Annotated in this window: 50 protein-coding genes (2 of these 50 only partly in view); 24 read left to right on the plus strand and 26 right to left on the minus strand. The window is 50.5% G+C overall.

Features of this window, described 5'->3' with window-relative positions:
• The 7 genes in view from murB to DV711_RS04145 are tightly spaced (at most 50 nt apart) and all read right to left on the minus strand, a layout consistent with a single transcriptional unit that may run on beyond the window.
• Positions 1 to 859, minus strand: partial view of a UDP-N-acetylmuramate dehydrogenase gene (gene murB / locus DV711_RS04115; RefSeq protein ID WP_243633723.1) — the 5' portion only. The gene continues 149 nt to the left of window position 1, outside the view; 859 of the gene's 1,008 nt are visible here — the first part of the coding sequence; its start codon is at positions 857 to 859; the stop codon falls past the left edge of the window.
• Between the two features lie 4 nt (positions 860 to 863).
• Complete coding sequence (locus DV711_RS04120) at positions 864 to 1,352, minus strand: low molecular weight protein-tyrosine-phosphatase (RefSeq protein WP_114694366.1); 489 nt, start codon at positions 1,350 to 1,352, stop codon at positions 864 to 866.
• 50 nt (positions 1,353 to 1,402) lie between these two features.
• Positions 1,403 to 2,164 carry a 3-deoxy-manno-octulosonate cytidylyltransferase gene (kdsB, locus tag DV711_RS04125; RefSeq protein WP_114694367.1) on the minus strand — a complete coding sequence of 254 codons (762 nt, stop codon included), beginning with the start codon at positions 2,162 to 2,164 and terminating at the stop codon, positions 1,403 to 1,405.
• Positions 2,164 to 2,349, minus strand: a complete 186-nt coding sequence (locus tag DV711_RS04130; protein ID WP_114694368.1) for a Trm112 family protein — start codon at positions 2,347 to 2,349, stop codon at positions 2,164 to 2,166. Before DV711_RS04130 ends, kdsB begins: the two co-directional genes overlap by 1 nt.
• Positions 2,342 to 3,397 carry a tetraacyldisaccharide 4'-kinase gene (gene lpxK, locus DV711_RS04135; protein WP_114694369.1) on the minus strand — a complete coding sequence of 352 codons (1,056 nt, stop codon included), beginning with the start codon at positions 3,395 to 3,397 and terminating at the stop codon, positions 2,342 to 2,344. Before lpxK ends, DV711_RS04130 begins: the two co-directional genes overlap by 8 nt.
• Before the next feature lies 1 nt (position 3,398).
• The gene (locus DV711_RS04140) at positions 3,399 to 3,830 is read right to left on the minus strand and encodes an ExbD/TolR family protein (protein ID WP_114694370.1); all 432 of its coding nucleotides are present in this window, start codon (positions 3,828 to 3,830) and stop codon (positions 3,399 to 3,401) included.
• Positions 3,827 to 4,459, minus strand: coding sequence for a MotA/TolQ/ExbB proton channel family protein (locus tag DV711_RS04145; protein ID WP_114694371.1), 633 nt, complete (start codon positions 4,457 to 4,459; stop codon positions 3,827 to 3,829). Before DV711_RS04145 ends, DV711_RS04140 begins: the two co-directional genes overlap by 4 nt.
• A 310-nt stretch (positions 4,460 to 4,769) precedes the next feature.
• Here DV711_RS04145 and DV711_RS04150 point away from each other — a divergent pair, with 310 nt between their 5' ends.
• The 3 genes from DV711_RS04150 to DV711_RS04165 all read left to right on the plus strand — a co-directional run bounded on the left by DV711_RS04150 (position 4,770) and on the right by DV711_RS04165 (position 7,702).
• Positions 4,770 to 5,444: a hypothetical protein gene (locus DV711_RS04150; RefSeq protein ID WP_114694372.1), complete on the plus strand. Its 675-nt coding sequence runs from the start codon at positions 4,770 to 4,772 to the stop codon at positions 5,442 to 5,444.
• A 300-nt stretch (positions 5,445 to 5,744) separates the two neighbouring features.
• Entirely contained in the window at positions 5,745 to 6,614 is an 870-nt protein-coding gene (locus DV711_RS04160) for an HprK-related kinase A (protein ID WP_114694374.1), read from the plus strand.
• Positions 6,611 to 7,702 carry a nucleotidyltransferase domain-containing protein gene (locus DV711_RS04165; RefSeq protein WP_114694375.1) on the plus strand — a complete coding sequence of 364 codons (1,092 nt, stop codon included), beginning with the start codon at positions 6,611 to 6,613 and terminating at the stop codon, positions 7,700 to 7,702. Before DV711_RS04160 ends, DV711_RS04165 begins: the two co-directional genes overlap by 4 nt.
• A 24-nt stretch (positions 7,703 to 7,726) precedes the next feature.
• Here DV711_RS04165 and prsR read toward each other — a convergent pair whose 3' ends face one another.
• The 9 genes from prsR to DV711_RS04210 all read right to left on the minus strand — a co-directional run bounded on the left by prsR (position 7,727) and on the right by DV711_RS04210 (position 21,340).
• A complete protein-coding gene (gene prsR / locus DV711_RS04170; protein WP_114694376.1) occupies positions 7,727 to 9,118 on the minus strand; it encodes a PEP-CTERM-box response regulator transcription factor in 1,392 nt (463 codons plus the stop codon).
• The gene (gene prsK, locus DV711_RS04175; protein WP_114694377.1) at positions 9,096 to 11,174 is read right to left on the minus strand and encodes an XrtA/PEP-CTERM system histidine kinase PrsK; all 2,079 of its coding nucleotides are present in this window, start codon (positions 11,172 to 11,174) and stop codon (positions 9,096 to 9,098) included. Before prsK ends, prsR begins: the two co-directional genes overlap by 23 nt.
• A gap of 72 nt (positions 11,175 to 11,246) precedes the next feature.
• Complete coding sequence (locus DV711_RS04180; protein ID WP_243633724.1) at positions 11,247 to 12,059, minus strand: S1 family peptidase; 813 nt, start codon at positions 12,057 to 12,059, stop codon at positions 11,247 to 11,249.
• A 95-nt stretch (positions 12,060 to 12,154) separates the two neighbouring features.
• Positions 12,155 to 12,949 (minus strand): GAF domain-containing protein, encoded by a 795-nt coding sequence (locus DV711_RS04185; protein WP_114694378.1) that lies wholly within the window; start codon positions 12,947 to 12,949, stop codon positions 12,155 to 12,157.
• Positions 12,950 to 13,199: 250 nt separating this feature from the next.
• Positions 13,200 to 13,946 (minus strand): PEP-CTERM/exosortase system-associated acyltransferase, encoded by a 747-nt coding sequence (locus DV711_RS04190; protein WP_114694379.1) that lies wholly within the window; start codon positions 13,944 to 13,946, stop codon positions 13,200 to 13,202.
• A 312-nt stretch (positions 13,947 to 14,258) separates the two neighbouring features.
• Positions 14,259 to 15,281: a PEP-CTERM sorting domain-containing protein gene (locus tag DV711_RS04195; RefSeq protein WP_114694380.1), complete on the minus strand. Its 1,023-nt coding sequence runs from the start codon at positions 15,279 to 15,281 to the stop codon at positions 14,259 to 14,261.
• Positions 15,282 to 16,139: 858 nt separating this feature from the next.
• A complete protein-coding gene (gene prsT / locus DV711_RS04200; RefSeq protein WP_114694381.1) occupies positions 16,140 to 18,944 on the minus strand; it encodes an XrtA/PEP-CTERM system TPR-repeat protein PrsT in 2,805 nt (934 codons plus the stop codon).
• Positions 18,945 to 19,055: 111 nt separating this feature from the next.
• Entirely contained in the window at positions 19,056 to 20,156 is a 1,101-nt protein-coding gene (locus DV711_RS04205; RefSeq protein ID WP_114694382.1) for a nitroreductase family protein, read from the minus strand.
• Positions 20,157 to 20,485: 329 nt separating this feature from the next.
• A complete protein-coding gene (locus DV711_RS04210) occupies positions 20,486 to 21,340 on the minus strand; it encodes a ThiF family adenylyltransferase (protein ID WP_114694383.1) in 855 nt (284 codons plus the stop codon).
• A 66-nt stretch (positions 21,341 to 21,406) separates the two neighbouring features.
• On the opposite strand from DV711_RS04210, the gene DV711_RS04215 reads away from it, so the two are divergent.
• From DV711_RS04215 to DV711_RS04290, 16 genes are all read left to right on the plus strand, one after another.
• Positions 21,407 to 22,288 carry an XrtA system polysaccharide deacetylase gene (locus tag DV711_RS04215; RefSeq protein WP_114694384.1) on the plus strand — a complete coding sequence of 294 codons (882 nt, stop codon included), beginning with the start codon at positions 21,407 to 21,409 and terminating at the stop codon, positions 22,286 to 22,288.
• A gap of 176 nt (positions 22,289 to 22,464) precedes the next feature.
• Complete coding sequence (locus DV711_RS04220) at positions 22,465 to 23,589, plus strand: TIGR03088 family PEP-CTERM/XrtA system glycosyltransferase (RefSeq protein WP_114694385.1); 1,125 nt, start codon at positions 22,465 to 22,467, stop codon at positions 23,587 to 23,589.
• Between the two features lie 7 nt (positions 23,590 to 23,596).
• A complete protein-coding gene (locus DV711_RS04225; RefSeq protein ID WP_114694386.1) occupies positions 23,597 to 25,486 on the plus strand; it encodes an XrtA/PEP-CTERM system amidotransferase in 1,890 nt (629 codons plus the stop codon).
• Between the two features lies 1 nt (position 25,487).
• Positions 25,488 to 27,422 carry an asparagine synthase (glutamine-hydrolyzing) gene (gene asnB, locus DV711_RS04230; protein WP_114694387.1) on the plus strand — a complete coding sequence of 645 codons (1,935 nt, stop codon included), beginning with the start codon at positions 25,488 to 25,490 and terminating at the stop codon, positions 27,420 to 27,422.
• Positions 27,422 to 28,651 carry a TIGR03087 family PEP-CTERM/XrtA system glycosyltransferase gene (locus tag DV711_RS04235; protein ID WP_114694388.1) on the plus strand — a complete coding sequence of 410 codons (1,230 nt, stop codon included), beginning with the start codon at positions 27,422 to 27,424 and terminating at the stop codon, positions 28,649 to 28,651. The genes asnB and DV711_RS04235 overlap by 1 nt, the downstream gene beginning before the upstream one ends.
• A complete protein-coding gene (locus tag DV711_RS04240) occupies positions 28,642 to 29,970 on the plus strand; it encodes a nucleotide sugar dehydrogenase (protein WP_114694389.1) in 1,329 nt (442 codons plus the stop codon). The genes DV711_RS04235 and DV711_RS04240 overlap by 10 nt, the downstream gene beginning before the upstream one ends.
• Before the next feature lie 6 nt (positions 29,971 to 29,976).
• Positions 29,977 to 30,981: a hypothetical protein gene (locus DV711_RS04245; protein ID WP_114694390.1), complete on the plus strand. Its 1,005-nt coding sequence runs from the start codon at positions 29,977 to 29,979 to the stop codon at positions 30,979 to 30,981.
• A gap of 2 nt (positions 30,982 to 30,983) precedes the next feature.
• Positions 30,984 to 32,186 carry a TIGR04063 family PEP-CTERM/XrtA system glycosyltransferase gene (locus tag DV711_RS04250; protein ID WP_114694391.1) on the plus strand — a complete coding sequence of 401 codons (1,203 nt, stop codon included), beginning with the start codon at positions 30,984 to 30,986 and terminating at the stop codon, positions 32,184 to 32,186.
• A 36-nt stretch (positions 32,187 to 32,222) separates the two neighbouring features.
• On the plus strand, positions 32,223 to 33,401 hold the full coding sequence (locus tag DV711_RS04255; protein WP_207802527.1) for a glycosyltransferase: 1,179 nt from the start codon (positions 32,223 to 32,225) through the stop codon (positions 33,399 to 33,401).
• Positions 33,402 to 34,715, plus strand: a complete 1,314-nt coding sequence (locus tag DV711_RS04260; RefSeq protein ID WP_114694393.1) for a putative O-glycosylation ligase, exosortase A system-associated — start codon at positions 33,402 to 33,404, stop codon at positions 34,713 to 34,715.
• A gap of 199 nt (positions 34,716 to 34,914) precedes the next feature.
• On the plus strand, positions 34,915 to 36,054 hold the full coding sequence (locus tag DV711_RS04265) for a phenylacetate--CoA ligase family protein (RefSeq protein WP_207802528.1): 1,140 nt from the start codon (positions 34,915 to 34,917) through the stop codon (positions 36,052 to 36,054).
• Positions 36,035 to 37,525 carry a polysaccharide lyase gene (locus DV711_RS04270; protein ID WP_114694395.1) on the plus strand — a complete coding sequence of 497 codons (1,491 nt, stop codon included), beginning with the start codon at positions 36,035 to 36,037 and terminating at the stop codon, positions 37,523 to 37,525. Before DV711_RS04265 ends, DV711_RS04270 begins: the two co-directional genes overlap by 20 nt.
• A gap of 33 nt (positions 37,526 to 37,558) precedes the next feature.
• On the plus strand, positions 37,559 to 38,734 hold the full coding sequence (locus DV711_RS04275) for a glycosyltransferase family protein (protein WP_133297395.1): 1,176 nt from the start codon (positions 37,559 to 37,561) through the stop codon (positions 38,732 to 38,734).
• Between the two features lie 72 nt (positions 38,735 to 38,806).
• The gene (locus tag DV711_RS04280) at positions 38,807 to 39,766 is read left to right on the plus strand and encodes a Gfo/Idh/MocA family protein (RefSeq protein ID WP_114694397.1); all 960 of its coding nucleotides are present in this window, start codon (positions 38,807 to 38,809) and stop codon (positions 39,764 to 39,766) included.
• 5 nt (positions 39,767 to 39,771) lie between these two features.
• The gene (locus DV711_RS04285; protein ID WP_114694398.1) at positions 39,772 to 40,347 is read left to right on the plus strand and encodes an acyltransferase; all 576 of its coding nucleotides are present in this window, start codon (positions 39,772 to 39,774) and stop codon (positions 40,345 to 40,347) included.
• Positions 40,348 to 40,376: 29 nt separating this feature from the next.
• A complete protein-coding gene (locus tag DV711_RS04290; protein ID WP_114694399.1) occupies positions 40,377 to 41,483 on the plus strand; it encodes a DegT/DnrJ/EryC1/StrS family aminotransferase in 1,107 nt (368 codons plus the stop codon).
• A gap of 27 nt (positions 41,484 to 41,510) precedes the next feature.
• On the opposite strand, the gene DV711_RS04295 is transcribed toward DV711_RS04290, so the two are convergent.
• Complete coding sequence (locus tag DV711_RS04295) at positions 41,511 to 43,007, minus strand: lipopolysaccharide biosynthesis protein (RefSeq protein WP_114694400.1); 1,497 nt, start codon at positions 43,005 to 43,007, stop codon at positions 41,511 to 41,513.
• Positions 43,008 to 43,041: 34 nt separating this feature from the next.
• On the minus strand, positions 43,042 to 43,686 hold the full coding sequence (locus tag DV711_RS04300; protein WP_114694401.1) for a tetratricopeptide repeat protein: 645 nt from the start codon (positions 43,684 to 43,686) through the stop codon (positions 43,042 to 43,044).
• 122 nt (positions 43,687 to 43,808) lie between these two features.
• On the opposite strand from DV711_RS04300, the gene DV711_RS04305 reads away from it, so the two are divergent.
• Positions 43,809 to 44,537, plus strand: a complete 729-nt coding sequence (locus tag DV711_RS04305) for a hypothetical protein (protein ID WP_114694402.1) — start codon at positions 43,809 to 43,811, stop codon at positions 44,535 to 44,537.
• 44 nt (positions 44,538 to 44,581) lie between these two features.
• Entirely contained in the window at positions 44,582 to 45,583 is a 1,002-nt protein-coding gene (locus tag DV711_RS04310) for a GNAT family N-acetyltransferase (protein WP_114694403.1), read from the plus strand.
• A gap of 2 nt (positions 45,584 to 45,585) precedes the next feature.
• On the opposite strand, the gene DV711_RS04315 is transcribed toward DV711_RS04310, so the two are convergent.
• The 3 genes from DV711_RS04315 to DV711_RS04325 are packed head-to-tail and all read right to left on the minus strand — an operon-like array spanning position 45,586 to position 49,215.
• Positions 45,586 to 46,617 (minus strand): polysaccharide pyruvyl transferase family protein, encoded by a 1,032-nt coding sequence (locus DV711_RS04315; RefSeq protein WP_114694404.1) that lies wholly within the window; start codon positions 46,615 to 46,617, stop codon positions 45,586 to 45,588.
• A gap of 23 nt (positions 46,618 to 46,640) precedes the next feature.
• Complete coding sequence (locus DV711_RS04320) at positions 46,641 to 47,891, minus strand: glycosyltransferase (RefSeq protein WP_114694405.1); 1,251 nt, start codon at positions 47,889 to 47,891, stop codon at positions 46,641 to 46,643.
• A gap of 13 nt (positions 47,892 to 47,904) precedes the next feature.
• Positions 47,905 to 49,215, minus strand: a complete 1,311-nt coding sequence (locus DV711_RS04325) for a 3-deoxy-D-manno-octulosonic acid transferase (RefSeq protein ID WP_114694406.1) — start codon at positions 49,213 to 49,215, stop codon at positions 47,905 to 47,907.
• A 228-nt stretch (positions 49,216 to 49,443) separates the two neighbouring features.
• Between DV711_RS04325 and DV711_RS04330 the strand changes: the two genes are divergently transcribed.
• From DV711_RS04330 to DV711_RS04340, 3 genes are all read left to right on the plus strand, one after another.
• Positions 49,444 to 50,406: a polysaccharide deacetylase family protein gene (locus tag DV711_RS04330; protein WP_114694407.1), complete on the plus strand. Its 963-nt coding sequence runs from the start codon at positions 49,444 to 49,446 to the stop codon at positions 50,404 to 50,406.
• Between the two features lie 75 nt (positions 50,407 to 50,481).
• Entirely contained in the window at positions 50,482 to 51,693 is a 1,212-nt protein-coding gene (locus DV711_RS04335) for a DegT/DnrJ/EryC1/StrS family aminotransferase (RefSeq protein WP_114694408.1), read from the plus strand.
• Positions 51,674 to 52,630 (plus strand): KpsF/GutQ family sugar-phosphate isomerase, encoded by a 957-nt coding sequence (locus tag DV711_RS04340; protein WP_114694409.1) that lies wholly within the window; start codon positions 51,674 to 51,676, stop codon positions 52,628 to 52,630. Before DV711_RS04335 ends, DV711_RS04340 begins: the two co-directional genes overlap by 20 nt.
• Before the next feature lie 43 nt (positions 52,631 to 52,673).
• Here the strand turns inward: DV711_RS04340 and DV711_RS04345 are convergent, their stop codons facing one another.
• The 5 genes from DV711_RS04345 to DV711_RS04365 form a co-directional block, all read right to left on the minus strand.
• The gene (locus tag DV711_RS04345) at positions 52,674 to 54,074 is read right to left on the minus strand and encodes a chondroitinase-B domain-containing protein (RefSeq protein WP_114694410.1); all 1,401 of its coding nucleotides are present in this window, start codon (positions 54,072 to 54,074) and stop codon (positions 52,674 to 52,676) included.
• A 65-nt stretch (positions 54,075 to 54,139) separates the two neighbouring features.
• Positions 54,140 to 55,003 carry a hydrolase 1, exosortase A system-associated gene (locus DV711_RS04350; RefSeq protein ID WP_165839997.1) on the minus strand — a complete coding sequence of 288 codons (864 nt, stop codon included), beginning with the start codon at positions 55,001 to 55,003 and terminating at the stop codon, positions 54,140 to 54,142.
• Positions 54,993 to 55,811: an alpha/beta hydrolase family protein gene (locus DV711_RS04355; RefSeq protein WP_114694412.1), complete on the minus strand. Its 819-nt coding sequence runs from the start codon at positions 55,809 to 55,811 to the stop codon at positions 54,993 to 54,995. The genes DV711_RS04350 and DV711_RS04355 overlap by 11 nt, the downstream gene beginning before the upstream one ends.
• Position 55,812: 1 nt before the next feature.
• The gene (locus DV711_RS04360) at positions 55,813 to 56,061 is read right to left on the minus strand and encodes an acyl carrier protein (protein WP_114694413.1); all 249 of its coding nucleotides are present in this window, start codon (positions 56,059 to 56,061) and stop codon (positions 55,813 to 55,815) included.
• A gap of 19 nt (positions 56,062 to 56,080) precedes the next feature.
• A protein-coding gene (locus tag DV711_RS04365) for an asparagine synthetase B family protein (RefSeq protein ID WP_165839998.1) crosses the window boundary here: on the minus strand, positions 56,081 to 57,671 show its 3' portion. 155 nt of this gene lie beyond the right edge of the window; the window shows 1,591 of its 1,746 coding nt (coding positions 156–1,746); the start codon falls outside the window, past its right edge — the gene reads right to left on this strand; its stop codon occupies positions 56,081 to 56,083.

Raw genomic sequence — 57,671 nt, forward strand, 5'->3', positions numbered from 1 at the left:
GGGCACGCCGACAACCCTTCCAACCCGCCTGATCGATCAACCAGGCGGCAGCCAGTTTGGCGCCATGGAGATCTGGAAAACTAACTACGGCCGGATAACGCTGTTTCAAACGCGCCAACTCAGCCAAGCTGATCACCGGGTTTTTAAAGAAACTGCCTGCATTGGCCAGCGCTTCCGGATCCGGCAGTTTCTGACGCCTTAGCGCCACCACCGCGTCGAACACATCTCGCGCCTCCGGATTCTTTCCTAACCGCTCCGACAAGCCCGCATAGCCTAGTTGCGGCTGGAAGCGGGTTTGCAGCTCAAAGCTGACCGACAGGATGACATAGCGATCCGGTTCGACACTCTTGAACAGGCTATCGCGATAACCGAAGCCACAGGCCGCAACATCAAGTTCACAAAGCGTCCTTTGCTGCCGATCCCAGACCTCAACACTTCGAATACAGTCTTTAACCTCGACCCCATAGGCGCCGATATTCTGTATGGGTGCTGCGCCAACGGTACCGGGAATCAATGCCAGGTTTTCCAACCCGTACCAGCCGTTATCGATACAGAATTCGACAAAGTCATGCCAGTTCTCTCCCGCCTGTGCGCGCACCAGCACGGAGTCACCGGTGAGAGATTGACACTCAATACCGCGACTGCAGATACGAACACAGAGGCCGTCGAAATCTTTGCTCAGGATCAGATTACTGCCGCCACCCAACAGCAACAGCGGCTGATCCGCGCTGGTGGAGTGTAGAAGTTCTAGCAATTGCTCACGACTGTCCGCCTGTGCAAAACGAGAGGCAAAAGCCGGCAACCTTAGGGTGGTCAGCGCTGAAAGATCTTTAGCGCTAGTGATAGCATTGTGCGACACAGGCTTAATCCTGCTGCAATCGCTGGTGGATCTCGCGCAACAATCCGCCGGACGCATCCTCGATCAGATCAAGCACCAGATCGAACCCTCGTGCACCGCCGTAATAGGGGTCAGGCACTTCACTGAATCGCTGCTGTTCAGAATGCTCAAGGAACAGCTGAAGCCTGGCTTTGGGGTTATCCGGCATTATTTCCTGAAGGTTGCGAAGATTTTCGTTGTCCATCGCCAGAATGTAGTCATAACGATGAAAATCTTCACTCTGTACCTTACGGGCGCGCAATCGCTTCAAATCATAGCCACGTTCGGAAGCCACCTTGATCGAGCGATGATCCGGTTTGGCGCCCACATGAAAGGCCGCCGTTCCGGCTGAATCCACCTCGACAATACCGGACAGCCCCTGCTGCGACACCAGGTGTTGAAACACGCCATGGGCGGTCGGTGAACGACAGATATTGCCCAGACAGACAAACAGAACTGAGTAACGCGACTGCATGATCGATCCGTATTAAAGCTAGTTCAGATAGGTTTCAGGCTTCAACGAGCCTACTCCGCGGCGGACAGAATCTGCCGCACCCGGGCCAGATCTGCCTCAGTATCCACCCCGGCAGGCAAAGCAACATCGGCCGGTGCCACATGAATTCGAGCCCCGTTCCACATTGCCCGCAGCTGTTCCAGACACTCTGTCTGCTCCAGCTCGCACGCAGGCCACTGCACAAAATCATTCAACAGCTTGACCCGGTAAGCATAGATACCGATATGACGCTGGTAGTTACCGGTCGGCATCTGCTCGGCCCCGGAGGCGAAAGCATCCCGCGGCCAGGGTATCGGAGCGCGACTGAAATAGAGCGCGAAACCGCGCCTGTCGGCCACGACTTTGACGGAGTTTGGGTTGGTCAGCGTCTGCAGATCATCGATAGGTTCACAGAGCGTGGCGATACTGGCCTCGGGCTCTGCTGCCAAATTATGGGCTACCTGATTGATCACCCGCGGCGGAATCAGCGGCTCATCACCCTGCACATTAACCACAATATCATCGGCGTAGAACGCCTTTTGCCTGACCACCTCCTGCAAGCGATCCGTCCCCGAGAGATGCTCGGCAGAGGTCATACTGACATCAGCTCCGAAACTTTCAGCCACATCGGCAATACGCTGATCGTCTGTGGCTATAATGACCGCTCGCGCCTCACTCTCGCGGGCCCGTTCGTACACATGCTGGATCATCGGCTTGCCGGCGATATTCAGCAGCGGCTTTCCCGGCAGCCGGGTTGAGGCATAACGGGCCGGAATAATGACAGAAAAAGCCATTAGCGCTGCTCGCGCTCTTCCGGTGACAACTCGCGAGCTTCGTTTTCCAGCATTACCGGAATGCCGTCCCGGATCGGGTAAGCCAGCCCACTGGCATAACAGAACAGCTCATTGGTGTCTTTGTTCCATTCAACCGGCGCCTTGGCAACCGGACAGATCAGGATGTCGAGCAGTTTTTTATCCATCTTTATTCCTAGCATCTTGTGGCCGCTCCTCGGCAGAAGCCGCCACCAGCTGATTAATCTTGGTCAGCAACGCATCCTGAAAGCCCACGGGCAGCGTTGCTGTTACCGGCAAATAATACCGATTGTCGGGACTAAATGCGCGACATTTAACCGCGTCCTTCTCGGTCATCACCAAGGGCAGTTCCGGCTCAAACTGCAGCTCCTCCTCCTGGTAGCGGTGATGATCGACAAACGAGTGCGCATTGACCTCGAAGCCCAGTTTTCCAAGTGTATCGTAGAACCGCTGCGGGTTACCGATACCGGCAACCGCATGGACCGATTGCGGTGCCAGCTCGACAGCCTCGCCATCGAGTCGACGCCAACCGCCGGGCCGTAGCGCCATCACCGCAGTCTCTTCGACTGCCAGCGCTGAAAGCTGAGACTGAAGCTGAGGATTTGAGTCCGGCTGACCGTTGATAACAATAAAGCCCACCTGTTCCAAACGACTTGGCGGTTCTCGCAGCGGCCCAACCGGTAGGCAATGGCCGTTGCCGAATCCGCGCTGACCATCGATCAGCACAATCTCGATATCCCGCTGCAGCGCATAATGTTGCAAGCCGTCATCGCTGACGATCAGGTCACAGTCATGGTGCTGCAACAGGTGACGAACCGCACGACCGCGATCGGGGTCCACCACCAGCGGGCAGCCTGAGTGACTGGCCAGCATCAACGGCTCGTCACCGACCTGCTCAGGACGACTTTGAGCTGTGACGGCGAACGGATATTCGGGTGCCTTACCGCCATAGCCACGGCTGACGACCCCTGGGCGGAGCCCACGCTGTTTAAGCTGCTCAAGCAGCCAAAGGGTAAAGGGGGTTTTGCCGGTTCCACCGATACTGATGTTACCAACGACGACCACCGGTACGGACGCACGATAGCTTGGTTTACGCTGCTGCTGATAAGCCTGTCGGCGGCGCTGCGCCAGCGCAGAAAAAACTCCCTCCAGCGGAGACAGCAGTTTCAACACCCCCGCTGAGCCATACCAATGCCGATCCAACCAGGAGGACAAGTCAGCGGCTCTCTGACTCACGCGAAGGGTTGCGCGTAGTGATGCTCAGTTCAACAAAACCAAGCTGCCCGGCGGCATCCATCGCAGTGACCACCGCCTGATGCGGAGCCTGGGCATCGGCACTGATCATCACCGGCAGCTCCTTCTTGTTTCTGGCCGCCTGGGTAATCGCCCGCTTCAATGTATCCAGCTGCGTATTGACCAGCGGCTGTTCGTTGACACTGAACTGACCATCGGCGGTGATCGCGATATCGATCACCAACAGCTCGGCATCAACCGGCTCGGCACTGGCCTGGGGCAGATCGATTTTAAGATGAGTTTCCTTGGTGAACGTGGTCGACACCATAAAGAAGATCAACAGCAGAAAAACCACGTCGATCAACGGCGTCAGGTTGACATTGACCTCTTCGGTCAACTGACGTTTAAACTTCATCCCTGAGCCCGTTCAAAATCGACTTCGCGATCGCCGTGGATCACCTCCACCAGCTTTACCGCCTCCTGCTCCATCTCAACCACCAGAAAATCGACCCGGCGCACAAAATAGCGATGCATAACCAGCGCAGGTATCGCCACCGTCAGACCGGCAGCCGTGGTTATCAGCGCCTCGGAGATCCCTCCAGCAAGGACATTGGCATTACCGGTTCCCTGGATCATGATCTCACTGAAGACCTTGATCATTCCGACGACGGTGCCGAGCAATCCAAGTAGCGGGGTTACCGCCGCAATGGTTCCGAGCGGATTCAGAAAGCGCTCCAGCTCATGCACCACTTTGGCGGCGGTCTCTTCGATGCTCTCTTTCATTACTTCGCGGCCATGCTTGGAGTTGTTCAGGCCGCTCACCAGAATCTGCCCCAGCGCTGAACCCGCTCGGATCTGAGCCAGACGATCTTTATTCAGCTGGTTTTTTTGCACCAGTTTCCAGACATCGGCAACCAGGTGCTTAGGCGCAACCCGCACCGATCGCAGACTCCAGAAACGCTCAGCAACGATAGCCAAGGCTCCGATCGAGCACAGCAGGATCGGCAACATTAACCAACCGCCAGATTTCACCAGCTCTAACACTTTCAACTCCTTATGGTGATCGCAATCGGCAGCTAATGTAACACAGTTGTCCAGAGTGCCAAGGCGCTACGACTGAAGTAACAAAGACACAACCCTGCCGAGCGATGCTAGAATCAAACCATGCGCTCTGCCAAAGTGGGATAAAAGGAACAATCCCTAATAGATTAATCGCAATAATCGATGTCTGTTTTTTTTACACAGACAAAACAGCAGAGTTTTATTGGCAACAAAAACAAACAGTTAGAAACAACCATCATTAGGCCCGCTATTTGCATGACAACAAATAGCACTTATTCTCTGGATCGTTACGATGGACAAAAGATCAACGGACAAATCTGATCAGGCAGTAGACCTCGAAAAGTCATCCAAACGGAAACTGGTCAAAGGAATTGCCGCCGCGCCGGTCATCATGGCACTGGGCCACCGCCCTGCTTTTGGACAAATCTGCACGCTGTCGGGTTTTGGATCGATACAGGCGGGCACCCATATCTCGCATCACCCCAACTACGAAACGACCCCTTGCAATACCTACAGTCACGGCGGCTGGAAGACCGTGCTCGCTGGAGATCCAGATTGGAACGTAATCGCCCCGATAACCCCCTTTACTCCCTTCAGCCAAGCATTAGCGGGTGGCAGACCCCCGAAGCTTAAGAAAAGCCTTACCTATTGGAGCGAAGGGATTAAGGACAGCACTTACCAGGAGCTAGCCAACTACTTCTTGGGTGGCGCGACCTACACGCCGGACAATTCAGACCCCATTTTGCTAGAAGTTCTAACCAACGGGAAAGTCCTGAGCCGGGAGATCTGCAACGCGTTTCTTAATGCCAGCTTTGCCGCAGCGTCTGGCATCCCTTATTTCACCCCGCTCCAAATTATTCAGCTATGGAACACTGGGCAAGCGGTGACCAGCAGTGGCGAGCTCATTCCACAAACCCCGTTAACCGATGCAGAGCTCGAAGCCTTGCTCAAAGAGACCTACCACTAAATGCTGCACTCAGAGGAGCCCAGCACCTGGGCTCCAATCCCGCTTAGCGATTATTGCGCCGTTGTGTTTGATCAACAGACCTGCATCTACTTGACCAAACCCAAAACCACCCTGCTTCTGGAAGGCCTTGATACCAAGATCTTTCACACGCTGACGAAACAAGGCCCCCTTTCTTTGGAGCAACTTGCGGAATCGCTAGAATCTGCACAGCTCGAAACTCTGTCCCAGGCACTGGAAAGACTGCTAAACTTCGGCTTATTGCGCCACCAAAATGGATAGCTAACTTCCGAAGGGACCCCCTTGCCAAGTCATATTGATTACTTTCAGGCCGGGCGCTTTCGAATCAGCCTGGAGTCAAATATCCCCCACCTTAGGGAACAGGCGCGCCTACTGTATCCAGACTTTCAACAGCCCCCTTACCCTTTCAGCGACTTTCATATCCAGATCAAGGGCCATCGCAGCCTGGGCTCACTGTTTCGCAAAGAGGCTCGCTTCACCTTTGCCGAGCGCTGTTTTTTCACCCCGCTAGCCTACGAGCACGCTTTCCCGTTAATGGAGTGGGGCTTGAACTGGTGCATCACCAACCACCTGAACCACTTTGTCATCATTCACGGCGCGGTCTTGGCCCGCGAAGATGCCGCCTTGGTCCTGCCAGGCAGCCCGGGCTCCGGGAAGAGCACCCTTTGCGCCGCACTCTGTTTCCGCCCTGGCTGGCGACTGCTTTCGGATGAGCTAACGCTATACGCCCCCGACACGAAGGATATTCATTCCAACCCCCGCCCGATCGCCTTGAAAAACGGCTCGATCGACGTGATTAAAAAACGGCATCCGCAGCTAGATTTCACCCACCCGATCGAAGACACCCATAAAGGCACCATCAGTTACCTCAAGGCACCCCAGCACTGCTTTGACCTGCTCGATCGACCCGCAAAACCCAGCCGGTTGATTTTTCCCAAATTCGACCCCAACACCCAGGACTGCCAACTACTGCCTTTGCCAAAAGGCTCCGCCATGATTCGGTTGGCCGAGCAGACGTTTAACTATGGCGTGCTTGGGCTAAAGGCCTTCGAAGCCCTTAATCAATTTGTCCGACGTTGCGAGTGTTATGAGCTCACTTATGACGGCGATCTTGATACAGCCAGCCAACAGATTGAGGCCCTGATGCCATGAACACTCTGTTTGTGCTCCAGCGAGTATTGATCGACCCCAACACTGCCGTAGAACTGGATGCTGAGCAGTGGGATCTGCTGATCCAACAAGGCTACTGCAGTGGTCTACTGGCCCGCATCGCTAACGTGCTGGACCACACGTCCGCTACCATTCCCGAACCTGCTTCGATCCATCTAAGCTCGGCAAAGCAAAAGGCCCGAGCCCACGCCGATGATGTCAGAATAGAGATCAAAGCCATCTGCAAAGCGCTAAAACCTGCAGGTATCACCCCAGTATTTTTGAAAGGTGCCGCCTATATCATCAACGCCGATAATGCCGCCAGCGGGCGCTATTTCAGCGATGTCGATATCTTCATCCCAAAATCTCTGCTGGCAACCGGTGAACAGTTCCTCAAGTGGCAAGGTTGGCAGCCGGAGGCGCTGGACGAATACGATGAGCACTACTACCGCGAGTGGATGCATGAAATTCCGGCACTGATTCACCAAACTCGTGGCACAGCGCTGGACGTGCACCACAACCTGCTGCCGCTGATCGGCAGAATTCGCCTCGACAGCCGCTTGCTGAAAGAGTCACTGACCGATGGCCAGCTAACCCTTAACCCTGAAGACCGACTGATACACTCCGCCACACACCTGTTCTGCTCGGGTGAGTTTGACAGTGCTTTCAGAGATCTGTCTGACCTGGACCTGATGATTCGCGAATTTGGCCGCCAGGGAGAGTCGTTTTGGCGCAAGCTGGTGGAGAGAACCGAGCAGATGGGCTTAGGGCGGCTGCTGTTCTATGCGCTACGGTATTGTCGCCACTACCTTGATTCACCGATACCGGAGTCGATCAGCAGCAGAATGGAAAATCACAGCCCTAACCGCCTAGCGCTCCGGGCGATGGACTGGCTATTCCTGCGCGCCCTGCCCCCGCATCACAGCTCCAGCAGTCCTCGTTTCAACAACATCGCCTGCACACTACTATTGATACGCTCGCACTGGCTGAAGATGCCTCTGAGCACCCTACTACCGCACCTGTTCCGTAAAGGCGTACTAAATCCAATTCGCAATCGGGATAAAACTCTGGAAGCGGTTGACGGGGTCTGAATCAGGCCCCGTCGGCAGGCCCGGCTAACCCTCTGTCGAGTCAGCGGTGTTTTCGGATGAAACCTGGATCTGATGCTTGCTCAATAGCGAGTAAAGCGTGGGACGGGTCACCCCGAGCATTTCGGATGCTCGTGAAATGTTGTTGTCGGCATGGACCAACGCCCGCAACACTACTCGCCGCTCTGCCTCTTCACGCGCCTGTTTCAGATTAAACGGCAGCTCTTCGGCAGTCTCCGGAGCCGTCAGCCCCAGATCCACCTCGGTAACCTGCTGGCCATCGGCCATAATCACCGCCCGTTTAACCCGGTTCTCCAACTCACGGATGTTTCCAGGCCAGCGGAAGGCCGCGATTGCCTGACAGGCCTTATCGGTAAAGCCTCGCAACTGACGCCCCTGAGCCGACGCAAAGCGATCCAGCAGCACCCGTGCGATAACGACCGCATCGCCGGGACGCTCCCTTAAGGGTGGGATATTGATGGTGATCTCGCTCAGACGGTAAAACAGGTCCTCGCGAAAGCTACCTTCCACAATCATCTGCTCAAGATTTTGATGGGTGGCGCTTAGAATCCGAACATCAACAGGAATCTCCTCTCTGCCACCGATCCGCTCGACCGTTTTCTCCTGAAGAAAACGCAGCAATTTGGCCTGAAGCTGCAGCGGCATATCACCGATCTCATCGAGGAACAGGGTTCCGCCATTGGCGGTTTCAATCTTTCCTGGGGTTTGCTTGGCTGCGCCGGTGAAAGCCCCCTTTTCGTAGCCAAACAGCTCACTCTCTAGCAGGTTTTCAGGGATGGAAGCACAGTTGATGGCGACAAAACGGCCTTCGTTACGATCGCTGAGACCATGAATCGCCCGAGCGACAACCTCCTTACCGGTACCACTTTCCCCAAGCACCATGGCACTGATGTCTGCCGGTGCCACCCGCTCTACCATCTTGCAGACTTCACGCATCTCATCTGAAGCGGCGATCAGACCATCCAGCGGCGTAGCCGAGGCTGCCAGGCGTCGATTTTCACTTTCCAGATGAGCGAGCTTAAAGGCACGATCAACAATCAGGCCAAGCACATCCGGATCCATCGGTTTTTGGTAGAAGTCGTAAGCTCCCATACCAACAGCTTTAACGGCATTGGATTGATCATCGTTGCCCGTGACAACAATCACTTTGGTCTGCGGCGCGAGCGCCAAAATCTGCTCTAAAATGCCTAAGCCGATCGTGGCGTTAGCCGGATCCGGTGGCAAACCGAGATCCAGGGTTACCACCTCAGGCTCATAACGGCGCAATGCACTGATCGCCGAGTTTTCATCCTCAGCAAAAACCAACTGATATTGGTCGAAACACCATTTCAGCTGTTTTTGCAATCCAAGATCATCCTCTACAACCAGTAGGACTTTACGCTCCTTGCTCTGACTCACTTAACTCTCGCTGATCCTGTTCTTGAAAGAGCGGCAGCAGAATACTCATACTGGTCCCCTGCTGTGGCTCACTATCAACTTCTAAACGGCCGTCATTCGCGTTGATAAACTGTTTGGCCTCGTACACACCGATACCCATGCCGGCACTACCTTTGGTAGTATCGAAAGGCTTAAACAAACGATCGCGGACAAACTCACGATCCATCCCGCAACCGTTGTCACGCACCTTTAACACAGCCATAGAGCCTTGTTTTTCTATGGATATTGAAACCTCTCCCGAATCCTGAGTCGCATCCTGAGCATTCTGAACCAGATGACAGAGCACGTCAGTAAAACGCTCCGATTCGACCCTAACCCTAACACCGCTTTGATACTCGGTGATAGTAGGAAAAGGCAGATTGGCAGCTTGCCGCTGAACCACGGTTTCCGCCACCCGATGCAGATCAACCACATCGTTATTAACCAGCACCTGGGTCTGTTTGCGCAACTGACTCAGCAAGCGGTTCATCCTGCCAACCGCGTTGCCCAGAGTATCCATGGCATCGTCGATAAATTCAGGGTTGTGACGGTGCTTCTGGGCATTTTTTTCGACCAATGCCAGCTGCGCCACGATATTTTTCAGATCATGGACAATAAAAGCCGACAGCTGATTAAAGGCCTCAAACTGGCGCGCCTCAGATAATGACTCACTGGTCCGCTTTAGCTCGATCATCGCAGCCAGCTGGCTAGCCAAAGCTTTCAGCAGATCAAAATCCTCCCAGTTGACCGGATGCTCGGCACGGGGTTGGGCCAGCCCAGCAATACCGACTAAGCGCCCCTGATGAAGCAACGGTACCAGCAACCAGAAGTCCTTCTCCAGCAATTCCTGGCGAATCTCGATGCGATTGTAAAGGTCCGGCTGATCGCAGTACTCGTTCAAGTTGACGACCCAGCCGGTCTTCTCGACAAATTCAAGCAACTGCTGGTCGGTCAAAGGACTCAACACTTCGTTACAGTCGATATTGGAGCTAAACTCTGCCCGAAAATGCTCACCCTCACTGATCCAGAGCACCCCACCATTACTATCGAGTGGTTCGGTAATCCCGAGTAGGAGTTCCTGATAGTAACGGACATCCATCGGCAGCGAAGCAAAACGGGCATTGGCCTGCATCCACTCATCCCGATAATCGTACTTGTAACTGAGAAAGTGTTTATTGAGCCAAACTGTCACCAGCGAACGAAATCGTCCTGAACTGACCAACAATACAAACAGTGTCAACGCAGCTACCAAAAATATAATCTGGACGGCGTTTCCCATTCCACCGCCAAACCATTTTAAGTAATAGCCGACCAAACTCATCACTAACAAATAAAGGCCAGATAGCAAAAAGGTTGCGGAAAAAAATACCGCCTGGCGTGAAACTCTTAATTCACGATTCCAATCTCTAGTTCTTGAAACAGAAATAGCGATCATAGGCGCTGCCATGGCAGCTACATAGCCACGCGCCTGCCAAAACTCAGGATCAATACGATTAAATAGAAGTGCTTCCGAATAAAGCAAGAAGTCATAGCCAAACATCATATATATGCTGACCAGGAGAAATTTAACTGGCCATCGCTGACCTGAAGGGATATTACGAAACCACTGCTCAGCAACTACTAACAATGCGATAATTAATACTAAAGGCCCAAAATATCTTACTGAAACATTCAGATTAGATATATAATGGAACCCAACAACCTCTCCTAGGTTGAAAAGCATCATTGCCAAAGAAAAAAACAGTAATACCCAAGGGGTTTTTAATGACCAAAAGTCCTGACCGCCCCGACAAAAGTCGACTAACTTTAATAGGAATAATAGCCAAGCGGTATTACGAAGAATCTCGAGGAAAACAATATCGGCTGTATCAGGGCCGGCTACAGATGAAGCAAAACCCAAATAACCTGCCCAAAGAACTGTTGTGAATAAAGCTAGCTGAATCCAAATACCAAGTAAACGCTCCCTCCAGATAGCCAGACACAGAATAAATACTGTTAAAAAAACCACAGCTGAGATATGAAAACCAAAAAACACCACCTAACTAACCACCTTTTAAAAAACCGAGATGATATGCCTTTTTATATAATAAAAATCAAATAATTATAATCACTAATTACTATCTTTTTTAAGCAAGCGTTTCAACAAGATATTTAGATACTCAATAGGTATCGCATAACTTATTCCACTAGGAGAGCTCAATATATCTTCCTTGGTAGATTTGACATAAACTTGATTTAGAATACCAATAACTTCTCCCGTTTCCATATTGTACAAAGGGCTTCCACTATTACCCGGATAGGAAATCGCATCCAATTGATAGGTGGTAATAGGTTCCCTTAAACGACGAATCTTACGGGCATTTAGCCCTGCAGAGGAAGGGGAAGGAATAGCCATAGGAGTAATACTAGCAATCATCCCCCTATGGGTTACGGGATAGAGCCCTAGCACGGATCCGATAGGAAAGCCTGTAAAAGCGTATACCTCGCCTTCCCTGACTTCAGCACCTGACGAAAGAGTTAATGCAGGAAACTTACGACTGATTTTTAATATAGCAAGGTCATGGTTGCGGTCTATTATGGAAATTGAGGCCTGATACATACGCGTTGCCTTTCCACTTCCGGCAAAGACTGCCAAGCGCTCTCTATTGTTACTATCAAGCTCAACATTCACCACATGGGCATTGGTGACGACATAACTACCATCCCCCACCACAAAGCCAGTCCCCAAAAAACGAGAAGGGGGACGCCTGGTAGGCTGATAGGTGCCAACCCCCAAAATCGAAGGTTTTATCTTCGAGAGGGTATTGGGTAATCCGGAAGACCAACTCAACTGATTCAGCCCCATCATGGACAGAGCCAAAAAAAATACTAGTCGAAATTTTCTTTCGAAGTAATATCGAAACATCCCAAGTTCCTCAGTCATACAACTGCACGTTCTGACTTATCTCCTTCTAGATCTATTAATTAGTAACCTTTTAAAAACAAGACCATAAATTGAGCTTTTTTATAAAACACCAACTATTTAGAAGCACTACTTCCACTCTCAGAGATATCAGAACTTAATAGCGATATAATTTCAGTTGCCGATTTGACAATATGATCAGACGAGAATCCAGCATTTCTCATTTCAATAAAAAAACTCTTAGCAAGAACCTTTGCCATTTTGTCACCATTATTAGCAATTTGCATAACCGTATGGCTAGGGTTCATTTGAATTTCTCGGGATAAAGCCAACTGAATGAAATTTGACTGCAACAAACTATTAAGCTGCAGCACCTGTATTGATTTACTAACCAATAAGGCAACAATAGTCACAGCCTCTAGATCGTCATGCCCTAAGGTTCTCCCATCCATAGGAGTACTAACGTTTAAAACCCCTACGACTTTATCTTTAATCAACAAAGGACAGGAAATGAACCCACCATCACCCGATTCAGAAGGCCTGCGAGCCGCAACAGCAAAAGGCGAATCAAAAATCTCAGAAACAACTAATGCTTCACCAGAACCAACAACTTTACCCGAGATACTTCGATCCATATCTACCGGCTCGTCGTAAGCCTCTTCAGGTAAACAACCATGATGAGCCAAAACACGCAACCTAGGTGAAGCCTTATCTTCTTCTCCATTTAGAAGCATTATGGAACAATTACTGACTCTTAATAGGTGAGACACCATTCCTGTTAGCTCGCGAAGACTAGCCTCCAAACTATCTTGTTGCTCTAAATAGCTAGAAAGCCCGACCAATTCAGTTATAAAACCAGTCACTTCGAATTCCTTCGGTATTTTTTTTTCAACGTTACTTGAGTATTCCATACCAAATCCTTATCTAATAGACATATCTGCTACTTAAAATTAATATCACCACCAATCACTTCCAGCTGTCGAAAAATAAAACAGCAAGATATCTAGTTTTAAAGATGCACCCTATCACTAACCAAAACATAAAAAGATATCAATATAGAAAACCAGTAATTTTTAATTTCTTAATAGATTACTAAAATAAAACAAATGATTTTTACTTTTGATATCTAGCAGTCATATAATATATAAAACACAACCTATATTAATCCAAACCTAACTGAGGTTTAAGCTGCCCCTTAAGCTCCTCGTATAGCCCCCTAACCCCAGGTTTCATATTATTAAGCAATATATCCCGTGTAATGTAAAAAGGCGCTCTCAAACCATGGTATTCAATCGCCTCACCTGCTGCTCTCCACATGATACCCAACCGAGAAACCCGACGAGCAAGGCGAGGCTCCATCATAACCATCGAATACTCATGCTTTTTTAGCTCAAAGATAGCCGCAACCCCCAAATACAGACTAACCGTGATATAAGGGAAATTGCGCAACTCAGCATCCGTAAACAAGACATCAACACCTTCTGTCGTAAAAGGAACCGATTGCTCTCCAGATCGCCGACGAAAATGTTTGGATACAGCAAGTCTAGATACTTCACACCTTTTTTTGTCGCGTAACGCCTTTAGGTCAAAAATATCGCGATCAAATGCATGGCCGGCAAATTTCTCTAGCGGTAGTTGCTCAACTGCTGAGGATACAGACGGCTGCACCAAACGAACCGTACCTACATTTAATCCGCTGGATTTGTGAACCAGCAACAAATGATCAGAATAGGCATCGAACTCATCAAATTCCATTTTCTCAGGATATTGACTCTTGTCTTCAAAAGCCAACTCCTCGCAGTAAACATCATAACGCACCCTATACGCTTGTTGACGCAACTCTTCAGTATCAGCTAGTTTTAACGAAAAATACTGAGTGAAGTGATCTGTCAGCTGCTGCTCATTCATAGTCCTCACCAAACATACTACAAGAAAACCAAGCACTTCCTGGCTTGGCTGACATTTACCTACTTATTTGTAACACATGCTCTCGACAACTAAATATAAGCATAGTTGAAAACAATAGCCACTGAATCGGGCATCCTTTCGAAGGCAATCCGTCACATCAAAGCAAAACACCCGAGCAGTATTATAAGTACAAAGCATTTTCTCAAAGATAACTCAGGAGAAGACAACTTTATTAAATATACCCGCGGGTCACGCATAAAAAAGCCCCCTCTAAGAGGGGGCCTTAATACTCTGCAGTGTTTCTTTGGCTCTTTAGCTGCGTCGACGCCGCAAAGAAGCACCTACACCCAGCAAGCCGACTGCCAGCAGTGCTACGCTAGCCGGCTCGGGAATGGCCTGCTTAGTGAAGTCGAAGTCACTGGTAGCAAACCACTCACTGCCGCCGGTTGTAAATCCTTCACCACCGCCGAGGATACTACCCTGGGCAATGAAATCGACTGCGCCATTGGTGACGCCAGCACCACTTCCGCAGAACGGAAAACAACTCTGCGAATCTTCAACCAACTCTCTACCGGTACCGTTAAACAGGATACTAAGCCCTGCATTTACGCTACCGAATGAGAAAGCCGGGTTGGAGACATCAACAATGTTGGTATCCGCCTGCGCGTTGAAGGCGACCCAGAATTCATCGCCATCGACAAGTCCTTGGGTACCGCCCTCAAAACCATCGACCTGCCACAGGTCGCCGTCTGATGCCTGGGCCACACAACCTGCCAGCGTGGTGCAAGAGGTGGAGTCTGCTAAGACGCTACCCGCAGAAATATCCAAATTAGGAGTGTCGTCTAACCAGAAGGCCACCATCGCCCCTGCGTACGTCGTACTAATGGTTCCCAAACCAATATCGGCGAAATCACCAGGGGTAAAGATCATATCGTTGGCGATACCGCCACCATCCAGATCAGCAAAGCCTGCCAGGGTGATAACAGAAATCGCAGTCAGCTCTTGAGGCGCAATATCAACACCGCCAGCGGTATTCACTTCCGCCACCGCGACGAGCGATTCACCTACTTCAAGGATGCCGTCTCCATCATCGTTAATTAGAAAATCAACGTTATCGTCCTCGAAAAGCGTAGTACCAGTATTCCAATTAATATCCGCCGACGCCGGACTGGCCGCAACCGCTAGGCCTAATCCAATTGCAGCAGCAAGAGGCTTGATGCTGTCAGTCTTAAGCTGTTTCATATTTATTCTCCAACGTGAGATCACTGCAGGGTAAATTTGTTCTTCCACCAACAATAAAGCAGAATGCATGCCAGAAAATAAATTATTTTTCATACTGCTGTTTTTAAACAGCTTTTTTAAAACTTAAGAAAATAGCCGCTCAACTTGGCGGTCGTTGTGTAAGAAAAAGTGACACCCAGCGACAGCCTCTTCGCCCCTGTAACAGGCGATTGAACAAAAATCACCCGCAGTCTGGCAGAGCTGAAACAGACCTGTTTCTGATTATTCCTTACTGTGTATATGCCGGCTTTTCAGCATACAGATAGGCTGACCCTAGGCTCTAAGCACCTGATAGACAGGGGCAACGATCAGCCACCTCAATGTTTCAGCAGGCCAGGTTGGCATGCCTTGTAGTGAAGCCGAGCTGGCATTTTATGCTCCGGCAGCAATGCTCGACCTTGGCTCGGTGTTTTATTGATGGGAAGGTTGCTTTTTCAGCGCTCTGACCGTAGCGGGCAATTGAGCAATAAGCCAATCCAGCTTATTTCGACTGAACGCTGGTCTACTCGCTGTCAGCGAAGGAAAGCTGATGATCCATGGATGTTTCTGCCCTCATCAAAGAGCGGTTATCTTAGAGTGCATCAGCACATACGGCCCATGGAACAGCAATGTTCGTAGATAGGTATCAGTTCGCTTGGTGAGCGTGCCTGCCAGGTTTATCCTGCTGTCGATTCTGCCTCGGCACCGATAGCGTATTTCCCTGGCAATCGCATCCGAAACGGGGGTTTCAGCGCTGCCTTTGCCATCCTCTATCAAACCTTGAACCTATCCAGGTTCGACGAGAGCAAACCGTAACAGCTTAGCTGATCACGCCGATAGCTGCTGGCCTTTGGAAAACCCCCAGCCAGTTTCCGTACCTAAACGACAGGCACCCCCTGTCACCGACCCAGGAATCGAAGGCAGGGTCGAACGCTAATTACCGGTTGGAGTCACACTCGTATCGGATGATAGCCGAGCAATCAGTTGGCGTACCCGATTTTGTAGAGCAGAACTTAAAGCCACCTGCTGCAGCTTTTCGGTTAATTGAAGGGCTTGGGAGGTTTGCCCCGCCTCGGCCAAACCGTAGGCCAGATGATATTGCAGCTCCGGGTTGTCCGGGGCTGCAGCGGTTGCTTTTCGCAGTAGCTCCAAGCCCTTGGTCAGCTCCCCCTGCTCCACCAGTATCCAGCCGTAGGTGTCGGCAAAGGCGGGATTGTCGGGTTCCAACTGATAGGCATGTTCGGCTGTCTCCAGCGCCCTTGGATCCTTCGAACGCTGGTACAGAACCGCCAGATTGTTGAATGTACTGGCATTTTCCGGCAGCAAACGAGCAAGCTCCTGTAATTGAGTAGTGGCCAGTTGATCAAGTTCGCGGATCAGAAAGCTTCGGGCAAGGTAGCCATGCAGCCGTGCATCGCCGGGATGGTTCTTGATCCAGTCGAGCAGCGCATCGTCTGCTGACGCCTCATCCCCCGAACGCAAGCGGGCCAGGTGAAGCTTGATCGCAACACCGTTATCTGCAGTTTGCGCCAGAACGTTTTGGTATACAGGCACGGCATCCGTGTAACGTTTCGCCGCCATCAGGGCATCGCCTTCGAGGATAAAACCAGCTACGGATTGAGGGGAGAGCTGCTGATATCTAAGGGCAAGTTCCAGCGCCTGTTGATGGTTGCCGGTACGCAGCTCAAGGGTCGAAAAGGCAGCGATGGAGGGAGCGTGTTCGGGATCGAGCTCAAGCGCTTTACGTAGCGCATCCCGGGCGCCTTCAATCTGGTTCATTGCTGCACGGGCGCTGGCCAAGCGGTGCTGGGCTGGCACCGAGTCCGGGGTCAACCGGGTCAGTTCGGTGTAGGTGTCCAGCGCGCCTTGTTTGTCGCTTGATCGATGCTGGATCTCGCCGAGCAGTGCGAGCGCCTCGGGGTTATCCGGACGGGCATCGACGAGGTTTCTGGCCAACGCAAGCGCCTTGTCGGACTCACCTTTTTCCAAGTGGTAATTAGCCAGATAGACGCGCGGCGTTAAGGTGGCAGGGTTAGCCTCGGCAGCCCGCTGCAACCATTCAAGATACTCCGATTCCTGTCCGGCCTGTTGCGCCAGCTCGGCCAGCCCGACCATGGCGGCAATATTTTTTTTATCACGCTCTAGAATGCTCAGATAACGCTCTTTAGCTGCGGCTTTTTTATTCTCGTGTAAATCTATCATGGCCAACCGCAGCTGCGCGGAGGTGAGATCGGCCTTCAGACTGAGGGCCTGCTCGAAACTGGCACGAGCCTGGGCAAAACTGTTGCTGCCCATTAAAACCCGGCCTTTTAAATTGAGGACTCCAGCGTTGCCGGGAAGATGGGTTTCCAATCTATTCACCACCCCCAGAGCTTTGTCGAACTGCCCCGTTTTGAGGTAATAGTACGCCAGTGGTAACTCGGCTCGATAGTTGAATCCGTTACCGGCCGAGATGGCCAGCGATTCGATGGCTTCGGCTTCTTTACCGGACGCCAGTTGAATCAGTCCTATCCTAGTGTGTAGCTCGGCATTATTGGGAGTCTGCTCGGCAAGCCGTTGGTAAAACTCTTCGGCCGCGGCGGGATCCTCTTTAAGAAGCTGCGCTTCACCGGCCAGCGCGAGAATTTGCGGGTTGGGCTCGTTCTGATCCAGAAAGGGCATCAACACATCCAGCGCTTTTTGTGGCTGAGCCAGTTTATTGTAGGTGGTGGCCAGCAACGTGGCGACCGGGACTGATTGGGGCGAATCGATTAATAGCGGTCTTAGACGATGTTCGGCTTGGCTGTATTGTTCCTGAGCCAGATGAGAAACGCCAAGATAAAACTTCGTTTCCTTATGGTTCGCATCGATATTCAACACCTGCTCAAATGCGGTCTGAGCCTCGGCGTAGTGGCCTTGTTTGAACTGTAACAAGCCCTTGGCGTAGTACCCCATCGGGTGGTTGGGGGCTATTGCGGCGCCCTTTTGGATATCATCTTCAGCCCCTTCATAGTCTTCGAGAGCAATCCGAACCAGGGCTCTTTGCAGGTAATCATGGGTTTTGTCGGGGCGGTTAGTAATGGCTTTTCCGTACGCAGTTTCTGCTTTCTCCAACTCACCGGTGATGCGCTCCAGGCTGGCTAAGAGACTCCAGGCCGTACCTATTTTTGGCTCTGAGTCCAACAGCGTCTGCAAACTCTCCCGAGCCTGGGACCATTCGCCACGCTTCATGGCTAAGCGGGCCTGGGATAGATAGGTAGAGGCTTGCTCGGGCGCCTGTTGTTGAAGCTCGACCAGTTCCTGCGCTGCGTTTTCAATCTTATCCAGAGCCAACCAGGCGGCAATACGATTCTCGTAAACAACGGTCAAGTCTGTCGGGGCTAGTTCACTGACTGGAGCTATCTCCTCTAATAGGCGCTCAAATTTTCCTTGTTTAACAAACGCCTTTGACAACGGTGCTAGAATGAGCGCTTGACTGCCGCCCAACTGAAGCGCCCGGAGTAGCTCTTTTTCCGCCCCCGCCCAATGTCCTCTTTCGACATAAATCGATCCAAGCAAGTAGCGAGCCTCACCATTATCCGGGTTGTCCTGAAGGGTATTCTTGAGGTGGATGATGGCGGACTTGAGATCCCCTTTAGCCTGTGACTCCTTGGCTTGCTGCAAAGCCTGGGTATCAGCCAAAGAGAGCTCGCCCCAACCGATTAGCAGGACGGCTCCGAGCACACAGCTGGCTAGGCGATTGCGAAATTTGAAGTCCATGACATTTTTCTCCAGTGATCCAACTGTTGGCCCATTAACTTGGGTAAGCCTAGTATAGGGAATATTAGGTAGGGCGATAAAAACTTCCGTGCTTTATTTGGTTGTGCATCATCATCTACTAAGTGGCGAATAGACCTTATCGAGCGGATATCGTTTTGAACGCGTGGGGTCCGCTTTCGGGTAGCCGATTCGAAGCAGGATATGCGGAAAAAGCTGGTCAAAACTGCTGCCAGCCTGGTCGGCAAGCCTTCTAGCCGCCGAGTCCAGTGCTGGGGGTGTTTTATCTTGCTCTAAACGTACTAACTGATCGGTGATGACGTAATAGGGCTGTACGGCGATTCCGTTCGCGTTAAGCTGGAGCCAAACCTTCTCCATCATACGCCCCGCTTCACAAGCTTCTTCTTGGGTATTGTTGGGTCCTGCGATTGCCAGAATCATCGGGCTCTGTTTCAGCGCTTGGGCTTCGATCCAGGCCATCAAGCGATAAATCCCGACTTTATTCAATCGGGCCATCCTGCTCCAATCACTGATTAGCTTAAGAAAATACTTTCCTCCTGGAGGAAGCGCCAAAGTCGCCACATCCAAACCATCCCCTTTCTCCACGTCTGTTTGGCTAAAGCGTAGCGATCGAGCCAGCCATTCGTGGGTATCCCGAGTTTGAAAACGCAGCTCGGATGCGGAATTAACCAACTGAATCCACTGCTGCCGGGTACTCTCTTCCTGGCTCGTCAGTACTTGGATGCAATCCGACTTCAGATCGACAATACTCTGCAGCAGCTCGGCCTCGACCGGGGTGGATGCAAAAGGCAAGCGGTTGGTGTGGCGTGAAAATACAGGATGATTCCAGAGTTCCTGGCTGAAAGAGGGGTCCGTAGCGGCCAGTTTTATCTCGATCTGCTTCACCCCCTCCCGCTCCGACCAAGACCATGAAGGTTCAAATCCAGCAGCAGTGGCGACTTGCTGGATATTTTCGGCCGCCGCACCCAGGGTTAATAAGGAAGCATGACTTCCGGGCCCAAAGTAATCGGCATCAGTACAACGTTTTGGATCGAAGAAGATAGTTAAGCGGCCGGGGTCGCTCCAGCTGAAGCACAGTGGTTGCGAATTGTCCGGAGAGGGCCCCCGGTTGCCTGCTTGGATTAATAACTGGACGAAGTCAGGCAAGTCATGAAGTTCTTTGGCGGCAGGGGCTTGACTCTCGTTTTGATGCATAATGGCTTCCCGATATTATTAGTTGGAGTAGTTCAGGTTCGAGCCGATCGTTACCGGATGACAGAATAGTATCTCCCGAGCCAGGCTCAGTTTATAAACCTTTTACTCGGACCGGCTTATCTTTACGAAACGTTTCTCTAGGCTTTCTTAGGCGCTCTGCCGCGGTCATATCTTGCCCCGATGAAGTCGCTCATTATTATAGTACGCCGGCCATTCGTCCAGCTCCTGGCGGTGCTTATCGATCGGAGTCATAGCCCTTATTCCTCCTTGATCTTGAGCCTGCGGGCTGCAAGTCACGAACAAACACCGTTTTCTGACTAGGGCTCCGTCTAGCTCTTTCCTACCACTTTCCTTGCCACCGCAAATGCCACTTGCTGTAAGGGATTACGATAACCGCCCGGACGCCAGGTCACCTTTGACCGATTCAGATAAGCATCGACATGCATCCCCTTAGGCGCCTTGACCACTGTCCCCCGGCCCAATAACAATTTCAATGCATTGGTGCCGGCAATACCGGCGCAGAGATCCACAGCCATAGGGGTAGATGGGCCCTTTTGGCTGTCAAAATCGGCGGTAGACTTGTCGACCAGATAATGACGCTGCCATACCGTTGGCGCCAAGCCGACCAGAAAACGGATCAACTGGTCACGCTCGCTCAAGCCTTCAAAGCCGAAATAATCATCAAAACTCATGCTGTCGGGAGTAAAGGCCAGAAATGCACACCCCATTCCCAGTGGCGCCGCAGTGATCGCAGGCAACTGACGCTGATGACAGGCACGGAAGACGGTTTTACGCGCCTCCATCACAAAGAAATCGAGGCTATCGACATACAGATCTACCCCATCGAGAAACTGCTCGACATTTTCGGCCCCTATCCCTTCAGGAAATACGCGGATCTCGGCTTCAGGGTTGATACTTAAGACCTGCTCGCGAATCACATCCAGCTTCGGTCGCCCTATCGTCTGCATATTTGCGCCGATCTGCCGATTAAAATTATGGATCTCGTATTCATCGAAATCGGACAGATGGAATCGACCCACCCCCAGCCTGGCCAGCATAATTGCATGGGCGCCACCAACACCGCCCAGGCCGGCAATCGCCACCCGCTTGTTTTTCAACAGCTGCTGCTCGGATTCGGTAACCCAACCTATATTGCGCGATGTTGCCAACTGATAGTCATACATCCCTTTTCACCTGATATGATTGCATAAAGCTTCTTTCACTGGATTCATAACTCGGGAGAGTATCACTTGAAGCCGCTCAATCTACCCCGAAAAATACCTGACTTTTCAGCTCTTAGCTTCGACATCGAAGATTTTTTCCAGGTTGCAGCCTTTGAAAATCAATGCCCGGTTGAATCCTGGCCCCGATACGAATGTAGGGTCGAAGCCAATGTGGAAAAACTTCTGGAGCTGCTGGAAGGCCATTCAACCCAGGCCACCTTTTTTACTTTGGGCTGGATCGCCGAGCGCTATCCCCAACTGGTCAAACGGATCGTAGACTCCGGCCATGAGCTTGCCAGCCACGGCTATAATCACCAGCGTATCAATCTCCTCAACCAACAACAGTTTCGTGACGATATCCGTTCTTCCAAATTATTACTGGAAGAGCTGTCCGGCTTACGGATTGATGGCTATCGAGCCCCCAGTTTTTCGTTTACCGAGCAGTGCCCTTGGATTACCGAAGAATTACTTGAAGCGGGCTACCTTTACAGCTCCAGTATCAATCCGGTTCCGCATGATCTCTACGGATACGCAAACGCACCTCGAACTCCCTTCCTGTGGCCCAACGGCCTGCTCGAACTACCCGTAACCACCTATGAACTTCTGGGCAAACGGATCCCCTGCGCCGGTGGCGGTTATTTCAGGCTTTATCCTTACCTGGTTTTCCGTCATTTAATGCGCAAAGCGATCCAGCAGCTTCAAACACCGGCTATCTACTATCTTCATCCCTGGGAGCTGGACCCACTGCAGCCCCGCATTAAGGGCGCGTCTTTAAAATCACGCTTCCGGCACTATATCAACCTTAGCAAGACCGAACAGCGCCTGCGTCAACTGCTACGCGATTTTAACTGGGTGCCGATTCGACAGCTCCAGCCGGTCAGCGAAACACTGTATCAGCGGGCCGATTAAACTAGAGGGCCTGCTGCGCAAGGCCCTTATCAGGTCAAAACAGCCCACTGACAAGGGTTGAAGATTTTTTTATTAGACTTCTGCATCAAGCAACACAAAACTGCCAATAAAACTTGTTACTATCGGGTGATTGAACATCGCCACTAAGCCATTTTTGGAACAGGGAACGTCGCGTTTTGCTGCATATTGTTCATATCGTGTTCAGTTTTGACGTCGGCGGGTTGGAGAACGGAATCGTCAACCTTCTCAATCGACTCCCTCAACAGCGCTATCGGCACAGCATCGTCTGTTTGACGAGCTACAATCCCGAATTTGCCGAGCGCATCCAAGCGCCCAACGTTGATCTCTATTCGCTGCACAAGAAACCCGGTAAAGATCCGTCCTACCTGCTGCGGCTCTGGTGTCTGCTACGCAAACTAAAACCCGGCATTGTCCACAGTCGCAACCTGGCCACCCTGGAGTGTCAAGCTATCGCCTGGCTCAGCGGTTGCCGCCATCGCGTCCATGGTGAACACGGTTGGGATTCCGACGCCGACAAGGTTGCCGACCGGCCGGTCAAGATCCGCCGCCTGTTCAAGCCGCTAATCAATCGTTACATCGCCCTTTCAAGAGAAGGCGAAGCCTATCTTCAGAAACGGGTCGAGGTTGAGCACACCCGCATCAGCCGTATCTGCAACGGTGTCGATACCGACCGTTTTTTTCCGTCCGACAGTCGCGATGAACAGCGTTTAGTGGTGGGCAGCGTCGGCCGCCTTGCCGAGGTCAAAAACCAGGCCCTGTTGCTCCTTGCGGCCCGCCACCTACTACAGCAGCGCCCCGGACTGGCCGAGAGAGTTCAGTTCGAGATCATCGGAGACGGCCCTGATTTCCAGAAGCTGCAGCAACTGATCGAAGAATACAACCTCGGCAACAACTGCCGTTTGCTTGGTAATCGCAACGATATACCCGAGGCAATGCGCGAGTTAGATCTTTATGTCCAACCCTCCAAAGCTGAAGGGATCTCCAACACCATACTCGAAGCGATGGCTTCCGGTTTACCGGTTATCGCCACCGATGTCGGCGGTGCTCGCGATCTGCTGGAGCCTGAGCAGCAAGGCCAGTTGATACCCAGCGACGATGAGCAGGCACTGGCCGAGGCCATCGGTCGTTACGCCGATGACCGTAACCTGCTCCGACAGCATGGCGCCTCCGGCCGACGTCGCACCGAGCAACTATTCAGCCTCGACCGTATGACAGCCCAGTACGACAGCCTTTATCAAAGTTTGGTTTCGACCAGCACTCTTAAAAGCATTCAAGGATAGTTTTCCTATGTGTGGAATCGCCGGAATTTTTCATCGCCAACCTGGAGTCGAGATCAACCGCGAACTATTGGCTCGGATGAACACGATCCAATCTCACCGCGGTCCAGACGATGACGGCTACCACTTTGACGACAGTATCGGGCTGGCCCATCGGCGCCTCTCCATTATCGATCTGGCGGGCGGACACCAACCTATCTACAACGAAACCGGCTCGGTCAGCGTGGTATTCAACGGCGAGATCTACAACTTCGCCGAACTAGCCGAAGAACTGACCGAGCTGGGGCACCAGTTCAAGACCCGCAGCGACACCGAAACCATCGTCCACGCCTGGGAGCAATGGGGCCCGGATTGCGTCACTCGATTCCGCGGCATGTTCGCGTTCGCCATCTGGGACAACGACAAGAAACAGCTGTTTCTAGCCCGCGACCGTCTGGGTATTAAGCCGCTGTTTTACAGCCAGCTATCAACAGGTGAGCTGATATTTGGCTCGGAGCTGAAAGTTCTTACCCAGCACCCCCTGTGTCCACGGGCCATCAACAACCACAGCGTCGAGGACTACTTCGCTCTAGGCTATGTACCGGAACCCAAAACCATCTATCAGGGCGTCAACAAGCTAGAACCCGGTCATACCCTTCTAGTTCAGCACGGTGACCTGCCGCTGCAACCACAGCGTTACTGGGATATCCCGATGGATCAGACCCCGGTCAGCGAAACGGACATCAAGGAGCAGTTGGTCGAAAGGCTAAAGGAAGCTGTCGACATTCGCCTGATCTCTGAAGTACCTCTGGGTGCTTTCCTGTCGGGAGGGGTCGACTCATCAGCCGTTGTTGCCCTAATGGCGCAACTTCAGGACGACCCAGTTAATACATGCTCCATCGGTTTTGACGTGCCCGAATTCAACGAAACCGATTTTGCCCAGACTGTTGCCGATCGTTATCAGACCAATCACCATGTCAAAACCGTCAGCTCCAACGACTTCGGTTTGATTGACAAGCTTTCGGAGCTCTACGACGAGCCCTACGCCGACAGTTCAGCCATGCCGACCTACCGTGTTTGCCAGCTGGCCCGAGAGCGCGTCACCGTGGCACTTTCCGGCGACGGCGGTGATGAGCTGCTGGCCGGTTACCGGCGCTACAACTGGCACTTGAAGGAGGAGTCCTTCCGTCAGAAGCTCCCACTGGGCCTGAGGCGCCCACTGTTCGGCACCCTGGGGCGAGTCTATCCGAAACTGGATTGGGCACCGCGCTACCTTCGCGGCAAAACCACTTTTCAATCAATGTCTTACGACTGGATCGAAGGCTACCTTAACAGCATGTCGATTCTGCGCGCCGATGAACGCCGACGCTTATTCAACGATCAATTCAAGCGGGATCTAAACGGTTACACGGCGTTGGAAGTCTTCCGCCATCATGCGGCCACCTGTCCCACCGACCACCCCTTGTCACAGGTCCAGTATCTGGATATGAAGACCTATCTGGTGGGTGACATTCTGACCAAGGTGGACCGCGCTTCCATGGCGCACAGCCTGGAGGTACGTGTCCCTATCCTTGATCACAAGTTTGTCGAATGGGCCGCCGGCATTTCACCGGAGCAACGCCTGCAAGGCAGTGAAGGCAAGGCGGTCTTTAAGCAAGCGATGGAGCCTCATCTGCCCCAGGATGTGCTCTACCGCAAGAAGATGGGCTTTGCCGTACCGCTATGCGACTGGTTCCGTGGCCCGCTGAAGCAGAAGCTGGAGAGTTCACTATTGAGCGAGCATATGCTCGACTCCGGCTTGTTCAATCCGGACACCCTGCGCTGGCTGGTTCGCAGCCACCTTAACGGTACCCGTGACAACAGCGCCTCACTCTGGACCTCGCTGATGTTCGAGCGATTCCTCAACCGGGAAGCCAACTAAGATGTGCGGCATCCATGGTTTGATCAGCCTGTCCGGGCAACAGCCGGTACTGGACGCTCACCTGCAGGCAATGGGCGATATCACCGTTCACCGCGGTCCCGACGACAGCGGTCACCATATTGCCGAGGGAGTCGGCATCGGTATGCGCCGGTTGTCGATCATCGACCTGGCCGGCGGTCACCAGCCGATCAGCAATGCCGATGACAGCCTTCAGCTGGTCTGCAACGGTGAGATCTACAATTTTCGCGAACTGCGTCAGCAGATGCAGGAACGGGGTTATCAGTTCAAGACCGGATCCGATGTCGAGGTGATCCTGCCGCTGTATGAGGCCTACGGCGACGACTGCATTAACCACCTCAACGGCATGTTTGCGTTCGCCCTGCACGACCGTAAACGTCGACGCACCCTGATCGCCCGCGATCGACTCGGCATCAAACCGCTCTACTATGCCCGCAGTGAAACCCACAACGGCGACTATCTGGCGTTCTCCACCGAAGCCAAAGCGATCCTGGCGCTGCCGATGTTCCAGGCCGAGCTCAACCACGAAGCATTACCGGCCTATCTGCAACTGGGCTATGTCCCGGCACCTCAGACCATGTTCAAGGGCGTCGATAAACTCGAAGTCGCCTCCAGCCTGGTAATCGAGCACGGCAACGTCAGAGTCCGACAGTACTGGCAGCCCGACTTTACCCCGAAGCAACAGAGCCCGCAGGAATGGGCCGAACAGGTCGGGGAAAAAATCGAGCAGGCGGTCAAACGTCAGATGGTCAGTGACGTGCCGATCGGCGCCTTCCTATCCGGCGGCATCGATTCCAGTGCCGTGGTGGCGATGATGGCCAAGCACAGCAGTCAGCCGGTCAAGACCTACGCCATCGGTTTCGATACCGGTAAAGCCGGGAAGTTTTTCAACGAACTCCCCTACGCCCGCCAGGTGGCGGAGCTGTTCGGCACCGATCACCGTGAGATTCTAGTCCGTCCCGACATCGTCGAACTACTGCCCAAGCTGCTATGGCATATGGATGAACCGATTGCCGACAGTGCCTATATCACCACCTACCTGGTTTCAGAGTTTGCCCGCCGTGACGTCACCGTAATTCTGTCCGGCGTCGGTGGCGATGAGCTGTTCGCCGGTTACCGTCGTTATCAGGGCGAGCACTACATCGGCCACTATCACCGGGTTCCTGCCTGGTTAAGGCGCAACTTGGTGGCCCCGCTGGCTCGTCGACTACCAGCCGACCGGCATTCAAAATGGCTCAACTACATGCGTCTGGCTCGCAGCTTTATCAATAGCGCAGAGCTTAGCTTTGACGAACGTTATCAAAGCTATATCGAAGTTTTTTCAAAAGATCTTCAGGATCAGCTGCTGCTCAAACCGAGTCCTCGCTCCGACCGAACTAGCCGGTTGCTGAGCCAAAGCCGAGCCCACGAGAGGCTCTGGAAGATGTTTGACCTGGACCGCCAAACCCAGCTGCCTGATGACCTGCTGATGCTGACCGACAAGATGTCGATGGCCACCTCGCTCGAATGCCGGGTGCCACTGTTGGATCAGGAACTGGTCGATCTGGCCACAGGGATTCCGGAGCAAACCCTGTTGGCCAAGGGTGAGCTCAAAACCGTGCTCAAGCGCAGCCTGAAAGGCGTCCTGCCAGACTCGATCCTCTATCGCGCCAAACGCGGTTTTGGTGCCCCCATGGGAGCCTGGTTAAAATCGGAACTAACCGGCCTGCGTGCCAGCCTGTTGAACCAGCAGGCCGTTGAAGCGCGGGGGCTGTTCGACTGGCAAGTGATTGCGCGCACCATCGAACAACATGATCGTAACCAAGCCGATCACACCGAACACCTGCTGGCCCTGATGAATCTGGAGATATGGTGCAGACTCTATCTAGACGGTACCTCCAGCACGACAATGAGCGAAACGCTCAAAGAGGCGATCTGATGAATATCCTCTATATCTGCCACCGTTTCCCCTATCCGCCCAAACGAGGCGGCAAGATTCGCCCGTTCAACATGATCAGCCACCTGAGTCGTCAGGGCCATAAAGTCTGGGTCTGTTCGCTGGTGCGCGGGGATCAGGAAGCGGCCGAAACCTCAGGTATCGAACAGCACTGCCATCATCACTTTATGGCTCAGGTTGATAACAAGCTGCAAACGCTGCGGATGGTCGCGCGCCTGCCGTTACCGACGCCGTCGTCGATGGGCTTTTTCTACTCCGCCAAACTCAAGGCCCATATCGACCAGTTGCTGGCTCGGGAAAAATTCGACCTGATCTTTGTCCACTGTTCCTCGGTTGCCCAATACGTTGCCGATGTAACCGGAATTCCAAAGATCCTTGATTACGGCGACATGGATTCGCAAAAGTGGCTGACCTACACCCGGTTTAAACCGTTCCCGCTGAACATGGGGTACTGGCTTGAAGGCAGCAAGATGGAGCGGGCCGAGAAGCAGCTCGCCAAGCATTTCGATATGGCAACCTGCACCACCCGCGCCGAGTGGCAGACGCTGGAAGACTACCGTACCGGTATAGCCACTGACTGGTTCCCCAATGGGGTCGATAGCGACTTTTTTAAGCCCGATGGCGAAGGCTATGATCCGAACGCCATCTCCTTTATCGGGCGAATGGACTATTACCCCAACCAACACTGTATGCTGGAATTCTGCGACAAGGTATTACCGCTTTTACGTCAACGCTTACCGGAGGCTAAACTCTTTATCGTGGGTGCAGACCCCAGTAAGGAGATCTGGGCACTGGACAAGCTGGACGGGGTTACGGTGACCGGCTCGGTCGATGATGTCAGACCCTATATTCAGCGTACCGCGGCAATGGTGGCACCACTTGCCATCGCCCGTGGTACCCAAAACAAGATTCTGGAAGCGATGGCGATGGGTGTTCCTGTAGTCAGCAGCCGGCAAGCAGCCGGCGGCATCGACGCTGTGGCCGGCGAACACTTTCTGGTGGCCGACAACCCCCAGGAATATGCCGATGCCCTGCTATCGTTGATGAGCGACGAAAACCGACGCAAACACTATGCCGACGCAGGTCGTAATCGGGTACTGAGCAACCATAACTGGCCAGCCTCCATGGCACGACTGGACGGCATCATCGATCAATGTATTAAGGCGACAACGGGCACAACGCCCTCCAAGGAAGCAGCATTATGCGATTAAGTATTTTCGGTCTGGGATACGTCGGCTCAGTCTCTCTGGGCTGCCTGGCCAAGGATGGGAACCAAGTTATCGGTGTCGATATCGACCCGGTCAAACTCGGCCTGATTGCCGATGGAAAAAGTCCGGTCATCGAAGAGGGTATGCCCGAACTGATCGCCGAAGCCGTTGCTTCCGGCCGAGTCAGTGTCACCGATGATGTCCGTCAGGGGCTGATGCAGAGTGATATCAGTTTTATCTGTGTCGGCACCCCATCGCTGAGTAACGGCGATCAGAACCAGACCGCGATCCTGCGCCTGACCGAGCAACTGGGTGAAGCCTTGAAAGAAAAATCGGAACACCACACCCTGGTATTCCGCTCGACACTGGTGCCCGGAACGGTTGAAAAGACCCTGATCCCGATGCTGGAATCGATCTCAGGAAAACAGGACGGCGTTGAGTTTGATGTCGGCTACCAGCCCGAATTCCTGCGTGAAGGCAGCTCGATCAAGGACTACTACAACCCTCCTTTCACCATTATCGGTGCCTCCAATGGGCAGGCCCACGAACGTCTTCGTGAACTCTACAGCAGCCTGCCCTGCCAGTATCGCGAGACCAGCATCGCCACCGCGGAAACCATGAAGTACTTCTGCAACATCTTCCATGCGGTCAAGATCACCTTCGCCAACGAAGTGGCGCGCCTTTGCGACGGCATGGAGGTCGACCCCCACGAAGTGATGGGGCTGCTGTGCGAAGACAAACAGCTCAATATCTCCACCGCCTATATGAAGCCGGGCTTCGCCTTCGGTGGCTCCTGCCTGCCGAAGGATCTCCGTGCGATGCAGTATCAGGCCAAACGCCACGATATCGAGATCCCGATGCTGGGACATGTGCTGCGTTCCAACGAGGCCCATCTGGATCTGGCCCTGCAGAAAGCCCTGGCTTGGAAAGAGCAACACGGAGTTCGCAAAGTGGCGATGCTGGGCCTGAGCTTCAAGCCCGGTACCGATGACCTGCGCGAAAGCCCGCTGGTGATGCTGGCCGAACAACTGATCGGCAAGGGCATGCAGCTGTCGGTCTACGATCCCAATGTCAGCCTGTCGCGGCTGCTGGGCGCCAACAAGCGTTTTATCGAAAACACCATCCCCCATATCGGCGAGCTGATGAGCGAGGAGCTGACGCCGATGATCGAACAGGCCGATATCGTCATCGTCGGTCAGAATCATCGCGATGCCCTGACCACACTGGCCCAGCGTTGCCGTAGCGATCAACTGATACTGGACCTGATCAACCAGCCCCAACTGCGCGAACTCGATGCCCACTACCTGGGCTTGAGCTGGTAAGCGACGATGCTAGCCCGCCGCCCCTTGCTGTTAATCGCGCTGCTGATGCTGCTGCCGTTAATCTGGCTGGCGGCACTGGCCTGGCCGGAACCGGGCCGCCCGGCTACCACCGAGCTTGTGCGTCTGCGCAATGCGCTGCTGATCGCCCCCTCGGTGCAGCAGGACTTCGACTGGTTGCCGCAGCAGCGCCCCACCAGCTTTCTGATCGACAGTGCGCCACTGCCGCAACCGATGCAGCAGTGGCTGGACCAACTGCCGGCCCAGCCCAACGATTGGCAGCAAATTTTATCGCTTGTCGAGCACCTTCGGGCAAAAGGCTATAAGGGTGGCGCGTTGCAGAGCTCCACCTTGAACAGTTTCGAGCAGATCATTTCCGACGGCTCAGGCTATTGTGCCGACTATATTCAGGTTATTAACGCGCTGGCCCCCGCCGCTGGTCTCTCTGTTCGGGAGTGGGGTATGTCATTTGATGGTTTTGGTGGTTGGGGGCATGCTTTCAGTGAGTTTTATAGCCAGCATCTGAATAAGTGGGTCTTCGTTGACGTGTTCAATGGTTTTTACAGTACCAGGCTCGACGATAGCACGCCCCTCTCTGTCGCAGAGTTCAGGCTGATGCTCGAACAGGCTCCCGACAGCATCCAGTTTCACCCGCTGCAGCAGGGCCGTATACGCATGCAGTTACCCGACAAGGCTCTAAACTATTACCTGCGAGGCAAAGATCAATTCTATCTATGGTGGGGCACAAACCCACTTACCTTTGATAACCATCCGTTAATTTCGCATGCTGGAAGAACTTCGCGTTCTTTAGAGCAACTCAGCGCAACCCTGTTGGGGCTGCACCCTAGGATTAAGATTATCACCCACCCAGAAAACCAACACTCCGTTGCATCGATGGTCAGTATCAAATGGCAGTTGTTTGCTATCTGCCTTATGGAGTTATTGTTGCTGCTTCTAGCCGTTTGGCAATGGCGAAAGAAGAGAAATTATCAGCCGCGGGGATATAGACTCTAAACATGCGGGTATTACATATTTTTGACCACTCGATTCCGCTACACAGCGGCTATACATTCCGTAGTCTGGCCATCCTGCGAGAACAGCGCCGTTTAGGTATTCAAACCTGGCACCTGACCAGCAGCAAGCATTACGGCACCGAGGCCCTGGTCGAAGAGGTCGATGATTACTGCTTTTACCGCACCCCCAAAGGGGCACTGGCCAAGCTGCCGGTTCTCGGTCAGTATGATGTCGTTGCCGGCCTGAAAAAACGACTCCACCAACTGTGCGACGAGATCAAGCCTCAAATTCTTCACGCCCACTCGCCATCGCTTAACGCTCTGGCAGCCGCTAGCGTTGCTAAGGCTCGAGGAATCCGGTTCGTGTATGAAATGCGCGCCTCCTGGGAAGATGCTGCGGTCAGTCATGGGACCTGCAAAGAAGGTAGCTTACGTTACCGATTAAGCCAACAACTTGAAAAGAAGGTTTTAAAAGAGGCCGACCATGTCGTCACCATCTGCCAGGGGCTGGCCGATAGGGTCCACGACTGGGGAGTGCCGACCCAGAACATCACCGTCATCCACAATGGCGTAGACCTCGCCAACTTCACACCGCCCACCCACAAACATCCGCAGCTGCTTGCTCAGCATCAACTCGACGGAAAGACCATCCTGGGTTTTCTTGGTTCATTTTACCGCTATGAAGGGCTACATATTCTTCTGGAGGCCTTACCGCGCATTATTCAAAGCAAGCCGGACATCCATTTGCTGCTGGTTGGCGGTGGTCAGCAGGAATCGGCCTTGAAACAACAGGTGGCGGAACTGGGCATAGAGTCGCACGTCAGCTTTATTGGCCGCGTGCCGCATCAGCAAGTACAGGATTATTACAGCCTGGTTGATCTCTTTATCTACCCCCGCGAATCGATTCTGCTGACCGAGATCGTTACGCCTTTAAAGCCCCTGGAAGCCATGGCCATGGGCGGTCTGGTAGCGGCATCGAACATTGGAGGCCATCGCGAAATGATTAAAAATGGTCATAACGGGGTGCTTTTCTCCCCGGGAAGTCCCGCTGCGCTAGCCGAATCCGTGGTGCAAATACTCGACCAACCTGGCAGTGCGCAGGAAATGCGTCAAAACGGACGCGATTATGTTGCACAGAGCCGGTGTTGGCGCGATGCTGTCGCCCATATCCTCCCTGTTTATCAAAATCTGACCGAGTCTCTATAGGGTATGAACAGCCCCGATAACGCTGAACAACTGTTGGTGCTCAGCACCCTGTTTCCCAGTCCGGCCAGGCCCAAAGCCGGGTTGTTTATCCGCGAACGGATGTTCCGGGTTAACCGCCAAACTCCGTTGATAGTGCTTTCACCGGTGCCTTGGTTTCCCGGTCAGAGCCTGATACGGCTAGTTAAGCCCGATTATCGCCCGACCCCGCCCTATACCGAGGTGCAGCAGGGTATCCGTGTTTTTTACCCACGCTTTCTGGCCCTGCCTTACTTTTTTCGTACCTTTGATGCTTGGATGATCGCGCACAGTTGCCGCCGTTTAATTCATCGCGAACAACTTGGACATATCAGACTTATCGATAGCCACTTCGGTTATCCCGACGGTCTAGCGGCTACCCTGCTGGGGCGCTGGTTAAATAAACCCGTCACTATTACTCTTCGGGGAACCGAGGTGCGCCACTCGCAATCAGCCAAGCTGCGCCCGAAGCTTAAAGCGGCACTCACCAATGCCAGCCGTGTTTTCAGCGTGTCTAATTCGCTACGTCGGCTAGCTCTTGAACTGGGTATCGACGATCAAAAGTTGGAAGTGGTAGGCAATGGCGTGGATAGTGAGAAATTCTTCCCGCTCGACAAGCAACAATGCCGTGAACAGTTAGCAATCCCGCCCCAGGCACCGGTCCTGATAACGGTTGGAGGAATCGTTGAACGAAAAGGGTTTCATCGAGTCATCGAGTGTCTGCCGAGTTTGATAAAACAACACCCGGATCTTATCTACCTAGTTGTCGGTGGAGCCAATCCCGAGGGCAACTTCAAGCCACAACTTGATAAACAGATCAAGCGATTAGGGCTGGGGAACCATGTTCGCTTCTTGGGTGAGCGCAAGCCAGAAGAGCTCAAACAGGTACTTAGCGCAGCCGATACCTTTGTTCTGGCCTCGAGTAACGAGGGCTGGGCCAATGTCATTCTCGAAGCTATGGCCTGCGGCTTACCGGTCATCGCCACCGATGTCGGCGGCAATGCCGAGGTCGTGTCATCCGGCTCGTTAGGCGCAATCGTTCCGTTTGGAGACACCGAGGCACTGACTACTGCATTAGATAACGCGCTCAGACAGCTCTGGAATCAGGGCGCAATCATTAACTACGCAAAAGAGAACAGCTGGGATAGTCGCATCGCTCAGCTTCACCAAGCTTTTGATCAATTAATGGAGACCGGTTAAGTGAGAGATTTACTGGTCGCCCTGGTTATCTTTGGGTCCATACCTTTTATTTTCAAGCGCCCTTTCGTGGGTGCGCTTATGTGGTGCTGGATCAGTTATATGGTACCGCACCGCCTTGGTTGGGGCTTCATTACCACGTTTCCCGTAGCCAGTATCATAGGCGGTTGTTTCCTTCTCGCCTACCTGGCCAGCAAGGAGCCTAAAAAGGTTCCGATGAACGCGGTCACGGTCACTTTGCTAGCCTTTATCTTGTGGATGTCCATCACCACGCTGATAGCGCCATCGGACAGTTACAAGATGGACCAGTTTTTCAAGGTAATTAAGATTCAGCTGATTACCTTCATCATACTTGCGCTGCTCAACAGCCGCCAACGGATTGAAGCCGCATTGTGGGTGGTGGGATTAAGTATCGGCTTCTATGGTCTTAAAGGGGGAGTCTTCACCGTACTGGGAGGGGGCACCTCAAGGGTCTGGGGGCCTCCGGGCGGGTTTTTCCATGGCAATAATGAATTGGCGCTGACGCTGCTGATCAACATCCCTATCCTGATCTATCTGGCCGGTGTAACCAGCAATCGATGGATTCGATATGGCTTGTTCACCATTATTCTCTTCAGCATTTTTTCCATACTGGGGACCCATTCACGGGGCTCGATTGTTGCAGGCTGTGCGGTATGTTTCTTCCTCTGGCTCAAAAGCAACAAAAAACTACTGCTGTCAATCGCGATGGTTGCGGTGATCCCCATTGCCTTGATGTCAATGCCACAGCATTGGTATGACCGAATGAATACGATTATTCAGCCGGATATCGAAAGTTACGACGGTTCGGTACAGGGTCGCTTTAATGCATGGAACATGGCCTTCAACCTCGCCAAAGACAAACCCTTTGGTGGTGGCTTTCACGCAACCACGCGGGAAAATTTTGCGCTTTACGCCCCCGACCCACTGAAGGTGCATGATTCCCACAGTATCTATTTCCAGATATTGGGCCAGCACGGTTTTATCGGGCTTTTTCTATATCTGTTGCTATGGATCATGACTTGGCGAACCGGTCGACGAGTGATCGCTCTTAGCAAAAATAATGAACAGTTAGTATGGTGTCGTAATCTAGTTCGAATGCTGCAAGTCAGTATTATCGCCTTTACCACCGGCGGCGCCTTTCTTGGATTGGCCTATTTCGATCTCCCCTACCACATCATTATTACGCTAGTCGCCATTCTTGAATGGGTAAAGCGCTACCAGTTAGAGCATCAACCACCGCCGATTCGCCCACGAACCATGCAAGGAAGGATTCCCAATGGCCAGATCGCCCAGTAGCTCGCTTTATACCCAGCTTGTTGTCTCGCTGTTATTTCCTCTGCATGAAAAACTCAAGAAACATCACTCGACTCACCTGCTGAAACAGCTAGAGGCTAGCCAGTGGTTACCGGTTGAAGCCTTGAATAGCGCTCAAGACCATGATCTACAAAAATTTATTGCTCACCTCTATCAGCATAACCCCTACTATCGGGATCTGATGCAACAGCGGCAACTAACACCTGATGCGATCAGTAATATACAGGACCTGATTAAGCTACCGTTTTTAACCAAATCGATAATTCGTGAACACCAGCAAAAGCTGATCAGCCGCCATTCAGACCCTTTGCTGCAATACAATACCGGCGGTTCGAGTGGCGAACCGCTGATTTTTTATATGGGTATGGATCGGGTCAGCCATGATGTCGCCGCAAAGTGGCGTGCCACCCGCTGGTGGGGAGTCGATATCGGAGATGTGGAAGCGGTCATCTGGGGCTCACCGATAGAATTAAATAAACAGGACCGAGTTAAACTTTGGCGAGACCGGCTATTCCGTTCCCATCTGATCCCCGCTTTCGAACTGGGAAAGGATAACATTGAGCGCTACCTGAAAAAGTTAGTCACCCTGAAACCCGCGATGGTCTTCGGTTATCCATCCGTGATCTACCTGTTGGTCCAACAGGCACAGCAACAGGGTATCGACCTGTCCCGGCTCGGCGTCAAGGTGGTCTTCACTACCTCGGAAATGCTCTACCCGCATCAACGAGAACTGATCGAACAGCAGTTCGGAGCCCCCGTTGCTAACGGCTATGGTGCCCGTGATGCGGGTTTTATCGCGCATCAATGCCCCCAAGGATCTCTGCACATCTCATCCGAGCATATCCTCGTTGAGATCATCGACCCGCAAGGCAAACCGCTACCTGCAGGCGAGACCGGGGAAATAGTCACCACCCATCTCGCGACTACCGGATTCCCCTTTGTTCGCTATCGGACCGGCGACATGGGACGACTTGCGACCACACCATGCAGCTGTGGCCGGACCCTCCCGGTACTGGAAGAAGTAAGCGGCAGAAGTACCGATTTCCTGACCGCCACCGATGGTGCCAAGGTCCATGCGTTGGCTTTAATCTATGTGCTGCGTGAGATAGACGGGATGGAGCAATTTAAAATTACCCAGCACAGCGCCACCAAGGTGACGGTTTTGGTGATGCTACAAGCTCCCGACTCATCGCTGCTGAAGACGATTTCCGATCGCTTAAAGCAACGTTTGGGAGACGACATGGAGATCACGATTACACCCTGTACTCAGATACCGACATCGCCCAACGGCAAATTTCGTTATGTTGAAAGCCATATCTAGTTTAATTTTCGTCGCGGGCGCCCTGAGCTCCTTTCCCCTACAAGCTGAAAGCGCTGCCACCTTTTGGTCAGAAAAGGAACCCTTTAGCGCCGCAAATAGAGCATTCGCGGACCAAGCCGCAAAGATAAAATGGCAACGCGAGCTGGGCGATTGGGTTGATGTCCAGGGTCAACCACATGGAGCCAGTGCCTTTCAATCGCTGTATGTAAAAGATCGTGACAAACGACAGTATCCCAGCGCAGAGATTACTCGACTGGTTAAACAGTGGCTGGACAAACCCAAGACCAACCAGGGCCTGTTACTTAGAAATCTCAATACCGGCAAAGCCAGAACCGAATTTTACAGCCGGGAGAGCGGAGACCTGACGACACCCGCAATTGAACTCCAGCTCATCAATGGTACAACCCAACTCATTGCCGCCACCGCTGATACTTACCTGACCGCTTCATCCAGAAGTGCCTATGGCGATCGGGCTGTGTTAAAGGTCGGGCCACGCAGTCAGGCATTAATACATTTCGCATTCCCGAAAGCATTGAGCGCCAATGATGTATCAATGGCAACGCTCTATTTAACAACAGACCGCCAGTTTGGTGATAATGAAATCGGTATCTATCAAATCACAAAGCAAACCCTGACTGAGAACAACATAGAGCGGGGTATCGCCGATCAGTACCCCGACGATGAAAACATCATCCGTAATCCAGATGTACTCTTTAGTCAAAATTTTGAAAGCAACAACTGGAGCCAGCAATGGAGCCACATTCGTGGTGCAGCCAATGCCGACACGGTTGAGCTCGGCGTACCGGCACGCTTTATACCACTGAGTGGTAAAGCCCTGCGACTTCGCTTTTCACCCGAGCAGAACTTAGCAGCGAGCCTCTCCCTATTGACTCGTGATCTGCTACCGGCCGAGCCAGAATCATTATATTTTCGCTATTATTTAAGACTCGGCGACAACTGGAATTCAGATCGTGGCGGCGGAAAATTTCCTGGCTTCGGTGGCACCTATGACAAGGCGGGCTGGGGCGGCAGACCTTCCGACGGCACCAATGGCTGGTCCGCCCGTGGAAATTTCTTCGACACGCTCAGCCAAGGTAAACATCGAGGTAAAACCCCTCTGGGAAGCTATCTTTACCTTGCCAATAGCAATCGAAAATACGGTGAACGACGCGCTTGGGGCTCAAGTCACAGCCTGCTAGAAAAAAACCGTTGGTATGCGATAGAGCAGTACTTGAAACTAAATACGCCTAATGATTCGGATGGCGAAATTAAAGTGTGGATCGATGGTCGTCAGATCGCAAGTTTTACGTCACTAAAATTTCGCACTACAGATAAATTAAATATTGAAAAAATCTGGTTCGATTTTTTCCACGGAGGTGTTGCTAAACCCTCTACGGAACAGCATCTATTTATCGACAATATCGTCGTAGCAAAGGATTATATTGGCCCGATCAAAAATTCTATCGAGTGAAATAATTTGACAATCAAAATTAAAGGAATCGATTTGTCAGAGTCAACCCAGGAAATACTAAGAAAATATCAGTTTATCGTACTGGCACCCAATAACTGGAATGGCCAGTGGATGAACCGGCAGCAGCTTTTCAGCCGTATTGCCCCATACAGCAATGTTATCTACTCACAGGGGATCCCTAGCGTGTGGGAGTTGAGCTCCCCCGCTCAGTTGCTAAAGCACCCTTTTAGTAACAGCGCTATTTACGATTCGGCTCAGATAGACAAACCCTCAAGTTTACTGTTTCACTGGCCTCGTCTAAAACGCATAAGCCGGTGGGCAATCAAGCAGCATAGCCGGACTCTTGCCGCTAAGTTCAACAATCGGTCAAGGCGCGTACTTTATGTCTTCCATCCGAATTACGCCCACTACATCGATACCATCAAACATGATCTGCTGATTTATCACCCATACGATGACTTTTCCAAGCAGGGAGCCCATGCAGAACAACTCAGCCAGCAAGAGGGAAAACTGTTAAAGCAGGCCGACCTGGTCATCACCCCATCTAGCGACGTCAGCTGCAACATGGCGCAGCGCAGCGGTCGTGATGATATTAAAACGATCAAGAACGGGGTCGACTTCGATGCATTCTCACAAAGCCAACAGCTTCAATGCCCGGAGGACCTGGCACGGATAACCGGTCCAACTATCGGCTACATCGGCAGTATCAATGTCAAGGTAGACCTGAACCTCCTCGATTTTCTCGCCGAGCAATTACCCCATGTTCAACAGATACTTATTGGCCCAATTGGCAACCTGACTGGCAAGGGCGAGCTATTTAACCAGCTGACGAACAGACCCAACGTACACTGCCTGGGAGCAAAGGATTATCGTCGTTTACCTGCCTATGCCGGTCATATCGACTGCCACCTGATGTGTTATGACACCTCGCCAACACTTTGGGCTCGCTTGGCCTATCCTTTAAAGCTGAATGAATACTTAGCGACGAAAAAGCCGCTGATTAGTTGTCCGCTGTCATCCGTTGAAGACCAAGAGCAATTGATGGATGTATGCAGTACACCTCAGCAATGGCTGGAGGCCATCAACCAACGTCTCAGCCAAACCAGTGAGAAGCTAGCAGCGGGGTATCAATATGCATCCCAACAGAGCTGGGACCGCAGGGTACAGCAACTCGCGACCCTGCTTAGCAGCGCAAAAGCGGACAAGTAATAGAATAGCCGTTATGCTTGTTTCCTTAGGATATTTAACTCGATAGACCGCTTGGTTAAGGAACTAACCCGGATGAAAAATTTTGCCCTGATTGGCGCTGCCGGTTACATCGCCCCCCGCCATATGCAAGCCATTAAAGACACGGGAAACACTCTCGTGGCGGCCTTGGATAAAAATGATTCGGTCGGCATTATCGACAGCCACTTTCCTGAAGCCGACTTCTTCGTTGAGTTTGAACGCTTCGACCGCCATATCGACCTCCTCAAGCGCAAGGGAACTCAGGTTGAATATGTAGCCATCGCTTCACCAAACTACCTCCATGACTCCCATATCCGTTTTGCACTTCGCAGTGGCGCCCATGCAATCTGTGAAAAGCCCTTGGTTCTAAACCCGTGGAACATCGATGCATTAGAAGTTGTCGAGCAGGAAACTCGGAAACGCATCTATACCATTCTCCAGCTTCGCTTACATCCCAGCATTATTGCTTTGAAAAAACGGGTCGAACAGGAGCTCACCACAGATCCAACAAAAATCTACGACATTGACCTGACTTACCTCACCAGTCGTGGTAACTGGTACTTCACCTCTTGGAAAGGCGATGAAGCCAAGTCTGGAGGCATCGCATCCAATATCGGAGTTCACTTTTACGACATGTTGAGCTGGATTTTCGGAGGAGTTAAAGAGAATCGAGTTCACCTGAAGCAAGCCGATACTAATGCAGGATATCTGGAGCTCGAACATGCACGCGTTCGCTGGTTCCTGTCGATCAACTACGACTATATTCCGGATGACGTCAAAGCCAATGGCCAACGTACCTACCGTTCCATCACGGTCGAGGGGAAAGAGATCGAATTCTCGGGCGGCTTTACCGACCTGCACACGCTGAGCTATCAGGACATTCTGCGCGGTGGCGGTGGCGGATTCGGACTTGAAGATGCGCGTCAAAGCATTGAAATTGTTCAAGGCATCCGTCATGCCGATATCTTCACCGACAGCAGTAACCAACACCCCTTCGTCAGCAAGCTAAGGTAACGCCGATGCCTACCACGATTCACCCTACTGCTATTGTCGATGAAGGAGCTTCCATCGGACCTGACTGTCGCATCTGGCACTGGGTCCACATAAGTGCAGGTGCAATTATCGGCTCAGGCTGCTCTTTTGGCCAAAATGTCTTTGTGGGTAACAAAGTCATGATCGGTAACAACGTTAAGATTCAAAATAACGTTTCGGTCTATGACAACGTCACTCTCGAAAATGACGTTTTTTGCGGCCCCAGCATGGTATTCACCAACGTCTACAACCCCCGCTCGGCGATAGAACGTAAAACGGAATATCGCAATACCCGAGTCTGCCAAGGCGCCAGCTTAGGGGCGAACTGCACGATCGTCTGCGGCGTCACTATCGGCCGTTATGCCTTCGTCGGTGCCGGTGCCTTAATTAACAAGGACGTACCCGACTTTGCATTAATGGTTGGGGTACCTGCTAAACAGATAGGATGGATAAGTGAATTTGGGGAACGCTTGGAACTACCGCTCACAGGCGAAGCTGAAGTGACTTGTCCACATACCAATACCCGTTATCAGCTAAGCCAGGGGCAGCTCCGTCGGATATAACCCCCCCCTATTAATTTTGGGAAACGACTTTGCAATTCATCGACCTAAAAAGCCAATACCAGGCCATTGAAGCCCAAATAAATCAACGCATTCAGCGTGTTTTAGAGCATGGTCAATTTATCATGGGGCCTGAAGTCTCTGAGCTGGAAAAACAACTGGCCGACTTTGTCGGTGTTGATCATTGCCTCAGCTGCGCCAATGGCACAGACGCACTACAAATAGCCTTGATGGCCCTAGATATTGGTCCAGGGGATGCTGTTTTCACGACTCCGTTTACCTTCTTTGCGACTGCCGAAGTGATTGCCCTGGTCGGTGCGAGGCCTGTTTTCGTTGATGTTGACCCAGAGAGCTACAACATTTCGCCTCAACAACTCGAGCTGGCAATTAGAAAATGTCAAAAAGAAGGAAGCTTTAATCCCACAGCCGTTATCAGCGTAGACCTGTTTGGCCAGCCCGCCGACTATCCACAAATTGAGCCGATCTGCAAACAACATGGACTTAAGCTGATAGAAGATGCGGCTCAAGGCCTTGGCGGGAGGATTGGAGAGCGGATAAGTGGCAGTTTTGGTGATATAGCCACAACCAGCTTCTTCCCGGCTAAACCATTGGGCTGCTACGGAGACGGTGGTGCGATATTTACCCATGATGCCTGCTTGGCAGAAAAGATCCGGTCAATCCGTATTCATGGCAAGGGCCAAGATAAATACGACAATGTTCGTATTGGTCTTAACAGTCGATTGGATACGATTCAAGCTGCAATTCTGCTCGAAAAGCTTGCCCACTTTGAAGCAGAGATATCTCAGCGTCAAAGGGTCGCTGATCGCTACACAGAGGCATTAAAAGAGACCTACTCAACCCCAACAATTGCCCCTGATATGCAGAGTGTTTGGGCTCAATATACGCTAAGAAGCTCGAATCGGGATCAAACGATTGAACGACTAAAAGCTGCAAGCATTCCCGCTATGATCTATTACCCTAAGCCGCTGCATCTATTAGGTGCGTTTTCTCAGCTTGGTTACTCAAAGGGAGACTTCCCTATCGCCGAAAAGCTATCAAAAACCGTATTTAGCCTGCCCATGCATCCCTATTTGCACCTCAAAGAGCAGCAGGAAGTTATTGATTGCCTTCTAGCCTAAAGCTTCCCCAAAAAATAATTTATCGACCTAAGCTCTATTTGAAATGGTTCGATACTTTCGATCGACCCAATTTAAAACATAAGATTCAACGGTATTAGGTCGTCCAGACAAACCCCATAGGCTCAACAGAACGGCGCAATAGATAAAAGCGCCTATAAAAACTGAAATCAACAAATAATAGACCCCATCAAAAACCAAGCCTGAACTCAGATCAACTGAGCCCGTATAATATTCCACAACAAAATACATAGTTAAAGATGCGATAACCGGCCTAATAAATATTGATAGCAAGGATAATGGCGAGATACTTAAAATTCTTGAAATTACAATCTTGCTAACTGGAAAGATAATAATAGATGTGATAAGAACCGCTAAACCAGCACCAAACATTCCGTAAACATCTGACAGCAGAATCAACAAAGTAAAAAATATTATAATTCTTATCAGCATGAGATAAGTTGTAATGTACTGTTTAGCTAGAGCAAGATAAACATAGCCCGAACAGGCGGTTACTGAAGCGAATATACTTGAAACAGCAATCAATTCCATAACAGGAATTATAGATACCCACTTCTCACCCAGCATGACAGGAACAAGCAAGTTTGCTACTGCACAAATACCAAGCGCGCAAGGCAAACTAATAACTAAGACATTAGACAATACTTTTAGATAAGTATCTCTTAGTTTATCTATATCACTGGAAACTTTTGCATAGCCTGAATAAGCAGCCGAGTTTATAGGAGCCACCACATCTGAAGCTGTCAGATTTGCTATTTCATTACCTACTGTAAATAAACCTAACGGGGCACTACCAAGCATTTTTGCAATAATAAAATTCTGCCCATGATTATTTAAATAGATCAAAATATTATTTGCAAATAGCCAGATAGAAAAGCTCAGCATATCCTTCCACATCTTGATTGAAAACCTTGGGCGATATGCATGCATAATATAGCTTAAAACCAGCGTTATAAGCTGCGATGATAACATTCCTATCAAAAGCGCAACGTAGCTTTCCAATAGAAAGGCAAAATAAATTGTAATAAAAAAAGTTGTTAGCTTTGCAATAACACGAAATTTAAATTCAAGATCAAAGTTCATCTCTTTTCTAAATTGAACAATGCCAACATTGACAAAGCCACTCAGAAAAACAATCGCAGACATAAATAACAAGACATTAACAAGTCGCTCATCAGAATAGTAGACAGAAAACGGATAGCATAATAACACTATTAAAACAGAAGCAACTGATGAGAGAATTAATTTCATCGTCCAAGCTGTATTATAGTGATCTTCTGTCGCATCTTGTTTTTGAATTAAAACCGTATCAAATCCAAACTGACGCATTAAAAGGACCATTGCATATAGGGATGTTCCTAAGGCAACCAATCCAAAGTCATCAGGATTTAATAATCTAGCTAAAATTACAGTACTTATTATTCCGATAAATTTAATACTTGCCCTGAGCGCAACCATCCATACGGCGCCCTTAGCAATCATACTATTTACATCTTTTTTCCCCATGCTAAAATTCTTTCCTGCAATAATGTAGGGGTAACTAATCCATTCTGTTAATCTTATTATTCAAGCCATCTAACGGATAACCATTTAACGTTGCAATCTTAGCATGCTTGACGGCACTATCTTTATCCTTTAAATCAACATATAACAGCCCGATATTATAATTAAACTCTGGATTATCAGGGTCTAACAATAGGGCTTCTTTGTATCGTTTTAGCGCTGATTCCAACTCTCCGACTCTATGCAGGTGAAGGCCATAAAGCATCCTTACCACAGCATCTTTAGGTTGAAAATATATAGCCCTCTCGAAATAGCAGGAAGCCGAGTAGAATTTCGTAGTGACAGTATTAAGAGTTTTATCTCTAATCTGTAACTTAGACATGGCAAATAGAGCACGATGGTAATTCGGAATGGCTCTCAAGGTATAATCTATATCACCGTAAGGGGTTGGGTTCCCTGTACCTGCAATCAACCTTTCCACGATAGGAGTGAAATGTGAGCTAAGCACTCTTGGAATTTCTGAAGCATGGGAAGGATTAGTATAATCGAATGGCCCATAGGCATTAGTTAATGGATATCCTTTATTTATTCCACAGCTGATATTATTTCTAGGCTGGGAGTATGTGACAAAGCTCACTAACAGAAGAAGAACTCCAAAAAAAATTCTAAGATTACCGTTCATAGCCCATCCATCCACCCAAAGAGCATTAACCAAATAATAGCAGTTAATATTTTTTCTTAAATTGACTTATTGTATAATACAACCCTCTCAGAGGAAACAACAATAACAAGGAGGTTCTAATCTTGCTGAACAACCGAATCATCTCAGATCTTAATGCAAAGGATACAATCTATAAAAATATCTTATACTTTGTCTTAGGCATTTCCTTTGCCGGTGCCATTTTTTTCTTCCCCGAAGGCTACCATCAGTATGCGCAAGAAGACGGCATTATCGAAACAGCCGGCGCTATCTTTTTTGGATTGTCATCTTTATTTTTTTTCTCATGTATATTTAGAATATACAAATCAAAGAATTCCAAGCTTCTTTTAGCTATATCAGGAACCCTATGCTGGGCAGTTTTAGCATTTGTTTGCTTTGGTGAAGAAATCAGCTGGGGGCAAAGAATATTTAATTTTGAAACTCCAAGTGAGATAAAAGTAACCACTTATCACTCTAACGAAGGCATGTTAAAAAACATGCAGAACGAAACAAACATACACAACATGGGATTTTTCTATGAATATATCGGCGCATGGAAAATCACGATGGGACTGCTTATTCTTATCGGAATAGTCTATCCCATATCCGCCTATTTCAGCCCCTTGAGTAAGCTTTACAAATTCTTTAATCTCCCAGTACCACCACTGTATCTTATCGGATTATCTATATCTGGAATACTCATACAGTACGGTCTGAAAGATATTGCCTATTTCCCGAATGACACGTCTGAAACATATGAAATGCTATTAGGACTTATGTTTTTTTTGTTCTCAAAACACGCTTGGTCAAACCCACAAAAATCTTATCTATAGTTTTTCAAACACCTATATTTTTTTAGCACCGGGGTATTAAAGGGATGTCAATCTGGAAGATAAACACCATCAATAAATTCGATGAGTTTTCAATCCAATGGAATCTCCTGTGTAAAGAAACTTATGACACCCCTTTACTCGATGCAAAATTTATAAAGCCTCTGTTAGAAAGTTTTTCAGACGGTTCTGAACTACTAGCTTTTGCTTTTGATGATGATAAATGTGTTGCTGCTACTATTATAAAACGTATTGGCATTGGTCGATGGGAAACTTTTCAGCCATCTCAAGCACCGTTAGGCTGCTGGATCTGCCATCCAGATTATTGTACAGACGATTTGTTTAAAGAATTGGCAAGCAGTCTGCCAGGAAGCGTTATATGCATTGGTGTAACACAGCAGGACCCAGCCCTACTTGCTCGCCCAAGCCCTTCCCCCCACCTAGACACTCTTGATTATATTTCCACTGGCCGCCTCTCAATACCCGATAATTTTGATAACTATTGGTCTACTCGTAGCAAAAATGTCAGACAGAACACCAACAAGGCTAAAAACCGTCTTAAAAAAGAAGGGATAGCTCCAAGCATTGAAGTGATTAACAATGTTAATCAAATGCAAGATCTTGTGAAAGAGTTCGGCACTCTGGAAAGCCAGGGCTGGAAAGCACAATCCGGAACCGCAGTGAGTCCAGATAATGTGCAAGGCCGATTTTATACTGAACTACTCAATGCCTATGCACCAGAACAAGCGGAAGTTTGGCGCTATCTCTACAACGATCGTACTGTTGCCGTAGATCTTTGTCTAAAACAAAACGGCATCTTATACATTCTTAAAACCACTTTTGATCAAGACTGGAGCCGCTACTCTCCCGCTTTTGCGATGCATATAGAGGGGGTAAATTATTGTAGTACTAATGGAATCAATTCCATTGAATTTTACGGTCCTGCTATGGAGTGGCATAAAAAATTAACCGACGATCTTAGAAGAATGTATCACATAAATTTCTATCCGTTATCTTTTATAAAAAGAATAAAGAGAATCATAAATTAATATCAACCAGTTAGTCCGACTAACTTATCAAACATATTATTAATTTTTATTAGCGAAGATTTTTTATATTCTTTTATTTTTATTTTTTCTTCATCACTAAAGGAATAGGCATTATAATCAGCAATATCATCAAAATCCGATAATTCACATATTCTCGATGATAAACCTACATCTCTCAACAAACCTTCAACTTTGTATGAGTTTCCAGATGTTGCAAGAAAGGGGGTTTCAGTAACAATCGCAAAACATAAAGAGTGAAATCTGGAAGCAAGAAGAATCTGCAATCCTGAAACCTTCTTTAGATATTCACTCACTGTATAGCAAAGAAATCGATTCCTAGCTCGTAAATAACTTTCTTCGGAAACGCCATTTTCTTTGTTAATCCAGCCAATGTTTGTGAACAAGTGCTTTAAATGCCTAAGTACTTCTGTCGCTGACTTCTCGCCTTCGGCACGATAACTCCGAAGTACAGGTAAAAAAGTCCATCCATGCTTCATTGCCATTTGAAAATTCCACATCCCTTCTTGGACCTTAGGGCTATCTGTTATCCCTATGCCATTTCTAGACTGATATTCCGGCAAGCTAATCGTTTGAGAAAGCAGCATTGTTAGATCTGGAGCAAAACCAGCTTCTATGCCTCGTTGTTTAAGATAATCATAACTTTCTGATTCACGGACATACACTAAATCAAAGTCATTTAACAGCTTATCAAACTCTGCTGGATTATCTTGATAGGTCGCATTGATAAGAACAGATGGAGTATTATATTTTTTCGCATAGGCTGAAACCTCTAATAACCATTTTGCCTTTTCTCGACCATGATGAATTGTTCCTTCACCATTAACAACAATTAAATCTGACTGCTGGATCGCCTTCTCAATATTATTCATTTTTTTATAATGTACACCAACAGGGCAAGAAGCTATTACCTCAACTCCACGTACTAGAAGGCTGGATTTAATTCCAGAAACAACCGCTTCACAGCCGTGGTGATAATCATATGTTGTATCATTAATAAGAACAGCTTTTTTCATAATAAAAGAATTAAAAGTTATTTCTAACGTTCCATGATTAATTTAGAAAGTCGACCAACCCAATGGTTAGATATATTTGACCTGGAATATTGATCTATTTTCAAATTATTGCTAGCCTCAGAACCAGTAGTTTTTATTTTCCCAATAAAGCTCCGAAGAACCTCAATAATCTGATCCTTATTATCTAAACTAGCAATAGATGCGATACCGTGCTGTCGAAGTAATTGGGCCGTGTCTCCCCTTTTGTCAGTCAACGCAAGTACAGGCTTTTGCGCACGCAAATACTCATATGCCTTAGCAGGTATCTGTTGATTACAACCAGCACCTTGTAAAAGCAGGAGTCCGTCAACATCAAACATCTCTTGAAGCGCCTCTCGATATGGCAGTTGTGGCGCCAAACCTACCAACGACTCGATCGCCAATTCTTGCAACCAACACTGATAGGTCGATTCATGCCCACTGGCACGTAATACAAAACGTACTTTCCTACTCTCAAATAATCCTTCTTTTTTGAGTTCAGAAAGCGCTTGAAATAGCGCTCGTGGATTGCGCTCGTGGATATAGATCAAACCCGAGTGCAAAATGACAATTTCATCAGTATCCAGAGACGATGGAGACAACCCCTTGTATTGTTCCTCATCAAAACCATTACTGACCATCATCCAACGCTCATCTGGAACCTCTGGATAGCGCCGTTGATATTCTGCCAATGCACCCGGTGTAGCAAAGGTGAGCAGGCTGGCATGCTTGGCCGCACTCTTTTCGATCCAGTTAAAGCAGTTCCACTTCAAGGGATCTGCCGGATAGCCCTCTTGAGCCATAGGGTCACGAAAATCAGCGACCCAGGGAATGCCGGTCAAGCGATGCAGTATCAGCGCAATGACATGGGCCGAAGCGATGGGATAGGTTGAGAGAATAAAGGAAGGTCGACGACGGTAGATCTCTCTAAGCCCCCGCGACACTCCGAAAAGAATCCATGATTGCAGATTATCAGGCAGCGCCATCAACTGCAGATATTTGCCCTTGATTGATAGATGCTGCGCGGTATCGAAGGCTTGACTCCGGCATATCCGAATTGAAGGGGCTAATTGTGACAGCGTCTCAGGGTCCGAGCGAGGGTAAGTTCTCTCATGAGCACTGAGTACGCTGACGTCCCAGTCGTTTTCGGCCAACGCATTCGCTAGAGCGATCATCCGATGCATACCACTGCTGACGGCAACCGGTGGAAAGTGATATGCAATGATAAGGGCCGATTTATTTCCAGACGTTTTCATTTTCACTGCTGGGTTATTGGATGTTGAGGTTATTATCTACCGACTTCAAATCCTGCTGTATACGTCTATAGCTGATATCGGCCGCCCCAGCGAGATCGTCAAGCTGTTGCCGCACTACTGAACGATCTGCCGTTTGCTGACCTTCCAGATAGGTTCTCAATAACCGCTCCAGCTCATCCATACTTTCCGCTTCCTGTACCAGCCCTCTGGCTTTAGTTAGGTGATACACCGGGTAGCTTGGATAGATGGGGTTCCAGTCACCACTGATCAACGTAGGCTTGCCAAAGCTTAACGGCTCAAGGACATTATGATTACAACCGACATAACAAACATCGGCTGCTGCATAAAAGTTTTTCAGCTCTCCAAAAGTATCGAGTACTAGGCAGTCACAACTGTCTAACGCCGTCTCGATCAGGTCAGATTTACGCAAATAGGTGAGATTGCTGGCTTCAAGCTGCTCTAAGAAAGCCGCCATAAAAGCCTTGTTTTCCGGATGCCGCGGCGCGAGCACGACAAGCACTCCCGGCATCGTCTGTTTGACCTTTTTTAGCACTTCCAGCAACTGCCCACTCTCTTCCAGGCTGGCAAGACAGCCTGCAACAAAGACCGGCGTTTCCACACCGTTAAGCTGTTCAATCAGCGCCCGGCTAGTTGTATTCAGACTGTCACCGCTATGCTGCTTAAGCGCATCAAATTTCATGTTCCCGGAGACCGTGACTTTATCGACAGCCAGGCCATCAGCCACCAGCTCGTCAGCCACTTGCTGGGTCTGTACTGTGACATGGTCGAACAATGCGAGGTAAGCGCGGGTAAACCAGCGCCGCTCGATCCGATCCATTCTGCATGATGGAAGATAGTGATATAGCCAGGCATTGACTAAGAAAAGTTTGCTGCCCGCACGTTTCGCACCTCGAAGCAGCCCGTAGGAAAGCCGACAAGGAGCGTCATTCGGCTTGGCGGGAATTTCACAAACCACCAACAAATCGGGACTAATCTGCGGAATGAGCTGCTCACAATCGGTGATCGCACCGGTTAATTCGATCACGGCAGCTGTTGGGAACTGTTGCTGGAAGCTTTCCAGATAACATTGACGGTCGGTGATCAGCGTTAAACGTCCCTGTGACGATAACTTTTCGATTAAGGGTCTGCAGGCGTTGAGCTCCCCGATGGTCGAACAGAACACCCAAATATCGGGGCCTGTCGAGCCGCTCTGTTCGACCGCCGTTGTTACCGATACGGAATGACTAACGGGAGTGCGAAGGTCAACCAATCGGTTGAGCCAATAAAAAACTTTCCATCCTATCCATTCGGCAAAGTTGATCATTATTCCCTTCTTGGTTTCGCCACGCCATCCAGATGCTTTCTGTAAAGCCCTGAGTGGACCGTAAAATCCTTACTGAAGCAAGCCAATTTGATAAGCCGGCGAAGCCCGTGCGCGCGCTGATGACAAAATCAATGGCCGAAGGTACCAGTGTAGCCCTTGCACAGCACTCGGCTTCACTCTAGCCTTAAGGCGTTCCGCAATCGCGACCCAGCAATGGACTAGATCTCAATGATGACGACGCTGTTCAAGCCCCTGATCCAACGACTCTCGGCCCGGCAAAAGCTATCCATCATCAATTACCATCAGGTTGTTGCGGAATTCGATCCAATGCGTCCGGACGAAGTCACCGCGACTCAGTTGACCGACCAGATGGCCTGGATATCCCGCTGCTTCAATGTACTGACCCTAGCAGATGCTGCTGAGCACCTTCGCAACCGCACCCTTCCACCCCGAGCCCTGGTCATCACATTCGACGATGGTTACCAAAATAACGCCACCATCGCTCTACCCATCCTGCAACATTTCAACCTCAACGCAACATTTTTTATTGCCTCGGATTTTCTTGATGGCGGGATCATGTGGAACGATCGAGTTATTGAAGCCTTGCGCGCAGCCCCTTCGGGATCGATCGACCTTAAGTGGCTAGAGCTGGGACAGCCGCTGCTGGACAGCCCTGAATCGCGACAACTTACCGCTCATAAGATATTGATAGCGATCAAGCATAAGCCCATCGAAGAGCGCACCGAGGCTGTCGACCGCCTCTGCTCGACTATTGCACAACCGGCTAATCTCATGCTGCGTTCAGAGCAGGTGCAGTTGCTGGCCAAAGCCGGTATGGAGATTGGGGGCCACAGCTGTAGCCACCCGATTCTGGCAAACCTCGATTCGCACAATCTAATCCAAGAAATTCAAGATAATAAACTCAGCCTGCAAAAACTCATCGATGAACCCGTGCTCTCATTTGCCTACCCGAATGGAAAGCCGATCAAGGATTACAACCAGTCCACCATTTCGGCGCTTAAAGAAGCTGGCTATCGCCAAGCCGTTACTACTTGCGCCGGCACTTCAGAACCGTCGACCGATCTCTTTCAACTGCCTCGTTTTACCCCATGGAGAAAGCAACAGTTTGGCTTTATGGCCCAACTAAGCAAGAACTACTATACCTCGGCAACTCAGCTTGCGAGTCAATAGTCGGTGCGACTAATGGACACCTACACCACACGGTTTATGTCCACAACTCGATAATAGGACGACCTTAGACTAGAGATGGATATCCAAATCAATCAACTTCCTGAAGCGGCCAAGTACTATCCACGACCGCGGGTTCCAATGCTACCTCTTTTTGAACCTGAAACTCTAACGTTGGGGGCCCAGCCCGCCCAACACAGCCGCTTCTTCGAATCTGACGTTCTGTACCTGCCAAGTGGTCGTCTTGCAATTTACTACGCCCTTAAATTGCTAGGGGTCAGCAACAATGATGAGGTTCTGATTCCGGCATATCACTGCGGTTCTATGCTGGAGCCGATTATTTATCTCGGTGCACGCCCGGTCTTTTTTGAATTGGATAGCCAACTTCGCTGTACGACCGACGACCTTGGCCCATCTATAACAGCAAAAACGAAGGCTCTCCTACTGCCTCATTTTTTCGGGTTTAACCAGGATATCAGCACCTTCAGGGCATTTTGTGATCATCACGAAATTGCCTTGATAGAGGACTGTGCCCACGCTTTCTTTGGTACTTATCAAAACCAACCACTGGGTAGCTTTGGTGATTTCAGCATCGCCAGTACCGTAAAATTCTTCCCCGGAACCGAAGGTGGTATTCTTGCCTGCAATCGAGGCAAACATGCCCTTGAAAAACTGATTAATCGCTCGGTTAGTTTTCAACAACAGTGCAAAAGCATGCTTCATACCTTAGAGCTTGGAGCGGTTTATGGTCGGCTGGGGCTTCTCGGGAAGCTGCTGAACATGCGTAGTTCGAACACAGAGCCCTTTACACCTGACTCGGTGAAAGTTGTCTCCGATCAATACTGCACCATCGATAAAAGCTGCTTACAATGGTTTGACCCACGGCAAATCGGCACCAGTGCAACCCTCTGCACCCGTCATCTCGCCAGTCATAGCAACTCCCGGATGATAGCCGCACGCCGTCGCCGTCACTTCCTTCACTACCTAAAACGCATCGATCAGATCCAAGGGGTTAAACCACTCTTTACAACATTACCCGAAAGTACTGTCCCCTATGTGTTTCCACTGTTACTCGACAATCCCGCAACCGACTTTCCCAAGTTGAAACAACAGGGAGTACCTATTTGGCGCTGGGAAGAGCTGGCCAAAACAGACTGTAAAGTTAGCCAGGATTACCGCTTAAGATTAATTCAACTACCCTGCCACCAATCATTAACCCGTGATGAACTGACCTGGATCATCAGCACCCTTGAAAAAACGGTAAATCGAAATGAAAACAACCGATCATAGTCAACAGGCATTCAGGGTTTTCGAGATTGAAGCGCAAGCCATCTTAAATTTAAAACATGCGCTGGATGGCCATTTTAACCAAGCTGTCGAGGCAATTATCAATTCTTCCGGAAAAGCGGTGGTCTGCGGCATAGGAAAATCAGGCATCATCGGCGAAAAAATATCCGCCACACTTTCCAGCACCGGCACCGCCAGCTTTTTTATGCACCCTTCAGAAGCCATTCATGGTGATTTAGGGCGGATATCGAGCAATGACTGCTTCATCATGATATCCAATTCAGGTGAAACTGAAGAAGTTATCCGGCTACTGCCTTTTATGCTCGACAACGGCAATACCATAATCGCACTGACCGGAAACCCATCCTCAACGCTAGCGAAAAACGCTTCGGTCCACCTAAACATAGGTGTTGAAGAGGAGGCCTGCCCACTAAAGCTGGCGCCTACCTCCTCCACCACTGCTACGCTCGCCATGGGTGATGCACTGGCGGTTGCCCTTATGGTCGCCAGGGACTTTCAACCCGAACAGTTCGCCCGTTTTCATCCGGGTGGCAACTTGGGCAGAAAGCTGCTCACGCAAGTGAAAGATGTGATCAGAGACGCCCCCTTGCCACTGATAGGCGCTGATGAGCGTATGGATCAAATTATCTCAACGATCACGGCAGGTAGAGTCGGCCTCGTCATCGTTGGTGACATCGATAAAGTCCAGGGAGTTATCTCGGATGGTGATATACGACGTGCCATGCAAGCCCATCCCCACGACTTTTTGAATATCCAAGCCCGGACGATACTCACACAAAACCCTAAGAGCATCGCTTCCTCAGCATCGGTTCAGGATGCGATCGAGATGATGAATCAGCACAATATCACCGCACTAATTGTTACCGATGAGAACGGAAAAGTTGTTGGAGTGGTTCAGCTTTTTGACTGTAATCTTTAATTGTCTAATAACATCTTAATCTATGAATAGTCTCTAACAAAGACTAGTAACTTAACAAACAATTTTGTCGCAGGTGGTAATCGAAAGCACCGATATATAGGTGATTAGAAAGGGAGCCTTTACCACATAGGTCTTTATTCATCCTTTTATTTTCAATCGCTTCTGGGATTTCTGGACGACTACTTTTTAGTGAGAAATCTAATCGGTGAGCGGCGCTGAATAATGTTGCAAAGCTATCACCGAAGGTACTATCGACGGGTAACTCCCAGTTATTTGATGAAAATTTTACAGTACCTCCATTTCGTTCTTTAAGTCTTCCGCTGAATAAATTATTAATAACTACGGCCGTACTCTCTGGAAAGCGAACATCAATACCTAAGGTATTATACAACGTATTATTGGATACCAGAGTATTATTTGATTTATTCAAATAGATCCCAACATCAGAGCAGTTCGCCACCACATTACCCTGTATAACCCCTTCATCATGCTCATAGAGGCACTGCTGATCCCGACAGACTCGCGTATTAGTACCACCTCCGCCAAATGATAAACCAACCTGAGTAAACTTGGGATTCTTGTTCTCAGAGCAAAGAACAACATTGCTTTCAAAGCTGTTATTCCTACCCGCTCCCTTAAAAAACGCAGCGTAACTCGTGTAATCACTGCCATCCTTTTTAAAGTTGGCGATAAAATTATTTCTAACTTGCCAGCCACTGGCGGCCACCACATCAATCAAAGTCACTGGTGAGCGGGTCTTTCTAGGAGCAGGATTGACGAAACTATTACCGACAATGAGTGCATCATCAGGCCATTTTCCATCTTTGGGATTAGCCTTGATATGTGAGTTAAAACCGCTGATTCTATTTCCGATCAACTGAGTATGGTGTCCCTCTCCTACGATGTGGAATGCATGCTCACATTTTCGGTCTGTTGCGCAGGTTCCCACCAATTCAACACCCTGAATTCGCCAGTAAGGCGCTTCGATGTAGAAACCCTCGGACATATTCATCTCAATACGAGTCGTCCAGGCCTTGCTTGCACTCAGCGTGATCGGTAACTCCGCGCTGCCGGCATTTGAAAACTTGAGGTACTTCCCGGACAATTTAAATGTTCCTGGACCTAAGACAATATGATCACCTGGTTTGGCGTTTTTGATGGCGCGCCGAAACTTGCTGGTATCAGCAACGGTAATAACTCTTAATGCATTCGGCTCAGTGACAGACTGGAGCAGTTGAGGTTGAATTTTTTGCTGCCAAAATGCCATCACTTCCGACAGCGGGACTGGCTTGGATGAATCGAAATAAAGATACTCATACATCAAACTGATAACTTGTTGCCGGTGCGGATAAGCAACTTTCACCACGAAATACGCAGCACCAAAGTGGCCGATCAACGCCCAGAACAGCACGTAGTTACGAAAAGAGAACAGCCTGCGGATCATCGTTCGATTACCCGTTAATTAATCAATTGTCCCAAACAGGCCAGTCGCCCGAATGAGCAGGTTCGCTATTGAGAATAGTCTCGCCGATTTATCTGGCAAATATGGTCTGAAATAAATTTAACGGTGTGATTCGCCAGCCACTGCTTCCACGCTGTGCTGGAGAAAGTATGGTCGGCTGCCTCTAATCTAAAGGTCGTCACCCGATTCTTTGCAGCATAGCCGCGCCATCTAGCGTCGCCTAAGTAACATCTTTCGAACTCTTTCGCGGTCAAATCATCGCCGCTTAAAAACCAAGCCACTGGCACTTGTAAGCGGCCAAAAGCCATCAGCATCCGCTGTTGATACGACCTGCCGGCATTGTTGGCTTCGGTACTTGTGGAGGCCTTTTTCACCGTCCCCCCCAGCTCTTTAGCACTAGCAGCTACGCTGATTTGGCCTTTCAACAGCTTACGCCAAAAACCTTGGCTGAACAGCCGCTTCAAGTAGTAATCGAACAGGTAGGTTTTGGCTCGAGCCTCCTCGTTCTCAAGCCAGGGATTGACCAGCACCAGGCCGGCAACGCGTGGATCCTCAGGAGCATAGATCAGTGCCGCCGAAGCACCATCGCAAAGCCCCCAGAGCACCACACGCTCAAGTTCGGCCTCGGCACAGAAGCTATCCAACGCCGCACAGATATCCTGGTCCAATCGATCAAAGGTTATTTTATCGCCTTCGCTGTCACCCATCCCGGTGACATCAAAGCGCATTGCAGGGACCCCCTGCAGGGCAAAATCCCTGGCCAAATGGACGAACTGGCGATGGCTTCCTACCCGGTACTGAGGACCTCCGACCACAATCAGCACACCCGTTTTAGCACCATCTACAGGATGTATGATGCCGTTCAGCAGCCTGTCGCCTGAGTCGAAGCTGACCGCTCGTTCATTGAACACAGACGTCCTCCCTAAGCTCCTGACAACTATCCAGAGTCTGCTGGATCAGAGCAGGACTGTCATAGCAGTCCGGGTTCTGCCAAAACGCTGAGCCTTCGCAGTATTGCAGTGTTAATCCAGCTTCGGGCCATAGTTGAGCGACCTTGTCGACCGCTGGGCTGATCTTATCCGAAGCAGCCTCAAGCCAGATCGTCTGGGGCATATGCAAGCCAATTTGATCCCGCATACGCAGCTCGCTTATCGAGCGAAGCCAATTGGTGCTGACTGGATAACCGGCCACCTCCACCGTTTCCCCTTGTTTGACCCGCTCCTGCCAATTGACCTTGGGCAACCCTTTGATCGAATCAGCGACCTGGCGCATGCGGAAAAACTGCCCCATCATGGTCTTCGCATCCAGAACCGGCTTCCACAACAGCAGGCGATCGATCGGTTGGTATCCGTTTGTTCCACGCTGCTCCAGATAGGTGGTCGCCATCAAGGCACCAAAGCGCAAGCCCCAAACCCCTACCGAAGCCGCTCCCTGCTGCTGCAGCCAGATTACAGCGGCACGGATATTATCGAGCCAGCAATCCAGATCCGTTTGATCCAACTCCAGCTCACTATCACCGCTGCCCAGATAGTCCAGACAAACTACTGCCTCACCACTCTCAACAAAGGCGCGGGCCTGGCGCGCCACGATGGCGCGACTGAGGTTCATCTCTTCGGCAAACGGTGGAAGATAGAGCCAGACGTGGCGACCCGCGAGCTCACCGAAGCGGGCCAGGTAGAGATGACCGCGATCGGTTGCCAGAAAATAGCCGTCAGACACTTCAGCCCTCGAGCTTTTCGGTGACAAAGCCGGTCAGTGTTTCCAAGGTTTCGAACAGTTCAGCACTAACCTCATCATCATCGACAAACACCCCGTGTTCATCTTCCAACGCTGTAAAAAAAGTCACTATCGCCATCGAGTCCAACTCGGCGATATGCCCCAACAACGGTGTATCCGGCTGCCACTGTTCGGCATCCTCGCGAGCCGTTGCCGCTTGCAGTAGTTGTTGGGTTATTTGTAGGAAATCCATAAAGTCGCTCACAAAATGTTTATTGATGTCGGTCCAGCCATAGAGCCAGCACCATCAGAATCCAAACCAGCTCGCCATAATGTTTGGCGTGTTCTCGCTGATGCCGGCGTATCACGTCGTCGATAAAACCGGGATTAAACAGATCCAACTGATCCAGACTGGCAATCGCCTCGTAGGCCAGACCGCGCAAGCCTTGATGCTCGACGGTCCAGAGTCCGAAGGGTAGCCCAAAGCCATGTTTGGGCTTATTGATAATTTTGTCCGGCAAAAAACCGGTCATGGCCATCTTATAAAGATGCCGCAGATTAGCCGGGGTCAGCTTTTGCTGCCCCGGAACCCGCAAAGAGAAATCCACCAGCCGGTCATCCAGCATCGGGTAAGCAACGTCGACCCCGGCCAGCCGACACATGCTGTTCACCTTGACCAGATCGTTATCGGCCAGGGTGTGTTTCCAATCCATAAACAACATCCGATCCAGCGTATCGCCATGCTCCAGCTGATCAAACAGTTGCTGGCAACGTCGGTCCGGCTCCTGCTGATCGGTAGCCTGCAGCATCGCATCGGAGAAGATCTCCTGACGCTCGATCAGGTTGAGGAAATTAAAGTACTCCAGGTTTTGCGGTACCGTCATCTTCAACTGTTGAGTCAGGCTGCGGGCCTTGCCAAATAACTTAACCGACTCAGGCCAGGGCGGACGCAAAATCGTCAGGTCCATCAACCAAATCAACGGCTTGAGCCGCTGCCGCAGCCGGTCCAGCTGCAGCTGCTTGGAATAACGTTCATTACCAGCGAACAACTCATCGCCTCCGTCCCCGGCGATCAGGCAATCGATCCCTTTGGACTTTGCCAGCCGAGCGCAGAAATAGGCGGGCATCACCGAACTGTTACCGAAGGGTTGATCCATGCTTGCGATCACTTGCGGCAAAGCATCGACTACATCCTGCGGCGACATCTCATACTCATGACCGGTCAAGCCGAAATGCTGAACGGCGGTGCGGGCGTAATCCAGTTCATTGTACTGCTCGATCGGAAAACCGATTGAAAACACATCGGTTTTCCGACGCTGCTCGGCCACCAAGCCGGCAACGCTGGAGCTATCAAGACCGCCACTAAGAAAACAGCCACTGGAAGCGTGGGACGAATACTCCGGCATCAGCTCGCGCATCGTTGCCAGCAGTTTTTCTGCCTGCTGGGGTTCTTCCACCATCTCGGTCTGATCAAATCTGGGGACCCAGTGATGATCGCGTTGCAGATCTCCGCCTTTCCACTGGATCCGCTGCGCCGGTTCCAGGCAATGAATACCTCTGTACACCGTTTCTGGGCTGGGGATCATATGGAAGAACAGGTAGTTCACCAACGCCTGTTGGGAGATGCCGCTGTCGGGGCGATGTCGACGAACGGCCTCGAGTCGCTCGGATACCACCAGGCTGTCGGCGTCGGCCGCATAGTAAAGCCGGTGGGTGGCAAAGCGATCTGCCAACATAAGGCAGCGATTTTGTTGCGGCCAACAAACCACCAAGGCGAAATGACCAACTAGCGTCGGCGGCTTGTCTTGCTGGAAAAGCTCGGCTAGTTGAGACGCACTGAGAGGCTGGCGGGAGACATTGCGC

Origin of the sequence: Motiliproteus coralliicola, assembly GCF_003345655.1 — a bacterium.
Taxonomy (GTDB): Bacteria; Pseudomonadota; Gammaproteobacteria; order Pseudomonadales; family Balneatricaceae; genus Motiliproteus; species Motiliproteus coralliicola.

Bases quoted from the DNA above. Each gene is read 5' to 3' on its own strand.
- DV711_RS04180 (WP_243633724.1), bottom strand. From the start codon at position 12,059: ATGACTGAGGAACTTGGGATGTTTCGATATTACTTCGAAAGAAAATTT.
- DV711_RS04330 (WP_114694407.1), top strand. From the start codon at position 49,444: ATGATGACGACGCTGTTCAAGCCCCTGATCCAACGACTCTCGGCCCGG.
- DV711_RS04245 (WP_114694390.1), top strand. From the start codon at position 29,977: ATGCTAGCCCGCCGCCCCTTGCTGTTAATCGCGCTGCTGATGCTGCTG.
- DV711_RS04250 (WP_114694391.1), top strand. From the start codon at position 30,984: ATGCGGGTATTACATATTTTTGACCACTCGATTCCGCTACACAGCGGC.
- DV711_RS04130 (WP_114694368.1), bottom strand. From the start codon at position 2,349: ATGGATAAAAAACTGCTCGACATCCTGATCTGTCCGGTTGCCAAGGCG.
- DV711_RS04335 (WP_114694408.1), top strand. From the start codon at position 50,482: ATGGATATCCAAATCAATCAACTTCCTGAAGCGGCCAAGTACTATCCA.
- DV711_RS04205 (WP_114694382.1), bottom strand. From the start codon at position 20,156: ATGCATCAAAACGAGAGTCAAGCCCCTGCCGCCAAAGAACTTCATGAC.
- DV711_RS04185 (WP_114694378.1), bottom strand. From the start codon at position 12,949: ATGGAATACTCAAGTAACGTTGAAAAAAAAATACCGAAGGAATTCGAA.
- DV711_RS04300 (WP_114694401.1), bottom strand. From the start codon at position 43,686: ATGAACGGTAATCTTAGAATTTTTTTTGGAGTTCTTCTTCTGTTAGTG.
- DV711_RS04165 (WP_114694375.1), top strand. From the start codon at position 6,611: ATGAACACTCTGTTTGTGCTCCAGCGAGTATTGATCGACCCCAACACT.
- DV711_RS04265 (WP_207802528.1), top strand. From the start codon at position 34,915: ATGCAACAGCGGCAACTAACACCTGATGCGATCAGTAATATACAGGAC.
- DV711_RS04190 (WP_114694379.1), bottom strand. From the start codon at position 13,946: ATGAATGAGCAGCAGCTGACAGATCACTTCACTCAGTATTTTTCGTTA.
- DV711_RS04235 (WP_114694388.1), top strand. From the start codon at position 27,422: ATGAATATCCTCTATATCTGCCACCGTTTCCCCTATCCGCCCAAACGA.
- DV711_RS04210 (WP_114694383.1), bottom strand. From the start codon at position 21,340: ATGTATGACTATCAGTTGGCAACATCGCGCAATATAGGTTGGGTTACC.
- DV711_RS04280 (WP_114694397.1), top strand. From the start codon at position 38,807: ATGAAAAATTTTGCCCTGATTGGCGCTGCCGGTTACATCGCCCCCCGC.
- DV711_RS04325 (WP_114694406.1), bottom strand. From the start codon at position 49,215: ATGATCAACTTTGCCGAATGGATAGGATGGAAAGTTTTTTATTGGCTC.
- DV711_RS04295 (WP_114694400.1), bottom strand. From the start codon at position 43,007: ATGGGGAAAAAAGATGTAAATAGTATGATTGCTAAGGGCGCCGTATGG.
- DV711_RS04285 (WP_114694398.1), top strand. From the start codon at position 39,772: ATGCCTACCACGATTCACCCTACTGCTATTGTCGATGAAGGAGCTTCC.
- kdsB (WP_114694367.1), bottom strand. From the start codon at position 2,164: ATGGCTTTTTCTGTCATTATTCCGGCCCGTTATGCCTCAACCCGGCTG.
- prsT (WP_114694381.1), bottom strand. From the start codon at position 18,944: ATGGACTTCAAATTTCGCAATCGCCTAGCCAGCTGTGTGCTCGGAGCC.
- DV711_RS04225 (WP_114694386.1), top strand. From the start codon at position 23,597: ATGTGTGGAATCGCCGGAATTTTTCATCGCCAACCTGGAGTCGAGATC.
- DV711_RS04320 (WP_114694405.1), bottom strand. From the start codon at position 47,891: ATGAAAACGTCTGGAAATAAATCGGCCCTTATCATTGCATATCACTTT.
- DV711_RS04240 (WP_114694389.1), top strand. From the start codon at position 28,642: ATGCGATTAAGTATTTTCGGTCTGGGATACGTCGGCTCAGTCTCTCTG.
- DV711_RS04315 (WP_114694404.1), bottom strand. From the start codon at position 46,617: ATGAAAAAAGCTGTTCTTATTAATGATACAACATATGATTATCACCAC.
- asnB (WP_114694387.1), top strand. From the start codon at position 25,488: ATGTGCGGCATCCATGGTTTGATCAGCCTGTCCGGGCAACAGCCGGTA.
- DV711_RS04120 (WP_114694366.1), bottom strand. From the start codon at position 1,352: ATGCAGTCGCGTTACTCAGTTCTGTTTGTCTGTCTGGGCAATATCTGT.
- DV711_RS04360 (WP_114694413.1), bottom strand. From the start codon at position 56,061: ATGGATTTCCTACAAATAACCCAACAACTACTGCAAGCGGCAACGGCT.
- DV711_RS04195 (WP_114694380.1), bottom strand. From the start codon at position 15,281: ATGAAAAATAATTTATTTTCTGGCATGCATTCTGCTTTATTGTTGGTG.
- DV711_RS04140 (WP_114694370.1), bottom strand. From the start codon at position 3,830: ATGAAGTTTAAACGTCAGTTGACCGAAGAGGTCAATGTCAACCTGACG.
- DV711_RS04340 (WP_114694409.1), top strand. From the start codon at position 51,674: ATGAAAACAACCGATCATAGTCAACAGGCATTCAGGGTTTTCGAGATT.
- DV711_RS04150 (WP_114694372.1), top strand. From the start codon at position 4,770: ATGGACAAAAGATCAACGGACAAATCTGATCAGGCAGTAGACCTCGAA.
- DV711_RS04345 (WP_114694410.1), bottom strand. From the start codon at position 54,074: ATGATCCGCAGGCTGTTCTCTTTTCGTAACTACGTGCTGTTCTGGGCG.
- DV711_RS04270 (WP_114694395.1), top strand. From the start codon at position 36,035: ATGTTGAAAGCCATATCTAGTTTAATTTTCGTCGCGGGCGCCCTGAGC.
- DV711_RS04310 (WP_114694403.1), top strand. From the start codon at position 44,582: ATGTCAATCTGGAAGATAAACACCATCAATAAATTCGATGAGTTTTCA.